The sequence below is a fragment of the Caulobacter sp. LARHSG274 genome (assembly GCF_052871235.1).
Map to the genome: position 1 here is coordinate 56,446 of NZ_JBIXJO010000015.1, position 55,988 is coordinate 112,433.

The 55,988-nt window shown below is 70.0% G+C and carries 50 protein-coding genes (1 of these 50 running past the window's edge); 21 read left to right on the forward strand and 29 right to left on the reverse strand.

Annotated features, from left to right (window positions below; translation table 11 throughout):
- The 5 genes from ACIPQB_RS19805 to ACIPQB_RS19825 all read left to right on the forward strand — a co-directional run.
- Positions 1 to 113: the 3' portion of a hypothetical protein gene (locus ACIPQB_RS19805; RefSeq protein ID WP_446486983.1), read on the forward strand. It extends 19 nt beyond the left edge of the window; the window shows 113 of its 132 coding nt (coding positions 20-132); its start codon lies off the left edge, out of view; the stop codon is at positions 111 to 113.
- Between the two features lie 156 nt (positions 114 to 269).
- Positions 270 to 899, forward strand: a complete 630-nt coding sequence (locus ACIPQB_RS19810; RefSeq protein WP_446486984.1) for a YfiR family protein — start codon at positions 270 to 272, stop codon at positions 897 to 899.
- Positions 896 to 2,659 (forward strand): ATP-binding protein, encoded by a 1,764-nt coding sequence (locus tag ACIPQB_RS19815; RefSeq protein ID WP_446486985.1) that lies wholly within the window; start codon positions 896 to 898, stop codon positions 2,657 to 2,659. Before ACIPQB_RS19810 ends, ACIPQB_RS19815 begins: the two co-directional genes overlap by 4 nt.
- Positions 2,660 to 2,777: 118 nt before the next feature.
- Positions 2,778 to 3,542 carry a glycosyltransferase family 2 protein gene (locus ACIPQB_RS19820; RefSeq protein WP_446486986.1) on the forward strand — a complete coding sequence of 255 codons (765 nt, stop codon included), beginning with the start codon at positions 2,778 to 2,780 and terminating at the stop codon, positions 3,540 to 3,542.
- A 112-nt stretch (positions 3,543 to 3,654) separates the two neighbouring features.
- Positions 3,655 to 6,888, forward strand: coding sequence for an autotransporter domain-containing protein (locus ACIPQB_RS19825; RefSeq protein ID WP_446486987.1), 3,234 nt, complete (start codon positions 3,655 to 3,657; stop codon positions 6,886 to 6,888).
- A 39-nt stretch (positions 6,889 to 6,927) separates the two neighbouring features.
- Here the strand turns inward: ACIPQB_RS19825 and ACIPQB_RS19830 are convergent, their stop codons facing one another.
- Genes ACIPQB_RS19830 through ACIPQB_RS19845 form a run of 4 tightly spaced genes read right to left on the reverse strand, consistent with a single transcriptional unit; the run spans position 6,928 to position 11,967 of the window.
- Positions 6,928 to 9,048, reverse strand: coding sequence for a 3-hydroxyacyl-CoA dehydrogenase NAD-binding domain-containing protein (locus tag ACIPQB_RS19830; protein WP_446486988.1), 2,121 nt, complete (start codon positions 9,046 to 9,048; stop codon positions 6,928 to 6,930).
- Positions 9,049 to 9,091: 43 nt separating this feature from the next.
- Positions 9,092 to 9,865, reverse strand: coding sequence for an SDR family NAD(P)-dependent oxidoreductase (locus ACIPQB_RS19835; RefSeq protein ID WP_446486989.1), 774 nt, complete (start codon positions 9,863 to 9,865; stop codon positions 9,092 to 9,094).
- 51 nt (positions 9,866 to 9,916) lie between these two features.
- Positions 9,917 to 10,702, reverse strand: a complete 786-nt coding sequence (locus ACIPQB_RS19840) for an enoyl-CoA hydratase (protein ID WP_446486990.1) — start codon at positions 10,700 to 10,702, stop codon at positions 9,917 to 9,919.
- Positions 10,703 to 10,740: 38 nt separating this feature from the next.
- Positions 10,741 to 11,967, reverse strand: coding sequence for a CaiB/BaiF CoA transferase family protein (locus tag ACIPQB_RS19845; RefSeq protein WP_446486991.1), 1,227 nt, complete (start codon positions 11,965 to 11,967; stop codon positions 10,741 to 10,743).
- 190 nt (positions 11,968 to 12,157) lie between these two features.
- Between ACIPQB_RS19845 and ACIPQB_RS19850 the strand changes: the two genes are divergently transcribed.
- From ACIPQB_RS19850 to ACIPQB_RS19885, 8 genes are all read left to right on the forward strand, one after another.
- Positions 12,158 to 12,964: a crotonase/enoyl-CoA hydratase family protein gene (locus tag ACIPQB_RS19850; protein ID WP_446486992.1), complete on the forward strand. Its 807-nt coding sequence runs from the start codon at positions 12,158 to 12,160 to the stop codon at positions 12,962 to 12,964.
- A 1-nt stretch (position 12,965) separates the two neighbouring features.
- Positions 12,966 to 13,406: an acyl-CoA thioesterase gene (locus ACIPQB_RS19855; RefSeq protein ID WP_446486993.1), complete on the forward strand. Its 441-nt coding sequence runs from the start codon at positions 12,966 to 12,968 to the stop codon at positions 13,404 to 13,406.
- A 129-nt stretch (positions 13,407 to 13,535) separates the two neighbouring features.
- Complete coding sequence (locus ACIPQB_RS19860) at positions 13,536 to 14,687, forward strand: acyl-CoA dehydrogenase family protein (RefSeq protein ID WP_446486994.1); 1,152 nt, start codon at positions 13,536 to 13,538, stop codon at positions 14,685 to 14,687.
- A gap of 7 nt (positions 14,688 to 14,694) precedes the next feature.
- Complete coding sequence (locus tag ACIPQB_RS19865) at positions 14,695 to 15,801, forward strand: acyl-CoA dehydrogenase family protein (protein WP_446486995.1); 1,107 nt, start codon at positions 14,695 to 14,697, stop codon at positions 15,799 to 15,801.
- Between the two features lie 28 nt (positions 15,802 to 15,829).
- Positions 15,830 to 16,945 (forward strand): NAD(P)/FAD-dependent oxidoreductase, encoded by a 1,116-nt coding sequence (locus ACIPQB_RS19870; protein ID WP_446486996.1) that lies wholly within the window; start codon positions 15,830 to 15,832, stop codon positions 16,943 to 16,945.
- Positions 16,938 to 18,545 (forward strand): GMC family oxidoreductase, encoded by a 1,608-nt coding sequence (locus tag ACIPQB_RS19875; protein WP_446486997.1) that lies wholly within the window; start codon positions 16,938 to 16,940, stop codon positions 18,543 to 18,545. Before ACIPQB_RS19870 ends, ACIPQB_RS19875 begins: the two co-directional genes overlap by 8 nt.
- Positions 18,546 to 18,559: 14 nt before the next feature.
- Positions 18,560 to 19,987 carry an NAD-dependent succinate-semialdehyde dehydrogenase gene (locus ACIPQB_RS19880; RefSeq protein ID WP_446486998.1) on the forward strand — a complete coding sequence of 476 codons (1,428 nt, stop codon included), beginning with the start codon at positions 18,560 to 18,562 and terminating at the stop codon, positions 19,985 to 19,987.
- Between the two features lie 271 nt (positions 19,988 to 20,258).
- Positions 20,259 to 22,553 (forward strand): tetratricopeptide repeat protein, encoded by a 2,295-nt coding sequence (locus ACIPQB_RS19885; RefSeq protein ID WP_446486999.1) that lies wholly within the window; start codon positions 20,259 to 20,261, stop codon positions 22,551 to 22,553.
- A 36-nt stretch (positions 22,554 to 22,589) separates the two neighbouring features.
- On the opposite strand, the gene ACIPQB_RS19890 is transcribed toward ACIPQB_RS19885, so the two are convergent.
- The 4 genes from ACIPQB_RS19890 to ACIPQB_RS19905 all read right to left on the reverse strand — a co-directional run bounded on the left by ACIPQB_RS19890 (position 22,590) and on the right by ACIPQB_RS19905 (position 26,775).
- The gene (locus ACIPQB_RS19890) at positions 22,590 to 23,771 is read right to left on the reverse strand and encodes an acetyl-CoA C-acyltransferase (protein ID WP_446487000.1); all 1,182 of its coding nucleotides are present in this window, start codon (positions 23,769 to 23,771) and stop codon (positions 22,590 to 22,592) included.
- Between the two features lie 11 nt (positions 23,772 to 23,782).
- Positions 23,783 to 24,790, reverse strand: coding sequence for an acyl-CoA dehydrogenase family protein (locus ACIPQB_RS19895; RefSeq protein ID WP_446487001.1), 1,008 nt, complete (start codon positions 24,788 to 24,790; stop codon positions 23,783 to 23,785).
- Positions 24,787 to 25,932, reverse strand: a complete 1,146-nt coding sequence (locus ACIPQB_RS19900; protein ID WP_446487002.1) for an acyl-CoA dehydrogenase family protein — start codon at positions 25,930 to 25,932, stop codon at positions 24,787 to 24,789. Before ACIPQB_RS19900 ends, ACIPQB_RS19895 begins: the two co-directional genes overlap by 4 nt.
- A 93-nt stretch (positions 25,933 to 26,025) precedes the next feature.
- Positions 26,026 to 26,775, reverse strand: coding sequence for a GntR family transcriptional regulator (locus tag ACIPQB_RS19905; protein ID WP_446487003.1), 750 nt, complete (start codon positions 26,773 to 26,775; stop codon positions 26,026 to 26,028).
- A gap of 198 nt (positions 26,776 to 26,973) precedes the next feature.
- Here ACIPQB_RS19905 and ACIPQB_RS19910 point away from each other — a divergent pair, with 198 nt between their 5' ends.
- From ACIPQB_RS19910 to ACIPQB_RS19920, 3 genes are read left to right on the forward strand one after another with little or no spacing between them, the layout of a single operon-like run.
- The gene (locus ACIPQB_RS19910; RefSeq protein WP_446487004.1) at positions 26,974 to 28,227 is read left to right on the forward strand and encodes a flavin monoamine oxidase family protein; all 1,254 of its coding nucleotides are present in this window, start codon (positions 26,974 to 26,976) and stop codon (positions 28,225 to 28,227) included.
- On the forward strand, positions 28,220 to 28,852 hold the full coding sequence (locus tag ACIPQB_RS19915) for an isochorismatase family cysteine hydrolase (protein WP_446487005.1): 633 nt from the start codon (positions 28,220 to 28,222) through the stop codon (positions 28,850 to 28,852). Before ACIPQB_RS19910 ends, ACIPQB_RS19915 begins: the two co-directional genes overlap by 8 nt.
- Before the next feature lie 6 nt (positions 28,853 to 28,858).
- The gene (locus tag ACIPQB_RS19920) at positions 28,859 to 29,353 is read left to right on the forward strand and encodes a DUF421 domain-containing protein (protein ID WP_446487006.1); all 495 of its coding nucleotides are present in this window, start codon (positions 28,859 to 28,861) and stop codon (positions 29,351 to 29,353) included.
- 600 nt (positions 29,354 to 29,953) lie between these two features.
- Here the strand turns inward: ACIPQB_RS19920 and upp are convergent.
- Complete coding sequence (upp, locus tag ACIPQB_RS19925; protein ID WP_446487007.1) at positions 29,954 to 30,583, reverse strand: uracil phosphoribosyltransferase; 630 nt, start codon at positions 30,581 to 30,583, stop codon at positions 29,954 to 29,956.
- Positions 30,584 to 30,680: 97 nt separating this feature from the next.
- Positions 30,681 to 31,307, reverse strand: coding sequence for a TetR/AcrR family transcriptional regulator (locus tag ACIPQB_RS19930; RefSeq protein ID WP_446487008.1), 627 nt, complete (start codon positions 31,305 to 31,307; stop codon positions 30,681 to 30,683).
- Positions 31,308 to 31,414: 107 nt separating this feature from the next.
- Between ACIPQB_RS19930 and ACIPQB_RS19935 the strand changes: the two genes are divergently transcribed.
- From ACIPQB_RS19935 to ACIPQB_RS19945, 3 genes are all read left to right on the forward strand, one after another.
- Positions 31,415 to 32,878, forward strand: coding sequence for an efflux transporter outer membrane subunit (locus ACIPQB_RS19935; RefSeq protein WP_446487009.1), 1,464 nt, complete (start codon positions 31,415 to 31,417; stop codon positions 32,876 to 32,878).
- A gap of 64 nt (positions 32,879 to 32,942) precedes the next feature.
- Positions 32,943 to 34,061 carry an HlyD family secretion protein gene (locus ACIPQB_RS19940; RefSeq protein WP_446487010.1) on the forward strand — a complete coding sequence of 373 codons (1,119 nt, stop codon included), beginning with the start codon at positions 32,943 to 32,945 and terminating at the stop codon, positions 34,059 to 34,061.
- Positions 34,062 to 34,183: 122 nt separating this feature from the next.
- On the forward strand, positions 34,184 to 35,701 hold the full coding sequence (locus ACIPQB_RS19945; protein WP_446487011.1) for a DHA2 family efflux MFS transporter permease subunit: 1,518 nt from the start codon (positions 34,184 to 34,186) through the stop codon (positions 35,699 to 35,701).
- Between the two features lie 292 nt (positions 35,702 to 35,993).
- On the opposite strand, the gene ACIPQB_RS19950 is transcribed toward ACIPQB_RS19945, so the two are convergent.
- Genes ACIPQB_RS19950 through ACIPQB_RS20020 form a run of 15 tightly spaced genes read right to left on the reverse strand, consistent with a single transcriptional unit; the run spans position 35,994 to position 49,741 of the window.
- The gene (locus ACIPQB_RS19950; protein WP_446487012.1) at positions 35,994 to 37,217 is read right to left on the reverse strand and encodes a tyrosine-type recombinase/integrase; all 1,224 of its coding nucleotides are present in this window, start codon (positions 37,215 to 37,217) and stop codon (positions 35,994 to 35,996) included.
- Positions 37,218 to 37,249: 32 nt separating this feature from the next.
- Positions 37,250 to 37,471, reverse strand: coding sequence for a hypothetical protein (locus ACIPQB_RS19955; RefSeq protein WP_446487013.1), 222 nt, complete (start codon positions 37,469 to 37,471; stop codon positions 37,250 to 37,252).
- Between the two features lie 44 nt (positions 37,472 to 37,515).
- Positions 37,516 to 37,920 carry a DUF736 domain-containing protein gene (locus tag ACIPQB_RS19960; RefSeq protein WP_446487014.1) on the reverse strand — a complete coding sequence of 135 codons (405 nt, stop codon included), beginning with the start codon at positions 37,918 to 37,920 and terminating at the stop codon, positions 37,516 to 37,518.
- 2 nt (positions 37,921 to 37,922) lie between these two features.
- Positions 37,923 to 38,144 carry a DUF2274 domain-containing protein gene (locus ACIPQB_RS19965; RefSeq protein WP_446487015.1) on the reverse strand — a complete coding sequence of 74 codons (222 nt, stop codon included), beginning with the start codon at positions 38,142 to 38,144 and terminating at the stop codon, positions 37,923 to 37,925.
- Between the two features lie 13 nt (positions 38,145 to 38,157).
- A complete protein-coding gene (locus ACIPQB_RS19970) occupies positions 38,158 to 39,351 on the reverse strand; it encodes a TrbI/VirB10 family protein (protein WP_446487016.1) in 1,194 nt (397 codons plus the stop codon).
- Positions 39,348 to 40,331: a P-type conjugative transfer protein TrbG gene (gene trbG, locus ACIPQB_RS19975; RefSeq protein WP_446487017.1), complete on the reverse strand. Its 984-nt coding sequence runs from the start codon at positions 40,329 to 40,331 to the stop codon at positions 39,348 to 39,350. The genes ACIPQB_RS19970 and trbG overlap by 4 nt, the downstream gene beginning before the upstream one ends.
- Positions 40,328 to 41,113 carry a conjugal transfer protein TrbF gene (trbF, locus tag ACIPQB_RS19980; RefSeq protein ID WP_446487018.1) on the reverse strand — a complete coding sequence of 262 codons (786 nt, stop codon included), beginning with the start codon at positions 41,111 to 41,113 and terminating at the stop codon, positions 40,328 to 40,330. The genes trbG and trbF overlap by 4 nt, the downstream gene beginning before the upstream one ends.
- Before the next feature lie 3 nt (positions 41,114 to 41,116).
- On the reverse strand, positions 41,117 to 42,466 hold the full coding sequence (trbL, locus tag ACIPQB_RS19985; RefSeq protein ID WP_446487019.1) for a P-type conjugative transfer protein TrbL: 1,350 nt from the start codon (positions 42,464 to 42,466) through the stop codon (positions 41,117 to 41,119).
- Between the two features lie 34 nt (positions 42,467 to 42,500).
- Positions 42,501 to 43,229 carry a P-type conjugative transfer protein TrbJ gene (gene trbJ / locus ACIPQB_RS19990; protein ID WP_446487020.1) on the reverse strand — a complete coding sequence of 243 codons (729 nt, stop codon included), beginning with the start codon at positions 43,227 to 43,229 and terminating at the stop codon, positions 42,501 to 42,503.
- Entirely contained in the window at positions 43,226 to 45,667 is a 2,442-nt protein-coding gene (gene trbE, locus ACIPQB_RS19995) for a conjugal transfer protein TrbE (protein ID WP_446487021.1), read from the reverse strand. Before trbE ends, trbJ begins: the two co-directional genes overlap by 4 nt.
- On the reverse strand, positions 45,661 to 45,945 hold the full coding sequence (locus ACIPQB_RS20000; RefSeq protein ID WP_446487022.1) for a VirB3 family type IV secretion system protein: 285 nt from the start codon (positions 45,943 to 45,945) through the stop codon (positions 45,661 to 45,663). The genes trbE and ACIPQB_RS20000 overlap by 7 nt, the downstream gene beginning before the upstream one ends.
- On the reverse strand, positions 45,942 to 46,283 hold the full coding sequence (locus ACIPQB_RS20005; RefSeq protein ID WP_446487023.1) for a TrbC/VirB2 family protein: 342 nt from the start codon (positions 46,281 to 46,283) through the stop codon (positions 45,942 to 45,944). The genes ACIPQB_RS20000 and ACIPQB_RS20005 overlap by 4 nt, the downstream gene beginning before the upstream one ends.
- Positions 46,283 to 47,284, reverse strand: a complete 1,002-nt coding sequence (trbB, locus tag ACIPQB_RS20010) for a P-type conjugative transfer ATPase TrbB (RefSeq protein WP_446487024.1) — start codon at positions 47,282 to 47,284, stop codon at positions 46,283 to 46,285. The genes ACIPQB_RS20005 and trbB overlap by 1 nt, the downstream gene beginning before the upstream one ends.
- On the reverse strand, positions 47,281 to 47,691 hold the full coding sequence (locus tag ACIPQB_RS20015) for a ribbon-helix-helix domain-containing protein (protein ID WP_446487025.1): 411 nt from the start codon (positions 47,689 to 47,691) through the stop codon (positions 47,281 to 47,283). Before ACIPQB_RS20015 ends, trbB begins: the two co-directional genes overlap by 4 nt.
- 10 nt (positions 47,692 to 47,701) lie before the next feature.
- Complete coding sequence (locus ACIPQB_RS20020) at positions 47,702 to 49,741, reverse strand: conjugal transfer protein TraG (protein ID WP_446487026.1); 2,040 nt, start codon at positions 49,739 to 49,741, stop codon at positions 47,702 to 47,704.
- Between the two features lie 314 nt (positions 49,742 to 50,055).
- Between ACIPQB_RS20020 and ACIPQB_RS20025 the strand changes: the two genes are divergently transcribed.
- Entirely contained in the window at positions 50,056 to 50,649 is a 594-nt protein-coding gene (locus ACIPQB_RS20025; protein ID WP_421737993.1) for a DUF6088 family protein, read from the forward strand.
- Positions 50,642 to 51,709 (forward strand): nucleotidyl transferase AbiEii/AbiGii toxin family protein, encoded by a 1,068-nt coding sequence (locus tag ACIPQB_RS20030; RefSeq protein ID WP_446487027.1) that lies wholly within the window; start codon positions 50,642 to 50,644, stop codon positions 51,707 to 51,709. Before ACIPQB_RS20025 ends, ACIPQB_RS20030 begins: the two co-directional genes overlap by 8 nt.
- 469 nt (positions 51,710 to 52,178) lie before the next feature.
- Here the strand turns inward: ACIPQB_RS20030 and rlxS are convergent, their stop codons facing one another.
- The 4 genes from rlxS to ACIPQB_RS20050 all read right to left on the reverse strand — a co-directional run bounded on the left by rlxS (position 52,179) and on the right by ACIPQB_RS20050 (position 55,800).
- Positions 52,179 to 54,170, reverse strand: coding sequence for a relaxase/mobilization nuclease RlxS (rlxS, locus tag ACIPQB_RS20035; protein ID WP_446487028.1), 1,992 nt, complete (start codon positions 54,168 to 54,170; stop codon positions 52,179 to 52,181).
- Positions 54,171 to 54,405: 235 nt separating this feature from the next.
- Entirely contained in the window at positions 54,406 to 55,023 is a 618-nt protein-coding gene (locus ACIPQB_RS20040) for a lytic transglycosylase domain-containing protein (RefSeq protein WP_446487029.1), read from the reverse strand.
- Positions 55,023 to 55,544 (reverse strand): S26 family signal peptidase, encoded by a 522-nt coding sequence (locus tag ACIPQB_RS20045; RefSeq protein ID WP_446487030.1) that lies wholly within the window; start codon positions 55,542 to 55,544, stop codon positions 55,023 to 55,025. The genes ACIPQB_RS20040 and ACIPQB_RS20045 overlap by 1 nt, the downstream gene beginning before the upstream one ends.
- Positions 55,537 to 55,800 carry a helix-turn-helix domain-containing protein gene (locus tag ACIPQB_RS20050; RefSeq protein WP_446487031.1) on the reverse strand — a complete coding sequence of 88 codons (264 nt, stop codon included), beginning with the start codon at positions 55,798 to 55,800 and terminating at the stop codon, positions 55,537 to 55,539. The genes ACIPQB_RS20045 and ACIPQB_RS20050 overlap by 8 nt, the downstream gene beginning before the upstream one ends.
- Positions 55,801 to 55,988 lie beyond the last annotated feature (188 nt).

The following is a 55,988-nucleotide window of genomic DNA, read 5'->3' on the forward strand; positions in this document are numbered from 1 at the left end:
TCGCCGCAGAGCTTCGCGCGAAATTCACGCTCGGCGGCTTCCATGCAATCCATGAGCGCAGGAAATCCGACCTGAACGCGCATCGTTCAAATTCCACGTCCGATCGCTTTTGATCGGATCCCGCAAGAAAAGCCTGACCATGACGGTACTGACAGCGTAGTCTGCCACTTGGGGTTTCGGGTCATGGGCGATCGGCGGGCGGTGACATCGGAAAAGCCGGATTTCGTTTGGCGGGGCGGGGACGCGTTTGCGCGCACGCGCGGCGGCCGATGAACCTGCGCCGCGCCATCGCGTTTGCTCCCTTGTCGGGCGCGGCCGCAGGCTCGCGGCCTGGCCGCCTGACGCTGTATCGCACCGCGCCCTGGCGGCGGCTGTTGGGACGCCTGGTCCTCGTCGGCATGGTTCTGTCCGGGTCGGCCGCCAGCGCCGCCTCGCTCGAATACCAGGTGAAGGCGGCCTATCTGCAAAAGCTCGTGTCCTTCGTCGACTGGCCCCCCGGGTCGTTTCCGCCGCCCGGCGCGGCGATCAATCTCTGCGTCGTCGGCGACGATCCCTTCGGCCCGGTCCTCGACCAGATCGTCGAGAACCAGCAGATCGACGGCCGTCCGCTGGCCGTGCGCCGCCTGCCCATGGTTTCCGGCCCCTCGGGCTGCCAGATCCTCTACATCGCCGGCTCCAAGCGCCAGTCGATCGCCGCCGCCCTGCAGGCGGTGCGCGGCGCGCCCAGCCTGACCATCACCGACGGCCCGGACGCGCCCGGCAGCATCGTCCAGTTCGTGGTCAAGCAGGATCGCGTCCGCTTCACCATCGACGTCGCCGCCGCCGCCCGCAACGGCCTGACGATCAGCGCCAAGCTGCTGAGCCTGGCGCTGGCGGTGCGCGAGGGGCCCGCCTCATGAGCTGGCGTGATCGTCTCCAGTTCGGCCGCTCCGGCTTTATGTTCGGCGGCCTGGCCCTGGTCGGCGCCCTGGCCCTGGTGACCGTGGGCCTGATGATGGGGGTCTATAACGAGCGCGCCTATCGCATTCAGAAGACGCGGGAAGTGGCTGTCCAGGCTCAGATCCTGGCCGCCAGCATCACCGCCGCCCTGGCCTTCGACGACCGCAAGGTGGCCCAGGAATATGTCGAGGCGCTGCGAGCCAATCCGGAGGTCGAGGCGGCCGGCGTCTACGACACCACCGGCCAGCGGGTGGCCGGCTACGCCCGAACCGGCGCCGCCCCGCCGCCGGACAGGCCGAACGCCGCAGGCGTCGCGCCCGACGACCGCTATCGCATCGTGACCGCCCCGGTCCGGCAGGGCGAGGCGGCCCTGGGCTCGGTCTATCTGCGCTCCGTCGTCGAGCCCCTGCCCCGCCGGCTGGCGCGCTATGCCGGCATCGCCGTGCTGTTGGTGATGGCCGTACTGCTGGTCAGCGTCCTGGGCGTCGGCCAGGCCCTGCTCCGGCGAGCCAACGCCCGGCTGGAGGAGCGGGCCCTGGCCCTGGGCGTCGCCAACAACGCCCTGCAGATCCACATCCAGGAACGCGAGCGGGCCGAGGAAGCCCTTCGCCAGGGCCAGAAGATGGAGGCGATCGGCAAGCTGACCGGCGGCCTGGCCCACGACTTCAACAACCTGCTGATGGTCGCCTCGGGCGGCCTCGACATCCTGGAAAAGAGCGACGATCCGGCCAAGCGCAAGCGGTTCGGCGCCGCGGTCCGTCAGGCGCTCGATCGCGGGGCCGAGCTGACCAGCAAGCTGCTGGCCTTTTCCCGCCGCTCGCCGCTGAAGCCCGAGGTCGTCGACCTGTCGACGCGCATCCCGGCCCTGTCGATCCTGCTCGAGCGCTCGTTGCGCCAGGACATCGAGCTGGAGCTGCGCCTGGCTGACGGCCTGTGGCTGGTCGAGGTGGACCCCACCCAGCTGGAGGTCTCGCTGCTGAACGTCGCGGTCAACGCCCGCGACGCCATGCCAAAGGGCGGCAAGCTGACGGTGATCGCCGAGAACGTCTATGACCTGGTCGAGAACGACCTGAACGGCGACTTCGTCCGCCTGGCCGTGCTCGACGAGGGCGTCGGCATGTCCGAGGAGCATATCGCCCGGGCTTTCGAGCCGTTCTTCACCACCAAGGAGGTGGGGCGCGGGACGGGCCTGGGCCTCAGCCAGGTCTACGGCTTCACCCGGGCGTCCGGCGGCGACGTGCGGATCGAGAGCGCGCCGGGGCTGGGCACGGTGGTGTCGCTGCTGCTGCCGCGCTCGACCAAGACCCCGCCAGCGGCGATCCCCGCCCCCGCGCCTGTCGCGGACCGCGCGCGCCAAGGTCGGGTGCTGCTGGTCGAGGACGACGACACGGTGGCGATGGTGGTGGTGGAGATGCTGCAGGCCCTGGCCTACCAGCCCACCCGGGTGGCGAGCGCCGCGGCGGCCCTGCGGATGCTCGACCAGAGCGGCGATTTCGACATCGTCTTCTCGGACATGGTGATGCCCGGCGGCATGGGCGGCATGGACCTGGCGCGGGCGGTCAGCCAGAAATATCCCCGCCTGCCGATCGTCCTGACGACCGGGTTCAGCGAGGCCGCCACCGCCGCGGCCCAGGCCGGCTTCCGGGTCCTGCCCAAGCCCTACGCCATCGAAGCCCTGGCCAACGAACTGGGCGCCGTGCGGGAAGACTCCCAGGCTTGAAATCACCGTGTTTTTTGCGACGCTGCGGGCGGACTGGCGCCGGCGCGCGAATGACATGGGGAACCTTTCCCCTCGCCGGGCGGCTTAAGTCCCCAGGACCACGGCCGGGACCGAACCCATGGCGGAAATCTCCTGCATCGTCTGCGCCTATAACGAGGGGGAACGCCTCCGGGACATCCTGTCCGCAGTGGACGGCCACCCGGCCCTGAAGGAGGTCATCGTCGTCGACGACGGCTCGACCGACGGCACCGACGCCTTGCTCAGGGACTATCCCGGCGTCCAGGTGATTTCCTACGGTCGCAATCGCGGCAAGACCTATGCGATGAGCCAGGGCGTCGCCGCCGCGACCGGCGACCACCTGATGTTCCTGGACGCCGACCTGGCCGGCCTGGGGCGTGCGGAGATCGACAGCCTGGCCGCGCCGATCGAGACGGGCCGGGCCAAGGTCAGCATCAGCCTGCGCCGCAACAGCCTGAGCCTCTATCGCGCTATCGGCCTGGACTTCGTGTCCGGCGAGCGGGTGATCCCCGCCTGGCTGATCCGCGACCAGGTCGAGGTCATGGAGGCCCTGCCGCGCTGGGGCGGCGAGGCCTTCATCAACCAGCGGATCATCGAGGCGGGCCTGCGGATCGAGGTCGTCGACTGGCCGGGCGTGTCGAACATCCGCAAGTATCGCAAGACCGGTCTGCTCCAGGGCGTCTGGGCCGAATGCAGCATGGTGAGAGACGCATTGCGCGTGCTTTCGCCCGTAGGCTTGGTCCGGCAGAACCTCCAGCTGCTCAGGCTGGTCAACCGGCGACGGGTGGTCGCCCAGCTTCGCTGGCCGCTCGACCGCCGCGAAACCTCGGCCGCCCGCCGGGCCGGCGCGGGGCCGTTCGAATAGGCCGCGCGCCGCAGGTTGCTGAAATAAACCGAAGCTTTGCGGTGCGGTAAATCCCGCGCCATCCAAAGGCTGCAACTCATCCCTACGCCTCTCCCCGCAGGAGGCGTCTTTTATGAATCGTAGAACCTGGGTCGCGACGGCCGCCGCGGTCCCCTTGCTGGCGGCCGCGTCCACGGCCTGGGCCGAGAAGGAAGTCTCCAGCAGCGCCCGCACCACGCCGATCGCGACCTCCACGGCCAGCGACGCCGGCACGGCCGACGACGTGACCATCACCACCGCCGGCGTCATCACCCTGTCGACCTCGGGGGCGATCGTGACGCTGGATAGCGCCAACGCCGTGGTCAACAACGGCTCGCTGATCTCGGCCGACGTCTCCGATTCCATCGGAATCCTGGTGCTCGGCGGCCAGACCGGAACCGTCACCAACGCCGGCACGATCTCGCTGACCGAGGACTATGCGGCCACCACCACCGACGACATCGTCCATGGGGCCTTCGCCGAGGGCGCCAACCGCTACGGAATCTATGTCCAGGGAACCTCCGCCTTCACCGGCGACGTCGCCAGCAGCGGGACGATCACCATCGAGGGCAACGAGTCCTACGGAATCTATCTGCAAAGCCCGCTGGTCGGGACCCTCAACCACACGGGCTCGATCTCGGTGGTCGGGGACGACAGCTACGGCATCCGGGTGTCGGGCGGCGTCAGCGGCGACGTCCTCCAGGCCGGCTCGGTCAGCGTCACTGGCGAGAATTCGGTGGGCGTCGCCGTCGACTCCGACGTCGCCGGCGCCGTTTCGCTGCAGGGCTCGGTCAGCGCCACCGGCTATCGCTATCCCAGCGGCTCGTCGGTTTCGACCACCCTGGCCAAGATCGTCGCCTACAGCGACAACTTGCTGCAGGGCGGCTCCGCCGTCGCGATCTCCGGCGACGTGGCCGGCGGGATCATGCTGACCGGATCGGACACCGCCGTCACCGTCGACGGCACGACGACCACGACGGTGACCACGTCCTATTCCTCGACCGGCACGGCCTCGATCTCCGTCCAGGGCTCGGCCCCGGCCCTGCTGATCGGCTCCGACACCCGCGACATCACCATCGGCGCGGTCGGCGTCGACGCCGACGCCTATGGCCTGGTCGACAAGGGCTCGATCTCGGCCAGCGGCGTCTATAGCGGGGTCACGGCCACCGGCCTGCAGATCGGCGGCGACGCCGGCCATGCGACGATCATCACCGGCGGCGTGCGGCTGGACGGCTCGATCAGCGCCTCGGCCGTCGAGGCCGACGCGACCGCCGTGCGCCTGGCCGCCGGCGCCGACCTGGCCGCCTTCTACAATCGCGGCTCGGTGTCCTCGAGCGCCTATTCCTATTCGGAATCCACCACCACGGCGAACGCCTACGGCCTGGTGGTCGACGCCGGCGCCACCCTGTCCAGCCTGGTCAATTCGGGGACGATCACCGCCACCCGCACCGGCGAAACCGGCGACGCGGTCGCGGTGCTCGACGCCTCGGGCGCCCTGACCTCGATCACCAACAGCGGCCACGTCTACGCCGCCCTCGCCTCGCCGACCGTGACGGAGTCGGGCACGACGGTCACCAGCACCGCCACCGGCGCGGCCATCGCCTTCGACCTGCGGACCAACACCACCGGCGTGACCCTGTCCCAGGTGGCGCCGACCTCCAACAGCGGCTCGGTCGCCGACACCACCTCGGTGACCCTGACCACCTCGACCGCGACGACGGTCACGCCCTACATCTACGGGAACGTGCTGTTCGGCTCGGGCGACGACACCCTGAACCTGCTGTCGGGGTACCTGATCGGCGCCCTGTCGTTCGGCGACGGCGCGGACGCCTTGAACATCGACGGCGACGCCACGGCCTACGGCGCCCTGACGGATTCCGACGGCCTGGCCAGCCTGTCGATCGGCGCGGGCCGGCTGACGGTGACCAACACCGACACCATCAAGGTCGGCGCGCTGTCGCTGGGCGCGGCCAGCAAGCTGTTCTTCACCGCCGACCCGACCACCGGCCTGCACACCCAGTTCGCCGCCGACACCGCGACCATCGCCTCGGGGGCGACGATCGGCCTGCGGCTGACCGGCCTGCTGAGCGAACCGACGACCTATACGGTGATCACCGCCAACGCGCTGACGGCCGGGACGCTGAGCAGCAGCGTCGAGCAGGCGCCCTATCTCTATGTCGCCAGCGCCTATAGCGACGCCAACGCCGTCTATCTCGACGTACGGCGGCGGACGGCGACCGAGGCGGGCATGTCGTCGGGCCAGGCCTCGGCCTATGACGCGGTGTTCGCCGCCCTGGGCAAGGACACCGCCATCGCCGGCGCCTTCCTCAGCCAGTATTCCAAGGACGGCTTCTACAACCTCTACAACCAGATGCTGCCGGACACCGGCGTCGGTACGTTCTCGGCGCTGAGTTCGGTCAACCAGCAGATCTCGGCCGCCACCGCCATCCGCCCGGACCGCGACGAGCGCTACGGACCCGATAGCGTCTGGGTGCAGGAGATCAACACCCTGGTGCGCATCGACAACGGCGCGACCCTGGGCTCCGACACCGGCGCGGTCGGCTTCGTCGCCGGCTACGAGGCGATGGGCGACGCCGGCGGCGCGCTGGGCACGACCCTGGCCATGGTCAACCTGCAGTCCAAGGACACCGTCGCCAAGGTCGGCGAGCAGACCACTGGCACCCTGGTCCAGGCCGGGGTCTATTGGCGGCGCTCGGCCGGCGGCTGGCGCTTCAACCTCGGCGGCGGCGGCGGCGGCGGTCGCTTCCAGGGCGACCGGGTGCTGATCTCCGAGGACGTCGACGGCAACGGCGCGGCCGACGTGTCGCTCAGCAATCGCGCCGACTGGTACGGCCTGACCGGCACGGCGTTCGCCGGCGTCGCCTACCAGCAGGCGCTCGGACGCCACTACATCCGACCGGAAGCCCGCCTCGACTACACCTACCTGCATGAGAGCCGACAGAAGGAGACCGGCGGCGGCGAGGGTTTCGATCTGACCGTCGACGCCCGGTCGTTCAGCAATCTGAGCGGCGACGCCGGCCTGGTGCTCGGCTCCAGCTATGGCGACAAGGACGTCTGGTGGTCGCCCGAGATCCGGGTCGGCTACCGCCAGACCCTGGCGGGCGACATCGGCGACACCGTCGCCCGGTTCGCCGGCGGTACGCCGTTCACGATCAGCTCGCTCAACGACAAGCAGGGGGCGGTGACCCTGGGCTTTGCGCTGCGGGCCGGCTCGGCCATGTCCTATTTCGCGATCGAAGGCGGGGCGGAGGCGGCCCGGCGCCAGAAGATCTACAAGCTGAGGTTCACGGGCCGGGCGATGTTCTGACCGAGCGTCCCCTCAAACCGTGATCGGGTCGGCGCCGATCTAAGCGACCTGCATCTCGCCCCGCAGTTCGGCCAGAACCTCGCCCACGGCGCTCCAGCCGCGGCCGGTCTCGGCCAGGCGGCGCAGCAGCGGGCCGGGGGCCCAGCGCTCGCCATTGGCCGCGGCGAGCCGCTCGGCCATGGCCGCCACCTTGTCGAGGCCCATCTGCTCGCCCCAGAACATCGGGCCGCCGCGATGGGCCGGGAAGGCGTAGCCGTTGACCCAGACCACGTCGATGTCGCCGGCCCGCAGGGCGATGCCTTCCTCCAGTTCCTTGGCGCCCTCGTTGACCAGGGGCATGAACAGCCGGTCGCGGATCTCCTCGTCGCTGAAGGCGCGGCGGGCGACGCCCAGCTCGCGCGAATGGGCCTCGATGATCGCCAGGGCCTCCGGATCGGGCAGCCGGGTCCGGCCCTCGTAGCGGTAATAGCCCTTGCTGGTCTTCTGGCCGCAGCGGCCGGCCTCGACCAGGCGCTCGACGATCAGGGTGCAGCGCTCGTCGGGAAAGGCTTCCCGTCGGGCGGCGCGGACCACGGTGTTCAGGTCGAGCGCGGAGAGGTCACGCATGGCCAGCGGCCCCATGGCCATGCCGAAGCTTTCGGCGACCCGGTCGACCTGTTCGGGCGTCGCGCCCTCGATCAGCATGAACTCGGCCTCGCCGCTGTAATATTGCAGCATGCGGTTGCCGATGAAGCCGTCGCAATTGCCGGCCAGGACCGGAACCTTGCCGAGCTGGCGGCCCAGGGCCATGACCGTGGCGATCACCTCAGGCGAGGTCTGGGCGCCGCGGACGTTCTCCATCAGCTTCATCACGTTGGCGGGGCTGAAGAAGTGGATGCCGATCACCCGCTCGGGCCGCAGGGTCGCCGAGGCGATGGCGTCGATGTCCAGGCCCGAGGTGTTGGAGGCCAGGATGGCGTGGGCGGGGGTCGCCGCGTCCAGCCGGGCGAAGATGGCCTGCTTGACGCCCATGTTCTCGAACACCGCCTCGATGGCCAGATCGACGTCGCGCAGCTCGGCGTAGTCGGTGGTCGTATGGATCAGGGCCAGGGCGCGATCGGCCTTGGCCTGGGGGGTTGAGCCGCGGGCGACCGAGGCCGCATAGGTCTTGCGGATCACGCCCAGGCCGCGCTCCAGCGCCTCCTGGCCGACATCGACCAGGGTGACGGCGATGCCGGCGTTGGCGAACACCATGGCGATGCCGCCGCCCATCAGGCCCGCGCCGATCACCGCCACCTTGCGGATCGGCTGCGGCGCGAGGTCGGTCGGCAGGCCGGGGATCTTGCGCGCCTCGCGCTCGGCGAAGAAGTAATGGACCAGGCCCTTGCGCTGGTCGCTGGCCAGCAACTCAGCGAAGGCGGCGGCCTCGAAGGCCAGGGCTTCCGCGCCGGGCAGGCGGCAGGCGGCCTCGACGCAGTCGACGATCCGGAACGGCGCGATCTGGCCGCGGGCCTTCTTGCCGACCTTCAGGCGGTAGTCGGCGAACAGGGCCGGGTCGACGTCGCGCAGCCGCTCGTCGCGGGCCATCACCGGCAGGGGGGCGCCGTCCGTCGCCAGGCCGGCGGCGTAGGCGATGGCGCCGGCCTCCAGGTCCTCGACGATCACGTCGATCACGCCCAGCTCCAGCGCCCGTGTCGCGGCGATCGGCGCCCCCGAGGTGATCATGTCCAGCGCCACTTCGGGGCCGACCAGCCGCGGCAGCCGCACCGTGCCGCCGGCCCCCGGCAGCAGGCCCAACTTGACCTCGGGCAGGCCGAGCTTGGCCGAGGCGACGGCGACGCGGGCGTGGCAGGCCAGGGCGACCTCCAGCCCGCCGCCCAGGGCGGTTCCGTGGATCGCCGCCACCACCGGCTTGGAACTGGCCTCCAGCAGGTCCTGGATGGTCCGGATCCGCGGTTCGGCCAGGGCCTTGGCGGTGCCGAACTCGCTGATGTCGGCGCCGGCGATGAAGGTCGAGCCGGCGCAGATCAGCACGACCGCGGCGACGGCGTCGTCGACGACCGCGCGATCGAGGCCGGCCAGCAGACCTTGCCGCACGGCCAGGCCGAGGGCGTTGACCGGCGGGGCGTCGACGGTGAGCACGGCGACATCGCCTTCGACACGGTATGCGACGGCGCTCATGGCGATATTCCTGACAGCTTGAAGGGGGAAGAGCGGCCGGCGGCTAGAGCGCCTGGCCTTCGTCGATGGAGAACACGCCGCCGGTGACCGAGGCCGAGGCGTCCGACGCCAGGAACAGCACCATGTCGTCGAGGCCCTCGGCCGGCATGACCCGGCGGCGGGGGAAGGTCTTGACCAGCTTCTGGCCAGCCTCGCCGGCCAGCCAGTCGCTGTTCAGCTCGGTGGCGATCCAGCCGGGGCAGATGGTGTTGACGGTCACGCCCCAGCGGGCCCATTCGCGGGCCAGACCCTTGCCCATCATGGCCACCGCGGCCTTGGACAGGCTGTAGGCGGTCAGGCCGGGCAGCGGCTTGAGCGACCCCACCGAGCCAACCAGGATGATCCGCCCACGTTCGGGATGCTCGGCCGCGATCAGCCGGCGGGCGGCCTCGCGGGCGGTCAGGTAGACGCCCTGGACATTGACGCTGAGCAGCTGCGCCAGGGCGTCGTTGGCCAGCTCCAGGGCCGGCCCCTCGGCGTTGAGGCCGGCGTTGGCGATGACGATGTCGACCGTGCCGAACACCCGCTCGGCCGTGTCGTAGGCGGCCTGGATCGAGGCCTCGCTGGTCACGTCCAGCTCGACGGGCTCCAAGGCCCCGCCCGCCGCCTTCACGGCCTTGGCCAAGTCCTGCAGCCGGTCCAGGCGCCGGGCCCCCGCCACCACCTTGGCCCCCGCCGCGGCCAGCTGCTCGGCGAAGCGCCAGCCCAGGCCGGACGAGGCGCCGGTCACCAGGGCGACGCGGCCGGTCAGGTCGAACTTGGCCGAAGGGCTGGTCATGGCGGGGGTCTCTTGGGTCTTGGAAGGAGAGCGGCGTTGGGTTCGAAAGGCTTAGACGCCGGTGAAGGTCGGGCGGCGCTTCTCGGCGAAGGCGCGGATGCCTTCCTTGTAGTCGGCCGAGGCGTAGCAGACCTGGAACAGCTCCTCGCAGCGGGCCAGGTCGCGGTCGGCCGGGTCCTGCAGGATGGTGGCCAGGGTGAACTTGACCTGCTTGGCGGTCAGCGGCGCGCCGCCGGCGATCGAAGCGGTGGTCTTGTCGATGAAGGCGGCGAATTCGGCCTCGGGCAGGACCCGGCCGACCAGGCCCTTGGCGTAGGCCTCGGCGGCGTCGAACTGCAGCCCGCCCAGCAGCATGTCCTTGGAGGCCGGCACGCCGATGATGTCGGCCAGGCGGCGCAGGCTCTTGTAGCGATAGCCGATGCCGTAGCGCATGGCCGGCTGGCCGAACTTGGACTTGTCCGAGCAGAAGCGCAGGTCGCACGACACCGCCACCGAGATGCCGCCGCCGATGCACCAGCCGTCGATCGCCGCCACCGTCACCTTGGTCGAATTGTAGAGCGCCGACAGGGCCTTTTCGCCGGTCTGGGCGTAGTGCTCCTGGGCGTTCTCGCCCATGCGCTCTTCTTCGTATTTCGAGACGTCGGCCCCGGCCACGAACGACTTGCCGCCGGCCCCGGAGACCACGATCACCCGCACCTCGGGATCGGCCTCGAACAGTTCCACGCCCTTGCCCATGCCCTCCCACATCTCCAGGGAGATGGCGTTGAGCTTGTCGGGATTGTTGAAGATCAGCCGGCCGATCGCACCGTCTTTTTCGGTCAGGATCTTGTCGGTCATGGTGTGTTCCTCGATGTCGAAATGAAGACCTGGAGCGGTCAGATCGCGCCTTGGGCGCGCAGGGATTGGCGGGCGTCGGCGTCGTAGCCGAGGGCGCCGAGCACGGCGTCGGTGTCCTGGCCAACGGTGGGCGGGGCGGCGTAGTCCTCGATCGGCGTTTCCGACAGCCGGATCGGATTGGCCAGGATGCGCAGGGGACCGCCGACGGCGTGCTCGACCTGGCGGACCATGCCGCGATGCTGGATCTGGGGTTCGGCCAGGGCCGAGCGCAGGTCATTGACCGGGCCGGCGGCGACGCCGGCCTCGTCGAGCAGTTGCAGCCACACCGCCGCCGGACGAGCGGCGAATTCGGCGTCCAGGATCGCCAGCAGGGCGTCGCGGTTCTCGATCCGGCCGGAGGTGTGCGAGAACCGGGGGTCCTCCAGCAGGTCGGGCCGGCCGATGGCTTGGCACAGCCGCGCGAACTGCGGATTGTTGCCGGCCACCAGGAAGATGTGGCGGTCGGCGCAGCGGAAGGCTTGCGACGGCACCCCGCCGAAGCCGCCGTTGCCGCGCCGCGGCGGCACCACGTCGGAGACCAGGTAGTTCATGGCGAAATGGCTCAGCGAGGCCAGGCCGCAGTCGAGCAGCGACAGGTCGATGTGCTGGCCGGGACCGCCATGGACGTCGCGGTGATAGAGGGCGGCCTGGATGGCGTTGGCGGCGTAGAGGCTGGTGAGGATGTCGACCACCGACAGCCCCATCTTCATCGGCCCGCCGCCGGGCTGGCCGTCCGGATAGCCCGAGGCGCTCATCATGCCGCTCATGGCCTGGAACACGCCGTCATAGCCGGGCTTGGGGGCCAGGGGGCCGGTCTGGCCAAAGCCGGTGATCGAGCAATAGACCAGGCGCGGATTGACCGCCTTCAGGCCCTCGTAATCCAGGCCGTACTTCTTCAGCGACCCGGTCTTGAAGTTCTCGAGCACGACGTCGGACTGGGCGGCCAGGCGGCGAACGATCTCCTGGCCCTCGGGGGTGGCGAGGTTGGCGGTCACCGACCGCTTGTTGCGATTGGCGCTAAGATAGAAGGCGGCGTCGGTGGTCGGCGTTCCGTCGCGGTTCTTCAGGAAGGGCGGGCCGTATTCGCGCGACTCGTCGCCGACGCCGGGCCGCTCGACCTTGATGACGTCGGCGCCCAGGTCGCCCAGCATCTGGGCGGCCAGCGGCGCGGCCAGGACCCGGCTGAGATCCAGCACCTTGACGCCGTTCAACGCCTTTTCAGCCATACGCCAATGCTCCCGCCGCCACTCTAAGGTGGGGGCATGGTCGCCATACCGGCCGTTCTTACAAGGCGACCGGGGGCCTCATCGTAAATCCGATATGTCCGCTCTGGATGGCCTCGAAGCTTGTCGCGGCGGGCGTTCTGGGGGCGTCTGGAGCCGAGATCGCCCCTCGGCGGGGCGGTATGGAGGCGGCATGGCCGAGGCGTTCATCATCTACGAAAAGGTCGGGCGGATCGTCACGGTGACGATGAACCGGCCCGACTCCCGCAACGCCATCGCCAGCTTCGAGGACTGCGAGGCGCTGGTCGCCGCGGCCGAGCAAGCCAACGCCGACCCCGAGGTTTCGGTCCTGATCCTGACCGGCGCCGGCTCGGCCTTCTCGGCCGGCGGCGACCTGAACGGCATGCGCGACCGCAACGGCATCGGGCCGCTGGCGACCCCGGCCGACACCCGCGCCAACTACAAGAAGGGCGTCCAGAAGATCCCGCTGGCCCTGATGAACCTGGAGATCGCCACCATCGCGGCGGTCAACGGCCACGCCATCGGCCTGGGCTGCGACCTAGCCTGCCTGTGCGACATGCGGGTGGCCTCCGACAAGGCCAAGTTCGCCGCCAGCTTCGTCAAGATGGGCATCGTGCCCGGCGACGGCGGGGCCTGGATCCTGCCGCGGGCCGTCGGCTACGCCCGGGCCGCCGAGATTATCCTGACCGGCGACGTGTTCAGCGCCCAGGAGGCCCTGGCCATGGGCCTCGTCAACAAGCTCGTCGAGCCGGAGGCGGTGCTGGCCGAGGCCCGGAAGCTGGCCGAACGGGTGGCCGCCAACCCGCCGCGCTCGGTGCGCCTGGCCAAGCGCCTGCTGCGCGAGGGCCAGCATGGCCGGCTCAGCGACGTGCTCGAACTGTCGGCCGCCTTCCAGGCTCTGGCCCACGAAACCGCCGACCACCGCGAAGCCCTGGACGCCTTCTTCGACAAGCGCCCGCCCAGCTTCACCGGAGCCTGAGATGTCGCTTCGGGACCTGCGCCGCGAGGACTTCGCCTACGCCGTCGACATCCCCACCCGCTGGGCCGACAGCGACGCCTATGGCCACGTCAACAACGTGATCTATCTGAGCTGGTTCGACACCGCCGTGACCCGGATGCTGTACGAGCGCGGCGTGCTGTCGCTGCACGACGGCCCGGCGATCGGCCTGTGCGTCGAGAGCCGCTGCGAATATTTCGCGCCGGTGGAGTTTCCCCAGGTCGTCGACGCCCGGGTGCGGATCGGCCGGATGGGCGACAAGAGCCTGCGCTACGAGGTCGGCCTGTTCCTGCCCGGCGTCGAGACGCCGGCGGCGGCGGGACACTTCGTCCATGTCTTCGTCGACCGCCGGACCCGTCAGCCGACGCCCCTGGCGGCGGCGAGCAAGGCGGCCCTGGCCGACCTTGTCGTCCCTGGTGTCTAGGCCCTTGTCCGCCAAGCATCGCAAACGCGCTGAAAGCCCCTTGGGCGCGCCGCGACTGTGGGCGCTGCCGGCCTCGCCTTCTATCCTGCCCCGACCGCCCGCCTTGCGGCCCGCTGTTCATGGACCCCGATGGATCTGAATTTCACAGCCGAGGAGACGGCCTTCCGCGCCGAGGTCCGCGCCTTCCTCAAGGGGGCCCTGCCTGACGACCTGCGCCGCAAGGTCGAGGACGGCCGGGCTCTGTCCAAGGACGAGGTGGTCGGCTGGCAGCGGACGCTCAACGCCCGCGGCTGGGCGACGCCGAGCTGGCCGAAGGAATGGGGCGGTCCGGGCTGGACGCCGGTGCAGCGCCACATCTTCATGGACGAACTGCACCAGGCCCCGGCCCCCGAGCCGCTGTCGTTCAACGTCGCCATGCTGGGCCCGGTGCTGATCGCCTTCGGCTCGGACGCCCAGAAGGCGCGCTTCCTGCCGCGGGCGGCCAATCTCGACGACTGGTGGGCCCAGGGCTTCTCCGAGCCCGGCGCCGGCTCGGACCTGGCCAATGTGAAGACCACGGCCGTGCGCGACGGCGACGTCTATGTCGTCGACGGCCAGAAGATGTGGCAGGGCATGGGCCATCGGGCCGACTGGATGTTCACCCTGGTCCGCACCGACCCCGCCGCCCCCAAGAAGCAGGGCGGCATCAGCTTCCTGCTGATCGATCTGAAATCGCCCGGCGTCACCGTCCGCCCGATCATCACCATCGACGGCCGCCACGAGGTCAATGAGGTGTTCCTCGACGGCGTCCGCGTGCCGGTCGAGAACCGCATCGGCGAGGAGAACCAGGGCTGGACCTACGCCAAGTACCTGCTGTCCAACGAACGCACCGGCATCGCCCGCATCGGCATGGCCAAGCGGCTGATCGCCCGGATCAAGCGCCTGGCCGCCGACCTGCCGGCCGCCGAGGCCGGGCGGGCGCTGGACAAGGCCGCCGCCATCGAGGCCGAGCTGAAGGCGCTGGAGATCACCCAGCTGCGGGTGCTGGCGGCCCAGAAGCCCGGCGTGGCCGATCCGCGCTCGTCGATCCTGAAGATCCGCGGCGTCGAGCTACGCCAAGCCGCCTCGGAGCTGCTGCTCAAGACCGCCGGCCCCCGCGCCTTCGCCTTCGCCTACGAAGACGAGCCGGAGGCGCCGCTGGAGGCGGCGTCGAACTATTTCACCTTGCGGGCCGGCTCGATCTATGGCGGCGCCACCGAGGTGCAGAAGAACATCCTCGCCACCGGCGTGCTGGGACTGTGAGGGGGCGATGAACTTCGATCTCGACGAAGACCAGTCGATGCTCGCCGACACGGTGACCCGGCTTCTGGCCGACCGCTACGGCTTCGAGGACCGCCGCCGCCTGCTGGCGACGCCGACCGGCTGGAGCGCCGGCCTGTGGGCGCAGCTGGCCGAGCTGGGCGTCCTGGCCGCGCCGTTCGCCGAGGCCGACGGCGGCCTGGACGGCGGTCCCGTCGAGACCCTGGTCGTCGGTCAGGCCCTGGGCCGGGTGCTGTCGGCCGAACCCTATCTGGCGACCATCGTCATGGCCGGAGCGGCGCTGCGGCTGTCGGACAACGCGGCCCTGAGGGCGGAGCTCGTGCCCCAGGTGATCGGCGGCGAGCGGGTGCTGGCCGTCGCGCCGGAAACGGGCGACCTGGTGGCGCTGCCGGCCGCGGGCGGCTGGCTGGTGGACGGACAGGCGCGCGGCGTGATCCATGGCGACAGCGCTCAGGGCCTGGTGCTGTCGGCCGCCTCGGCCGAGGGGCTGGTCCTGCTGCTGGTCGACGCCGCGACGCCCGGCGTGACCGTCGCCGGCCATCGCACCTTCGACGGCCTGCGCGCCGCCGACGTGACGCTGCAGGGCGTCGCGGTCGCCGGCGACCGGGTCCTGGCGGCGGGCCCAGCGGCCGAGGCGCTGATGGAGCGCGTCATCCAGCACGCCATCGCCTATCTCGCCGCCGAGGCGGTGGGGATCATGGAGATGCTGCTGGAGATCACCGTCGAGCACCTGCGCACCCGCCAGCAGTTCGGCCAGGCCCTGGCCAAGTTCCAGGCCCTGCAGCACCGCGCCGCCGAGATGCTGGTGTCGCTGGAGCAGGCCCGCAGCATGGCCCTCTATGCGGCGATGATGGTCGAGGACGCCGACCCGCTGGAGCGCCGTAAGGCCTTCGCGGCGGTCAAGGCGGTGATCTCGACCTCGGCCCGGTTCGTCGGCCAGAGCGCCGTGCAACTGCACGGCGGCATCGGCGTCACCGAGGAGCACCGCGCTGGCTGGGGCCTCAAGCGCCTGACCATGATCGACATGCTGTTCGGCGACGCCGACTCCCAGGCCGCGCGGCTGGCCCGGCTCGGCGGCTTCGTGGAGGCGGCATGAGCGGATTCCAATCCAGCGGGACCGCGTGATGGACGTCGTCGACTGCGTCGTGGTCGGGGCCGGCGTCGTCGGCCTGGCCGTGGCCCGCGCCCTGGCCCGCGACGGCCGCGAGACCCTGATCGTCGAGAAGGAAAGCCTGTTCGGCTCGGAGACCAGCGCCCGCAACAGCGAGGTGATCCATGCCGGCATCTACTATCCGCAAGGCTCGCTGAAGGCCCGGTTCTGCGTGGCCGGACGCGACCAACTGTATGACTACTGCGAAAGCCGCCACATCGCCCATCGCCGCTGCGGCAAGCTGATCGTCGCCACCGCGCCGGCCCAGGTCGCCGACCTGGAGCGGATCAAGGCCGCCGCCGAGGCCAACGGCGTCCACGACCTGGCCTGGCTGGACGGCCACCAGGCCCGCCAGCTCGAGCCCGCGCTGCGCTGCGTGGCGGCCCTGAGCTCGCCCTCGACCGGCATCATCGATTCCCACGCCTACATGCTGTCGCTGCTGGGCGAGGCCGAGGCCGACGGGGCGATGATCGCCTATCGCACCCAGGTCACCGCCCTGCGGCCGAGTCCCGAGGGCGTGGCCCTGACCTTCGCCGGCGACGACGCGCCGTCGCTGGCGGCGCGGCTGGTGGTCAACTCCGCCGGCCTGCACGCCCCCGACCTGGCGCGGGCCGTGGTCGGAACCTCGCCCGACCACTGGCCGCGCGCCTATTACGCCAAGGGCAGCTATTTCACCCTCAGCGGCGCTTCGCCGTTCAGCCGGCTGATCTATCCGGCCCCCGAGCCGGGCGGGCTGGGGGTCCACATCACCCTGGACCTTGGCGGCCAGGCCCGCTTCGGGCCGGACGTCGAATGGGTGGACAGCCTCGACTACGACGTCGATCCGCGCCGGGCCGACGGCTTCTACGAGGCGGTGCGCGCCTATTGGCCGGGCCTGGAGGACGGTCGGCTGGCCCCGGCCTATGCCGGCATCCGGCCCAAGCTGGCGGGACCCGGCCAGCCGGCGGCCGACTTCCAGGTCTCCGGCCCGGCCGAGCACGGGGTCGCCGGCCTGATCAATCTGTTCGGCATCGAGTCGCCCGGCCTGACGGCTTCGCTGGCCATCGCCGACCATGTCGCGCGGCTGGCGCGGGAGAGCCTGGATGCGTGAGCGGGGAAGCTTCGACTACATCATCGTCGGGGCCGGCTCGGCCGGCTGCGTGCTGGCCAACCGGCTGAGCGAGTCCGGCCGCCATCGGGTGCTGCTGCTGGAGGCGGGCGGCGCCGACCTCAATCCCTGGATCCACATCCCGCTGGGCTACGGCAAGCTGTTCACCGATCCCAGCGTCAACTGGCTCTACGAGACCGAGCCCCAGTCGGCCCTGGACGGGCGCCGCATCCGCCAGCCCCGCGGCAAGGTGCTGGGCGGGTCGAGCTCGATCAACGGCCTGGTCTACATCCGCGGCCAGCGGCAGGACTTCGACGGCTGGCGTCAGCGGGGCAATGTCGGCTGGGGCTATGACGACGTCCTGCCCTATTTCCGCAAGGCCGAGAACCAGGCCCGCGGCGCGGACGCCTTCCACGGGGCCGGCGGCCCGCTGCCGGTCTCCGACCAGTGCGAGCCGCATCCGCTGTGCGAGGCCTTCATCGACGCCGCCCAGCAGGCCGGCGTGCCGCGCAACGACGACTTCAACGGCGCCGAGCAGGAGGGCGCGGGCTATTACCAGACGACGTCGCGCGGGGGGATGCGGGTGTCGTCGGCCGTGGCCTATCTCAACCCGGCCAAGCGCCGCCCCAACCTCGTGGTGGTCACCCGGGCGCTGGTGACCCGGGTGGTGATCGAGGCCCGGAGGGCGGTCGGGGTCGAGTGGCGGCGCGGCGAAGAGCGCTTCACCGCCAGGGCCAGCGGCGAGGTGATCCTGGCCTCGGGCGCCATCGGCACGCCGCAGATTCTGCAGCTGTCCGGCGTCGGGCCGGGCGCCCACCTGCAGCGCACGGGCGTCGAGGTGGTCCACGACCTGGCCGGGGTCGGCGCCGACCTGCAGGACCATCTGCAGGTGCGGATGGTCTATCGCTGCAAACAGGCGGTGACCGTCAATGACGACCTGCGCAATCCGCTGCGGACCCTGGGCGTGGGCGCGCGCTACCTGTTCCAGCGCAAGGGGCCGCTGACCGTCAGCGCCGGCTATGCCGGAGCCTTCCTGCGCACAGACCCGCGCCTGGCCTCGCCCGACATCCAGGTGCATTTCATCAATTTCTCGACCACCAAGATGGGCGACCGGCTGCACGGCTTTTCCGGCTTCACCGCCTCGACCTGCCATCTGCAGCCGGAAAGCCGCGGCGCGGTGATGATCAAGACCCCTGATCCGCACGACGCCCCGGCCATCGACCCCAACTATCTGGCGACCGAGACCGACCGCCGGGCCAATGTCGAGGGCCTGAAGCTGATGCGGCGGATCATGGCCGGCGCGGCCATGGCGCCGTTCCTCGACAGCGAGATCGAGCCGGGCCCCGACCTGGCCGACGACGCGGCGCTGCTGGCCTATTGCCGGGCGACCGGGTCGAGCATCTATCACCCCACCTGCACCGCCCGGATGGGCGACGACCCCGGCGGCGTCGTCGACGCCCGGCTGCGGGTGCGCGGGATCGACGGGCTGCGGGTCGCCGACGGCTCGATCATGCCCGCCGTGGTGTCCGGCAACAGTCACGCGGCCATCGTCATGATCGGCGAAAAGGCCGCGGCGATGATCCTCGAAGACGCTTCGTCCTGACCCAGGAGTTCCCCATGTACGCCGACCTCAAGCTGCTGATCGACGGACAGTTCCTGTCGGGCGAGGGCCGGGCCAGCCAGCCGGTGTTCAATCCCGCGACCGGGGCGGTGCTGGCCGACCTGCCGCACGCCAGCCCCGGCGACCTCGACCGGGCGCTCGACGCCGCCCAGCGCGCCTTCGAGACCTGGCGCAAGACCGCGCCGCAGGACCGCGGCCGGATCCTCAAGCGCGGCGCCGACCTGATCCGCGAGCGCATCGACGCCATCGCCAGGGTCATGACCCTGGAACAGGGCAAGCCGCTGGCCGAGTCGCGGGGCGAGATCCTCTACGCCGCCGACGTCATCGAATGGTACGCCGAGGAGGGCCGGCGGGCCTATGGCCGGGTCATTCCGGCCAAGACGCCCGGCGTGCGCCAACTGGTGCTGCTGGAGCCTGTGGGCGTGGCGGTGGCCTTCACGCCGTGGAACTTCCCGGCCCTGACCCCGGCCCGCAAGATCGGCGGGGCCCTGGCGGCCGGCTGCACCCTGATCCTGAAGGCCGCCGAGGACACCCCCGGCACCGCCGTCGAATTCGCCCGCGCCCTGCAGGACGCCGGCCTGCCGCCGGGGGTTCTGAACCTGGTGTTCGGCGATCCGGCCGCGGTCTCGGCCCACCTGATCGCCTCGCCGATCAGCCGCAAGGTGTCGTTCACCGGCTCGGTCGGGGTCGGCAAGCAGCTGGTCCGGCTGGCGTCCGAGGACATGAAGCGCACGACCATGGAACTGGGCGGCCACGCGCCGGTGATCGTGTTCGAGGACGCTGATCCGGTCGCCGCGGCCACGGCCCTGGCCATGGGCAAGTATCGCAACGCCGGCCAGGTCTGCATCTCGCCGACCCGGTTCTATGTCCATGGCTCGATCCTCGAACCGTTTACCGACCGCTTCGTGGCGGTGGCCCAGAGCCTCAAGCTCGGCGACGGGACCGAGGACGGCGTCACCATGGGGCCGCTGGTCAGTTCGCGCCGGGTCGAGGCCATGGAGCGCCTGGTCGCCGACGCTGTCGCCCGCGGCGGCGTGGTCCGCACCGGCGGGGCGCGGCGCGGCAATGTCGGCTCGTTCTTCGAGCCGACGGTGATCACCGACCTGCCCGACGACAGCCTGCTGATGACTGAGGAGCCGTTCGGGCCGATCGCGCCGATCGTGTCGTTCTCGGGCTTCGACGAGGTGATGGCCCGGGCCAACGCCCTGCCGTTCGGCCTGGCCGCCTACGCCTTCACCACCTCGAACGCCACCGCCACCGCGGTCGGCGACGGGCTGAAGGCCGGCATGGTCGGGGTCAACACCCTGGCGGTTTCCAACCCCGAGACCCCGTTCGGCGGCGTGCGCCACAGCGGCGTCGGCCAGGAGGGCGGGATCGAAGGCCTGCAGGCCTATTTCGACGTCAAGTTCCTGGCCCAGGCCTAGAAAAGAACCCCCGGACGCCGTTGGACGTCCGGGGGCAGTTTGAACGGCCCGAGGTTGGGAGTTGGCCGTCCGATCGCGGGGCGCCGCCGGGCGCGTGACATGGTCCAGGAACACCATGAAGGGCGCCGCCGGCGAAGACGTCCAGACGGGACGGCCAGAGATCGCCTGCTCGATGGCGCCCGGCGAATTTCCACCCTGACATGCAAGCGTCACAGAAAGGCCTCCTGCGCCCTCTAGGTCCCCGAGGGCTTGAACGGTGGGAGCAGGATCCGTGATCGAAGCCGACGTCACGGCGATCGCCCTTTCGGCCGCCCATCTGCGCGACGGCCTGGACCATCACCGCTGCGGCGAGCTCGACGCGGCCGAACGGCTCTATCACGCGGTCCTGGCGGTCGATCCCGACCAGGCCGAGGCCCTTCACTATCTGGGCGTGCTGGCCCAGCAGCGCGGCGACCTCGCCGGGGCGGTGGCCCTGATCGAGCGGGCCCTGGCCCAGCGCCCCAACGCCACGGCCTGGTCGAACCTGGCCAACGCCCTGTGGCTGCAAGGCGACCCTGCGCGGGCCGAGCAGGCCTGTCGCGAGGCCCTGGCGCTGGAGCGCGGCTGCGCGCCGGCCTGGCAGAACCTCGGCAACGCCCTGAAGGCGCAGGGCCGCCTCGACGAGGCCGCGGCCGCCTACCAGCGCAGCCTCGACCTGCGCCCCGACCATGCCGACGTGCTGTCCAACCTCGGAACGGTGCTGACCGCCCTGGGGCGGGCCGGCGAGGCGCGGGCGACCCTGGAGACGGCGCTGCGCCTGCGGCCGGACTCCGCCGCCGCCCATTTCAACCTCGGCAACCTGCTGCTGGGCCTGGGCGAGGGCGCCGGGGCGGCGGCCTGCTACCAGCGCCTGCTGGCCCTGTCGCCCGAGCACGTGGACGGCCATCGCGCCCTGGTCGTCGCCCTGCGCCAGGCCGGCCAGATGGAGGCGGCGCTGGGCGCCTATGCGGCGGCGATCGCTCGCTGGCCCGACGATCCGGCCTTTCACGGGGCTCGCGCCGAACTGCTGCTCGACCTGGACCGGATCGCCGAGGCCCGCGACGGGTTGGACGCCGCCCTGGCCCGCCTCCCCGGCGCGCCGGACCTGCACCGGATTTTGGCCCGGGCCCTGCGGTTGTCGGACGACGGTCCCGGCGCCGTGGCGGCCGTCCAGCGGGCCATCGCCCTGGGCGCCGGCGGCGGCGATGTCCAGGTCGACCTCGGCGCGGCCCTGCGCACGGCCGGCGACGCGGCCGGGGCCATCGCCACCTACGCCCGCGCCGTCCAGCTCTCGCCGCACCTGGCCGTGGCCTACGCCAATCTCGGCGGCCTGCTGCACGAGGAGGGCCGGTCCGACGAGGCGGCGCGGCCGCTGCTGGACGGGCTGAAGATCGCCCCCGACCTGCCCGAGCTGCACATCAATCTCGGCGGCGTGCGTCTGGCCCAGAACCGCTTCAACGACGCCCACGCCGCCTTCGAGACGGCCCTGGCGCTGCGGCCGGACTCGGCGGAGTCGCATTTCGGCATCGCCGTGGCCCGCCTGCACCAGGGCGAGGTCGAGGCCTCGGTCGCCGGCTTCGAGGCCGCCCTGGCGTTGAAGGAGCTGCCGGAGGCCCGCTGGATGCTGGGCCTGTCGCTGCTGAAGCTGGGCGACTACGACCGCGGCTGGCGCGAGCACGACAGCCGGCTCGACATCCGCGGCAAGAAGAAGATCGCCCGCGCCTTTCCCCAGCCCCGCTGGCGGGGCGAGCCGCTGGCCGGCAAGACCCTGCTGCTGCATTCCGAACAGGGGCTGGGCGACACCCTGCAGTGCCTGCGGTTCGCGCCCATCGTCGCCGCCCTGGCCGGCCGGGTGGTGCTGCAGGTGCAGGAGGCGATCCTGCCGCTGCTCGGCGGCCTGGACGGCGCGTTCGAGGCCATCGGACCCCAGGATGCGCCGCCGCCCTTCGACTATCACTGCCCGCTGTTCAGCGTCCCGGGCGCGCTGGGCGTCGCGCTGGCGACGATCCCGGCGGCGGACGGTTATCTGAGGCCGGATCCTGCACTGGTCGCCCAGTGGCGGGCGCGTCTCGCGAGCGACGGGTTCAAGATCGGCCTGGTCTGGCAGGGCAATCCGCGCGCCGACGTCGAGCGCGGCCGCTCGATCCCGCTGCGCCTGTTCGCCCCGCTTTCGGCCCTGCCGGGGATCGAACTGATCAGCCTGCAGAAGGAGCACGGCCTGGACCAGCTGGAGATGCTGCCGCGTGGGATGGCCGTGCGCGACCTGGGCTTCGACTATGAGAGCGGATCCTTCGCCGACACCGCCGCAATCATCGCCAATCTCGACCTGGTGATCACCTGCGACACCTCGGTGGGCCACCTGGCCGGCGCCCTGGGCCGCCCGGCCTGGATCGCGGTCAATGCGGTCTCCGACTGGCGCTGGCTGATCGATCGCGAGGACAGCCCCTGGTATTCCAGCGTCCGGCTGTTCCGCCAGCCGAGCCGCGGCGATTGGGAAGCGGTCGCGGCGCGGATGGCCCAGGTCCTGGCGGAGCGGCTGGGGGTCTGACGACGGAGGCGGAAGCCGCCGACGACGACCTTCGCCTCAGTCGATCTCGAACAGGCCGGCCGCGCCCATGCCGCCGCCGATGCACATGGTGACGACCACCCGCCGCGCCCCGCGCCGGCGGCCCTCGATCAGGGCGTGGCCGGTCAGGCGCGAGCCGCTCATGCCGTAGGGATGGCCGATCGAGATGGCGCCGCCGTCGACGTTCAGCCGGTCCATCGGCAGGCCCAGCCGGTCGCGGCAATAGATCACCTGCACCGCGAAGGCCTCGTTCAGCTCCCACAGGTCGATGTCGGCCACGGTCAGGCCGTGGCGGGCCAGCAGCTTGGGAATGGCGTAGACCGGCCCGATGCCCATCTCGTCCGGCTCGCAGCCGGCGACGGCGAAGCCGACGAACCGGCCCAGCGGCGCCAGGCCCCTTTGCCTGGCCTGGTCGGCCGACATCACCACGCAGACGCTGGCCCCGTCCGACAGCTGGCTGGCGTTGCCGGCGGTGACGAAGGCGTCGTCACCCTGCACCGGACGCAGCTTGGCCAAGCCCTCGATCGTGGTGTCGGGACGATTGCCCTCGTCGCGCGACAGGGTGACCTCCTCCTCGCCGATCACCGTCCCGGCCTTGTCGGTCAGCAGCTTGGCGGCGGTGATCGGCACGATCTCGGCGTCGAACCGCCCGGCCGCCTGGCCGGCCGCCGTGCGCTTCTGGCTCTCCAGCGCATAGTCGTCCTGGGCCTGACGGCTGATGCCATAGCGCTGCGCGACATTGTCGGCGGTCTGGATCATCGACCAGTAGAGCTCGGGCTTGTGGGCCGCGATCCAGTCGTCGCTCTTGCGCACGCCATTGAGGTTCGGCTGGGTCAGGGAGACCGACTCCAGCCCGCCAGCCACGTAGATGTCGCCCTCCCCGGCCATGATCCGCTGGGCGGCCAGGGCGATGGTCTGCAGGCCCGACGAGCACTTGCGGTCGAGGGTGAAGCCGGGAACCGTCACCGGCAGGCCGGCGCGGATCGCCGACTGACGGGCGATGTTGCTGCCGCTCGCCCCCTCGGGGGTCGCGCAGCCGATCAGCACGTCCTCGATCTCGGCGGGGTCGAGCCCGGCCCGGGCCACGGCGGCGGCGACCGCGTGGCCGCCCAGGGTCGCGCCATGGACATTGTTGAGCGCGCCGCGGAAGGCGCGGCCGATCGGGGTGCGGGCGGTCGAAACGATGACGGGCTGTTGCAAGGTCTTGTCCTTCAGGCCGCGTCGGAGCGGCGGGTCAGCATCGGCCAGAGGCCGTCGGCGCCCTCGGCGGCGACCAGCGCCCCGAGCCGCTCGGCCCAGACGCGGTCGTTGCCAAATTCGGAGCGCCAGGCGGTCAGCCGAAGGGTCAGGCGGTGCAGGGGATGTTCGCGGGTGAAGCCGATGGCGCCATGCGCCTGGTGGGCGATTGCCGCGCCGGCTCCGGCGGCGACGTTGGCCCGCAGCTTGGCGGCGGCGATCTCAAGCCCGGCCCCGTCGGCGGCGTGATCGGCGGCGCGGGCCGCGGCCTGGCCGGCGCAGTTCACGGCCGCCGCCTCCAGGGCGAAGACGGCCAGGCTCTGCTGCACGGCCTGGAACTTGGCGATCGGCTTGCCGAACTGCACCCGGTCGTTGGCGTGCTGGATCGACAGGGCCAGGGCGGCGTCCAGCGCCCCGGCGATCTGGGCGGTGCGCGCCAGGGCCCCGAGGGCGAAGAGATCGAGGGTCGACACCGCCTGCTCGACCGGCGCGCCGTCGAAGACCAGTACGTCGCGGCCCTCGCCGGCCGGGTTGCGGCCGGGGCGGATCGCGGCGGCGTCGGCGATGCGCAGGCGCAGCAACTGGCCGTCCAGGCGAACTACCGCCGCGACCGCCTCGGCGCCGGCGGCGACCCCGCGCAGGACGCCGGCGAAGCGTCCGCCCGTCGCGGAGCCCTCGATCGACGTCGCCAGGGTGGTGAAGCCGTCGATCGCCGGCAGGCCGGCGGCGGCCGTCGCCTTGGCGGCCAGAATGGCCTCGGCCAGGGGCAGGTTCAGGGCGTGGACCCCGGCCAGCCGCAGGACGGCGAAGGCGTCCTGCCAGTCGCCGCCGAAGCCGCCGTCGTCCTCAGCCACCAGCAGGGCCGGGAAACCGGCTTCCTCGATTTGCGGCCACAGGTCGGCGAAGGTCGCATCCGACGTCTGGCCGAGGTCGGCGAACAGCCGGTCGGCGGTCTCGCTGAGCAGGGAAAGGCTTTCGCTCATCTCAGGCCGAGCCCCCGGGCGATGATGCCGCGCAGCACTTCGCGGGTGCCGCCGCGCAGCGAGAACGACGGCGAGACCTGCAGCAGGAAGGCCAGGACGCGGGCGAAGTCGGTGTCGCCCGACAGGTCGAACCGGCCGTCGACGGCCGCCTGGACGACGCGCGGCAGCTCCTGCTCGAAACTGTTGCCCAGGTCCTTGACCATGGCCGCCTCCAGCGCCGGATCCTCGCCGGCCGCCAGCTTGGCGGCGGTCGACATCGACATCTGGCGCAGGGTCCAGGCCTCGGCGGTCAGGCGGCCGATCAGGCCGGCGATGATCGGGTCGGGCGTCGGCCCCGAGACCCGGATCAGCTCGACCAGCAAGGCGAAGCTGGACAGGTAGCGTTCGGGACCCGAGCGCTCCAGCGACAGCTCGGCGGTGACCTGCCGCCAGCCGGCGCCGGCCTCCCCCACCCGCATCGAGTCGGGGACCAGCACGTCGTCGAAGAACACCTCGTTGAAGTCATGCCCGCCGACCAGGTCGATGGTCGGGCGGACGGTCACGCCGGGGCTGGAGAGGTCGATCAGGAACTGGGTCAGGCCCTCCTGGCGCTGGGAGTCCTCGCCAGTGCGCACCAGGGCGATCATCAGTTGGGCGTTGTGGGCGTTGGTGGTCCACAGCTTCTGGCCGTTGATCCGCCAGCCTTCCGGCGTGCGGCGGCCCTGGGTGCGGACCGAGGCCAGGTCCGAGCCCGAGCCCGGCTCGCTCATGCCGATGCAGGCGTAGAGCTCGCCGCGGGCCACGGCCGGCAGGAACCGCAGGCGCTGCTCCTCGGTGCCGTAGCGCAGCAGCAGCGGACCGCTCTGGCGGTCGGCGATCCAGTGCATGCCGACTGGGGCGCCCGCCGCCAGCAGCTCCTCCAGCACGACATAGCGCTCCAGCGGATGGCGCTCGCCGCCGCCATAGGCCTTGGGCCAGGTCATGCCGATGTAGCCGGCGGCGCCGAGCGCCCGGCTGAAGCCGGCGTCGGCCACCGCCCAGCAGTTGGCGCGGCGGGCGGCGTCGCCGGGCGGCCGGTGCTCGGCGATGAAGGCGCGCACCTGCTCGCGCAGGGCGGCGACCCCGGGGGGCGGCGAAAACGGAAGGATGCTGAAGGTTCGCACGCCCTGACAAATCTTCCCCAAAACCGGGCGGGGCAAGGCTGGCGGACGCCCTATCATAACTACGATATGTCCGGCCGGGCGGCCGTCGGGATCCTAGTAGCCGCCGTCGGTGCGCAACTCGATCAGGTACTGGTAGCGCTCGGGATGGTGGCGCAGGAAGGCCGCCTCGATCGGCCGGCCGGCGGCGGTGTAGTAGACCCGGCGGATGCTGAGGATCGGCGTCGACGGCGCAATGCCGAGGTGGCGGCCGGCGGTCTCGTCGGCCAGGTCGGCGACGATCAGCTGCTCGGCGCGGGTGATCCGGGTCTTCAGCTTCTGCTCGATGACCCGGGCGACCGGGACGCCTGGCTTGATGTCGGCCGGGGTCAGCAGGCGGCCGATCGGCTCGGGCACGAAGACCTCGAGATAGATCACCGGTCCGGCGCTGAGCGAGCTGACCAGCTCCAGCCGCACGGCCCGGTCGCTCGGCGACAGCTCCAGCGCCGCAGCCACCTCCGGCGACGGGTCGACCTCGCCGAGCGACAGCAGCCGCAGGTCCAGCGAGCCGGCCGTGGCCAGGAACTGGTCCAGCGACCCCGACAGCCGCACCGAGCGCACCCCCTCGCGGCGCTCGGCCACGAAGGAGCCGACGCCGCGCCGCTTGACGATCAGGCCCTGGCCGATCAGGGCATCCAGCGCCCGGCGCACGGTGATCCGGCTGACCCCGTACTGGGCGCAGATCTGCTCCTCGGTCGGCAGGGCCTGGCCGGGCGCGAACTCGCCGCCGCTGATGCGGCCGTAAAGGTCCCGCTCCAGCTGGTGGTAGAGCGGGACGGGACCGGCCTCCAGACCGATGGAACGCATGTCTCCTTGCCTTCCCTGGCTAGCGGATCTGGCGAAAGGCTGTTCTAGCGGCGCCCGTCCCGGTGGCAAGCCGGCGGACCGAGATATCGGGGACATGAAATCCTCAGGAAAATCCGGGTTCAAGCCTCTCGCGTCGGCGTCGCGTCCGGATGGCGGCGCGCCCATTGAACGCTCGCCCGGGCGGGGCGTTCGGCTTTCATGCCCAGCGATGTCGATATCGCCGTGATCGGGGCGGGCGCGGCGGGCCTCGCCGCCGCCCGGGCGCTGCAGGCCGCGCCGGTGTCGGTGCTGGTGCTGGAGGCCCGCGGGCGGATCGGCGGCCGGGCCCGCACCGTGACGATCGAGGACCAGGCGCTGGACCTCGGCTGCGGCTGGCTGCATTCGGCCGACGCCAACCTCTTCAGCGACCAGGCCCAGGCGCTGGGCTTTGCGATCGACAAGACCCCTCCGCACTGGACCCGCCCGGCCGCCAACGCCGACTTCACCGCCCCGGCCCAGGCGGCGTTCGCCCAGGCGCTCGACGCCCTGGAGGCGCGGATCGAGGCCGCCGCCGCGGCCGGCCTCGACCAGCCTGTATCGGCCCTGATGACCCCGGGCGAGCCGTGGAACCCGCTGCTGGACGCCTTCAGCTCGTTCTATAACGGCGCCGAATTCGACCAGATCTCGACCCGCGACTATGCCGCCTATCAGGACAGCGGGGTCAACTGGCGGCTGCCGCGCGGCTATGGCGCCCTGGTCGCCGCCTTCGGGGCGGCGGCGCCGGTGGCGCTCGACCGGCCGGTGACGCGGATCGATCACAGCGGACCTCGGCTGCGCCTGGAAACGCCGCAAGGGGCCCTGAGCGCGGCCGCGGCGATCGTCACCGTCCCGACCCCGCACCTGGCCGACGGCGACTTGGGTTTCCGCCCCGACCTGCCGGACCTGCGCGAGGCCGCGGCCGCCCTGCCCCTGGGCCTGGCCGACAAGCTGTTCCTGCGCACCGACGCGCCGCAGGCCTTCGCCGTCGAGAGCCACCTGTTCGGCGACCCCATGCGGACCGCCACCGGCAGCTATCACCTGCGTCCGTTCGGACGGCCGCTGATCGAGGTCTATTTCGGCGGCCGCCATGCCCGGGCCCTCGAGCAGGAAGGATTGGGCGCGAGCGCGGCCTTCGCGATCGAGGAACTGGCCAATTTGCTGGGATCGCCGATACGCGCCCAGCTGGCGCCGGTCGCCGGCTCGGCCTGGGGCGCCGATCCGTGGGCGCGAGGAGCCTATTCCCATGCCCGGCCGGGGGGCGCCTGGGCGCGGGCGGTGCTGGCCCGGCCGATCGAGAACCGCATCTTCCTGGCCGGCGAGGCGGTCTCCCCCAACGCCTTCTCGACCGCCCACGGCGCGGCCGCGACGGGCGTCCGCGCGGCCCATCTGGCGCTGGAGGCGCTTGGCCTGGCAAGGGGCGGCGGACATGGCTGATCGCGACCCTGACGCGGCCCGCATCGGCGGACCGGCCCCGGGCGGGGTCGGCCTGCTGATCATCGACATGATCAATCCGATGGATTTCAGCGGCGCCGAGGCCATGCTGCCGCGGATCGACGCCCTGGTCGCCACGGTGCTGGACCTGCGGCGGCAGGCCGACGCCCTGGGCGTCCCGGTGGTCTATGTCAACGACAACTACGGCCAGTGGCATTCGGAACGCTCGAAGATCATCGAGACCTGCGCCGCCCCGGACCGGCCGGGCCGCGAGATGATCCGGCGGATCGCGCCGCGGCCGGACGACTATTTCGTCATCAAGCCGCAGGTGTCGGGCTTCTATGCCACCAACCTGCCGGTCCTGCTGCCGAAGCTGGGCGTCCGCCGGCTGGTGCTGACCGGGATCGCCGCCGACATCTGCGTGCTGTTCACCGCCGCCGACGCCCATATGCGCGACTACGACCTGTGGATCCCGCCGGACGCCGTGGCCGGCGAGGACGAGCGGCGGGCCCAGTGGGCCCTGGCCATCATGCGCCAGAGCCTGGCCGCCGAAACCCGCCCGACGCGCGAGCTCGACCTGAAGCGATGGATGCGCCGCGACGAACCGGAACCGGGCCAGGAACGTTGAAGCGGGATGGAAATGATCCGCGCCCTGATCGGTCCGGACACCGGCGACGCCAGCGTCCTGCAGCTGTGCGTCCGCGCCGTGGTGCTGTTCGCGTTCGGCGTCGCCTGCATCCGCATCGCCGGCCGGCGGACCTTTTCGCAGATCTCGCCGCTCGACATCGTCGTGGCCCTGATCATCGGCTCCAACATCAGCCGGGCCATGACCGGCAAGGCGCCGTTCTTTCCCGGCCTGGCCGCCACCCTGGTCGTGGTCGTGCTGCATCGGCTGTTGGCCATGGCGACGCTGCGCTGGAACGTCCTGGCGCGCTGGATCAAGAGCGCCCCGGTGGTCCTGGTCCGCGACGGGGTGGTCGACCGGCAGGCGCTGGCGCGCCATGGCCTCGGCGCAGGCGACCTGGCCGAGGGCCTGCGGATGCAGCGGATCGAACGGGCCGAGGACGCCCGCCTGGCCACGCTCGAAGCCGGCGGCAAGATCAGCGTGGTGCCCAAGACGGGCGGGTGAGCGCAAGGTCATGGAGCTCGGACGCATTTCGACGGCCTCACGCGGCTGGCCGCTGAGGGAATGGAAAGGGTCGCGGAGCGCCGGACGACGTCCGGAGTTCTTTGATAAATACCGTTTCGACGAAGCCGATCGCTCCGCGCGCTCGTTTTCCGTCCGCGTCCGGTAGGCGGCCCTGTTAAGGCCTAGCCGGACTCCGGAACCCCGCCGTTTCCGACGGGCCCCGGCGACGAGGGCGCGGATCTTCGACACACGCGCTTTATCCTCGTCGACGCCGACGGCGGGCGGGGCCTGCAACGCCAGGCTCCCCGGACACGCTGGAGTAACCCCCTCCAGCCCAGTCCCGCTCGATCGCCCCCCGCCGCCGCATCGGTCGCTGGCCATGCGTCCTTTCCCTGCGACGAGGTGGGATCAGGATAGCGGCGGTTTCGACGCCGAGGGCTTGTGACGCTGAAAATTCTGCAAGGCTTTGGAAGGATTGAGGTTCGCGGCCTCACCCGCGGGGATCGACGCGTCCCGATCCCCCAGAATGCCTTCCCTCCCCCTCTTTCTACCTTTCCCCCCTTGCGGGAGGGAAAGGTAGAAAGAAGCGCTCGTCCCGCCCTACCGCGTGCCGAAGGTGCGGTCGCCGGCGTCGCCGAGGCCGGGGACGATGTAGCCGTGGTCGTTCAGGGCGGCGTCGACCGCCGCCGTCCAGATCGGCACGTCGGGATGGGCGGCGCGCAGGGTCTGCACGCCCTGGCGTGAGGCCACCAGGCAGACGAAGCGCAGATCGGTGACCCCCGACCGCTTCAGCAGGGCGATGGCGGCGACGGCCGTGTGGCCGGTGGCCAGCATCGGGTCGACGACGATGACCAGCCGCTCGGCGATGTCCTCGGGGGTCTTGTAATAGTACTCGACCGCCTCCAGCGTGGCCGGGTCGCGGAACAGGCCGATATGGGCGACCCGGGCCGACGGCACCAGGTCGAGCATGCCCTCGGCCATGCCCAGGCCGGCGCGCAGGATCGGGGCGAAGACCAGCTTCTTGCCGGCGATGACCTCGGCCGTGGTCGCCGCCACCGGAGTCTCGATCTCGACGGTCAGGGTCGGCAAGGCGCGGGTGACCTCGTAGCACAGCAGGGTCGCGGTCTCGCGCATCAGGGCCCGGAAGGTCTTGGTCGAGGTCGCCTTGTCGCGCATCTTGGTCAGCTTGTGCCGCACCAGCGGGTGGTCGACGATCGTGACGCCTTGCATGGCCTGAGCTTTCCGTCTCTGGACGGGCCGATGGCGGCCCGCGTGCGCCGTCCAAGTGCCGCCTCGCGGCCGCCCCGCCAAGCGGAAATCGTCTAATTCAGCGATCCGGCCCGAACGCGGCCAGGAACACCGCCACAGCCGCGAACACCTCGCGGTCGATCGCCTCGGGCGTCGGCGCGTCCATGGCGTTGCACAGCCGGGCCTTCATCATTCGGTTCTGGCACAGGGCGATGAACTGGTGGGCGGCATGGATGGGATCGGTCAGCTTCAGCTGGCCCTTGTCGGCCGCCCGCTGCAGCATCGCGCCCAGCAGCGCCGCGCCGCTACGGGGGCCGGCCTCGTAGAAGGCCTGGCCGATCTGGGGATTGCGCTCGGCCTCGGCGACGATCACCCGGAAGTTGCGCAGGCTGAAATCGCTGAGCACGATCGACAGATAGGTGCGGCCGACCTGGACCAGGGCGTCGCGAATGTCGTCGATCTCGCCCTGCAGCCCGAACATGGCGTCGCGCTGCCAGGCGCAGTGGCGGACCACATAGCCGGCGAACAGATCTTCCTTACTTTTGAAGTAGTTGTAGAGCGTGCCCTTGGAGCCCCCGACCCGCGCGGCGATGGTCGACATCGAGGCGTTGGCGTAGCCCTCCTCCAGGAACACGTCGCGGGCGACGTCAAGGATGGCCTCGCGGCGGGCGTCTCGGTCGAGCCGGGGCTTGAGGTCCTGCGTCATTCTTTTTCCATCTCAGGCGGCGCCCCCCTTGATCCCGTCAAGCTGCGAGTTATATCCAGCGCCACCATATGACCGTACGGTACGGTCAATTCAAGGCGGCCTCGACCATGACCCCAAACGCCCTGGATAAACGCCCCGCCGAATTCCCAAGGTCCAGGCCAGCCGGCGGCCTCGCCGCCGCCCTGGCGACGGCGCTGCTGGCCAGCGCCTGCGCGACCTTGCCGGACGCTACCCCGGCCCGGGTCGCCAAGACTCCCGACGCCTACGCCGCCACCCAGGCCCTGGCCGCGCCCGAAGCCGCCTGGCCATCTGATACCTGGTGGAAGGCCTATGGCGACGCCCAGCTCGACGGCCTGGTCGACGAGGCCCTCAGCGGCTCGCCGACCCTGGCCCAGGCCCAGGCCCGCCTGCGCCGCGCCCAGGCCCTGGCCAGCCAGGCCAAGGCCGCCCAGCTGCCCAGCGTCTCGGCCAATGGCGGCGTCGAGCGTTCCAAGCAGAGCTATAACAACGGCATCCCCGCCGACTTCGTGCCCCAGGGCTACAACAGTTACGGCCGGCTGAGCCTGGACTTCAGCTGGGAGCTTGACTTCTGGGGCAAGAACCGCGCCGCCGTCGCCGCCGCCACCTCCGAGGCCCGGGCCGCCCAGGCCGACGCCGCCCAGGCCCGGCTGATGCTGGCCACCTCGATCGCCGCCGCCTATGCCGACCTGGCCCGGCTCTATGCCGAGCACGACGTGGCCGAACGGTCCGTGGCCCTGCGTCAGGAAACCTTGAACCTGGTCAGCAACCGGGTGACCAACGGCCTGGACACCCGCGGCGAGCTGCGCCAGGCCGAGGCCGGCCCGCCGGCCGCCCGGGCCGAGCTGGCCGCCCTCGACGAGCAGATCGCCCAGACCCGCAACGCCCTGGCCGCCCTGCTCGGGGCCGGCCCCGACCGCGGCCTGGCCATCGCCCGCCCGGCCATCGCCAGCCTCAAGCCGTTCGGCCTGCCGGCCAACCTGGCCGCCGACCTGATCGGCCGCCGCCCGGACGTGGTCGCCGCCAAGTGGCGGGCCGAGGCCAGCAGCAAGCGGATCGGCCAGGCCAAGGCCGCCTTCTATCCCAACGTCAACCTCGCCGCCGCCGTCGGGGTGCAGTCGCTGCACCTGGACAAGCTGTTCGACAGCGGCTCGGACGTCGGCAGCGTCGGTCCGGCCGTCAGCCTGCCGATCTTCGAGGGCGGCCGCCTGCGGGCCAACCTGCGGGCCGCCGAGGCCGACCGCGACGGCGCCGTGGCCGCCTATGACGAGGCCGTGACCCAGGCCCTGCGCGACGTCGCCGACGTCGCCGCCAGCGAGCGGGCCCTGGCCACGCGGCTCAGCGAGTCCCGGGCCGCCCTGGCCGCCAACGAGGACGGCTACCGCATCGCCAAGCTGCGCTATCAGGGCGGGCTGTCGACCTACCAGAACGTGCTGCTGGCCGAGCAGGCCGTGCTGACCCAGCGCCGCATCGTCGCCGACCTCGACAGCCGCGCCCTGACCCTCGACGTCGCCCTGGTGCGCGCCCTGGGCGGCAGCTTCAGCCCCGGCTGACCACCCGCCCGCCCCTCTTCCTCGTCCCTCCTCCCCCATCTTCGCGCCTCCAGGACCTGCCCCCATGGCCGACACTCCCGCCTCCCCTTCGCGCGCAAACGGGCGCCGCCGCCAGCTGCTGACCGGCCTCGCCGCCGTGGTCGTGGTCGGCCTGGTGATCTGGGCGCTCTACGCCGTCCTGATCGGCTCGCACCATGTCGAGACCGACAACGCCTATGTCGGGGCCGACACCGCCCAGGTCACGCCGCTGATCAGCGGACCGGTGGCCAAGGTGCTGGTCTCCGAGACCCAGATCGTCGCCGCCGGCCAGCCGCTGGTGGTGATCGACGACGCCGACGCCAGGATCGCCGTGCTGGCGGCCGAGGCGGCCCTGGGCCAGGCCCAGCGCAAGGTCAGCGGCTATTTCGCCACCGACACCGCCCTGGCCGGCCAGGTCGCCGCTCGCGAGGCCGACATCGCCCGCGCCAAGGCCGCGGTGACCGGCGCGGAGGCCAGTCTCGAACAGGCCCGGATCGAGCTGTCCCGCCGCAAGGCCCTGTCGGACTCCGGCGCGGTGTCGGGCGAGGAGCTGACCACCGCCCAGAGCCGCTTCACCAACGCCCAGTCGGCCCTGGTCGAGGCCCGCGCCGCCCTGACCCAGGCCCTGGCCAGCCGCAACGCCGCCGAGGGCAACCGCGGCGTCAACACCGCCCTGATCTCCGGCCTGCCGGCCGGCCGCAACCCCGAGGTGGTCGCCGCCGAGGCCCGGCTGGAAAGCGCCAAGCTGGCCCTCAGCCGCACCGTGCTCCGCGCCCCGATCGCCGGAGTGGTGTCCAAGAAGAACGTCCAGGTCGGCCAGCAGGTGCAGGCCGGGACGCCGCTGATGGCCATCGTCCCGACCACCAGCGCCTATGTCGACGCCAACTTCAAGGAGGTGCAGTTGGACAAGGTGGCCATCGGCCAGCCGGTGACCCTGACCTCCGACCTCTATGGCGGCCACGTCAAGTTCCACGGCAAGGTCAAGGGCCTGTCGGGCGGCACCGGCTCGGCCTTCTCGCTGATCCCGGCCCAGAACGCCTCGGGCAACTGGATCAAGGTCGTGCAGCGCCTGCCGGTGCGGATCGCCCTGGACCCGGCCGAGCTGAAGGACCACCCGCTGCGGGTCGGCCTGTCGATGAAGGCCGACATCGACATCTCGAAGTAGCCCGCCGCCGCCCCGCCTCTCCCATCCCGACCAGGAAGCGCCGCATGGCCGACCAGGACTCCTCCCCCGCGGGCGCCGCGCCCTCAGGCGCCCCCCCAGGCGCTCAGAGCGGCCCGGCGCCGATGACCGGCGTCCTGCTGGCCGTCACCTCGATCGCCCTGGCCCTGGGCACCTTCATGCAGGTGCTCGACAGCACCATCGCCAACGTCTCGATCCCGACCATCGCCGGCAATCTGGGGGTCAGCGCCAACCAGGGCACCTGGGTGATCACCTCGTTCGCGGTGGCCAACGGCGTGTCGGTGCCGCTGACCGGCTGGCTGATGGGCCGCTACGGCGTGGTCAAGACCTTCATCGTCTCGGTGCTGCTGTTCACCCTGGCCTCGTTCCTGTGCGGGATCTCCTGGAACCTGCCGTCGCTGATCGGCTTCCGGGTGCTGCAGGGTCTGGTCTCGGGCCCGATGATCCCGGGCTCCCAGGCCCTGCTGATCATGATCTTCCCGCCCAACAAGCGCGGCACCGCCCTGGCCATCTGGTCGATGACCACGCTGGTGGCCCCGATCTGCGGCCCGATCCTGGGCGGCTACATCTCCGACAACCTGGCCTGGCCGTGGATCTTCCTGATCAACGTGCCGGTCGGGCTGATCTGCGCCTTCCTGTGCTGGCGCGGCATGGCCTCGCGCGAGACCCCGACCCGCAAGGCGCCGATCGACACCACCGGCTTCATGCTGCTGCTGGTCTGGGTCGGGGCGCTGCAGGTGATGCTCGACACCGGCAAGGACGTCGACTGGTTCAACTCCACGCCCATCGTCGTCGAGGCGGTGGTGGCGGTGGTCGGCTTCGCGGCCTGGGTGATCTGGGAGCTGAACGACAAGCACCCGATCGTCGACCTGTCGCTGTTCAAGTCGCGCAACTTCGCCCTGGGCACCCTGGCCCTGTGCCTGGGCTATGCGGTGTTCTTCGGCTCGAACCTGTTGCAGCCGCTGTGGCTGCAGACCCGGATGGGCTACATCGCCACCTGGGCCGGGCTGGTGGCCGCGCCCAGCGGCGTGGTCGCCGTGGTCCTGACCCCGTTCGCAGCCCGGCTGATGCAGAAGGTCGACGCCCGCTGGACCGCCAGCCTGTCGATGGTCGCCTTCGCCCTGTCGTTCTACATGCGCTCAGGCTTCACCCCGGACGTCGACTTCAAGGCCCTGGTCTGGCCGATGCTGGTGCAGGGGGTGGCGATGAGCACCTTCTTCATCTCGATGGTCACCATCTCGCTGAACGGCGTGCCGCCCCAGCAGCTGCCCTCGGCCTCGGGCCTGTCGAACTTCTCGCGGATCACCGCCGGCAGCTTCGCCGCCTCCCTGACCACTACGGTCTGGGACCGCAGCGAGTCGCTGCACCAGACCCGGCTGGCCGAGAGCATGGGCGCCACCGACCCGGCCTGGCTGCAGGCCGTGGAGCGCCTGCAGGCGGTGGGCCTCAGCCACGCCCAGGCGGTCGGGGCGGTGACCAGCCAGGTCGTCAACCAGGCCTACCTGCTGGCCACGGTCGACTTCTTCCGCGCCTCGGCCTGGCTGACCCTGCTGCTGATCCCCTGCATCTGGCTGACCAACAAGGCGATGAGCGGCGGCGGGGCTCCGCCGGCGGCGGATTAGGGGGGCGGAGACCGCGCCGTGCTTTGAAAAGACGATTGGTGCGGGCGGTCGGGGTCGAACCGACACTCCTTTCGGAACCGGATTTTGAGACCTGGACGCTCCGTTTAAAATCAATGACTTCCGAGATTTGTGCGCTCTCAGTGCGCTGCGCCGTTTGATTCCGGTTTCGGCCGTATACGTGCCCTGAGCGTGGCCCAGACGTTAGGAGCGTCCTTCTCGCAGTTCGTGAATCCTCGGATCATCCTGCCCCATTCGCCATGGGGAGTCGGCCGCCAGACATATTTGCTTGCCCCTACCCGATCGCCGCTTCGCTGCGCCGTGCGAGGTCCGCGTCCTCATCCTTGTCCTTCCACAGGTGGCCGTAGAGGTCCATCGTCATGGCCAACGTCGAGTGCCCCAGCAGCTCCTGCACCTTCTTGGGCATGAGGTTCTGCGAGATCCACAGGCTGGCGGCGACGTGGCGCAGAGCGTGCGGACCGAAGGCCTGGACCGGACGGTTCTTGCCCTTGCTGTCAGGCAGCATCTCGACCAGACCAGCGCGACGAAGCATCGGGAGCCAGCAGTCGCGGATGAAGTCGAGATAGCCCCATAGCGGCCCGCCGTCGGGGTCAGGGAACAGGCGGCCTGGCCGCTGGTCTCGCTCCCCCTGGGCGTTGACATGGAAGAAGCCGCGCGCCGGGCCGCGCTTAATGCGCCAGCCGCGCACCGCCAGGGCGGCGGTGGGGCCAATCGGGATGTCGCGCCGGGCCTTCTTGCTCTTGAGCTTGCCCAACACCTTATAGTGGCGATCAAGGCGCTCGCGCACTCTGATCTCGCCCCCCTGATTGCCCAGGGCGACACTCGTGTCCGGTAGACCCAGAAGCTCGGAGATCCGCAAGCCACCGAACATGAGGATGCGGACGGCCGCCTCGTCCCGTTCTGGGTGATCGCCTTGGGCGGCGGCCTGCAGCAACCGCGCCAGCACGGCTTTTTCCGGAATCGTGACGCGATCCTCGTCCTCGTCCGGCCGCTGGGATGTCTCGACCTTGCACGGACGCGCGATGTTGACCACCAGCCAGCCCTTGCGGATGGCGAAGTCGCACCACACCACCAGCACGCGACGCAGACGCTTGACCAGGTCGAGCGATCCCGTCGCCTCGAACCGCTGGTCGAGGAAGGCCTGAGTCAGGGGCGTCGTGAGTTCCGAGAACTTCAGAGCCGCGAACGCCTTGTCAGCCTTCAGGTGCTCATCGCGGGCGGTGCCGTAACCGTCCCGGGTGACGGCCTCCTTGGCGCCGGCCTTCACCAGCGTGTCGAACCACCGATAGTGGGCGTCGGCGGCGTCGACCATGGTCTTGTCGGCCGCGCCGACCAGCGGATTGCCTTCGACCGATTTCAGCCAAGCTGAGGCGCCTGATTTGAGCGCGTGGACCTTGGAAATCCGCTTACCCAAGGCGTTCATGGTGACGGCGCGCCACTTGACAGCGCGGGTGCCGTCCCTGCGCGGCGAACCGCTGAATTTCTGAATGTGACCCATGGTAGATTAGAGCGCCTGCCAGCGCGCCGGCGTCAAGCCGGCCGCTGGCCCGGCAATGTCTCCTCTGCCGCGAGCCAGGCCGTCAATTCCGATTTGAACGCGTAAATTCCGATCCCGCCTCGCTTACGGATCGGGCAGCCAGTGCATCGCGCGCGAAGGTGCCGGACCTTGCGCTCTCCCTCTGCCCCTTCGTAGCCAAGGAAGTCGGCGATAGCGCGCGCGCCTTCGATCTTGTCTGAGGTCAGAGTGTCCATCTGGGTCCGATATTCTGACGTGAAAGACCACGTTAGGGGCTGCTTCATGTGTCGATACGCCTAGCGGTCTCCACTTCAGACGCGGCGCCAGCCGCTCCCTCGGCTGAGAACTCCAAGGGTCGGGGCTCCTTGGGCTTCAGCGGTCGCGCCCATACTAGCTGAGCGCTCAGTTCGTCCGCGTCGAGGAAGAGAGACGCCCAGATCGGCGCCGCGAAAAGCGGATCATCAAAGCTCACTCGATAGTAGGTTTTCGAAACCTCACCCCTAGAGTGATGCTCCCAGGCGTCCCCCACATGCGCCTTTCCAGCAAAGACCCTTAGCGCTGGCGCATTGGGATGACTGCGATTGTCGTTGGGCTCAAGGCGCACCTTGGCGCTGAGGTACAGGGTTCGAATTTCCCCCTCCCAGCCTCCGGCTTTGCTGGGCTTGAATTCGCCGATCATTGCCATCGTCAGGCTCCACTTTTGTCACCGGACTTGCGTCCGTTCGTGAATTCCCGATCGCTGGCCAGGTAGGCCTTCAGCATTTCGGGAATGAGGTCCGTGACGCTGGCCGCCTCGCCGTAGGCGGATTTGTAGGCTTCAGCGTAGGCGACCAGCGCGCCATTGAGGTCGGGCATGACGCTGATGGTCAGCCGAACCGGGTTCCTGTCGGGAAGTCTTTGGAGCTTCATGACCTTGCCTCTTTCAAGCGCGCCAGGGGCGCAGGATTAGGTCCCTGTGGACGATGACGCGCAGCGGCCAGCCTGGCCTGACCCGGAGGGTGGGCTGGACGTCGAGTTGTTTGGACACGACCTGCTGGGCTGCCTGGGAGGCGCTCTGCTGGGTCGACTGGCGGACGGCGCGCACCAGATCGCTCTCGTCATCGCCGAAGCTGATTTCCGTCCCCACGCCAAGCAAGGTCGACAGGCCCACGCCCTTGAGCATCTGCCAGGTGTGAAAATCGACCTTGTCGGCCAAGCCCGCATAGCCGGCCGCGTCAGTGGCCGGCAGGTTGTCCAGCGGGATCGAGGATCCATCCGGGAGGATCAGACGCTGCCAAACCAGCAGAGCCCGGGTCTGGCCGAACGCCACGACGCTGTCATAGACGCCGATCAACCGCGCCCCCTGCGGGATCAGCAGATACGCGCCCGTAGCGGTGTCGTAGACCGGCTCGGTGACTTGGGCGATGACTTGGCCCGCAAGGTCGGAGTCGAGGCCGGTGATCAGGCTGGCGGCGATGATGCTTCCGGCCATGAGCTGATACGGCGAGCGAGGTCCTTCGAGCTGGTGGGCATTGTAGACCTCCGCTGGACCGGCCTTCTCAACGAAGGCTTGCTTGCCCTGCTGCTCTGCGCCGGAAGATGAGGGCGCGGCGACCGGCGTGGCGACAACGCCGACCGGGGCGTTCGCCGTCTCCCCTGCTCTCCGCGCGGTTGCTTGCACCATGACGCCGGCCTCCCGCGCCTGATGGGCCATAGCGGCCAGCCGCTGTCGTTCCGCCTCGGCGGCCTGATCGACCTGGGTGGAAGCCGAACTTACCGGCGGCGGGGCTTCGACGCGACGTTGCTGGTCGACCACCGCCCGCCCCAAATCTCCCGGCAAGGGCGGGCCGAGCTTGGGCGCCGTGTAGTCCTTCGGCAGCGCGGCGACGGCATCGCGCGACGGGGCCCGATCTTCCACGGCGGGATTCTCGGCAGGTCCAGTGAGGCGAACGGCCTTGGCGCTCAGCGCCATCCAGCCGAAGCCTGCGAGGGCCAAGGCGCCCACCGCGGCGGTTCCAATCACCACCCCCCTGCGGAACTTCACAACCGATCGGGGCTTGGCCCGCAGGGCTAAGGTCTCCGGTGAAGCCTTTTGGCTCACGGGTGGGACTGCATCGTCATCGCCCGGCGCGCTCATGACCTGTCTCCCGCGATCGGCGTATCAGTACGGCTGATGCGAACGACCTGCTGGGGCGCCTGACCAAGCCGCAGCTCGGCGGCGGCGAACAGACGATCAACGACGTAGCGATTACCGCGAACCCGATAGTTGACGAGCTGGCTCTCCCCCAAGGGGCCGACCACGAACAGCGGCGGCGCTTCGCCCTGGTCGAGACGGGCGGGGAATTCGATATAGACCTTCTGGCCATCGTCGAAGACCCGAACCGGCCGCCAGGGCGGCGTATCGCCTGTGATGGCGTAACGGAAACGAAGCTGCTCGACGGCGACATTGTCGGCGACCGGCGCGGCGGCTTCGGCGGCGGCGTTCTGCCGCTTGAGCGCCAAAAGCCGATCCTGCGGATAGGTCCAGGACACAGCGGCCATCGCGGTGGCGTCGGTGCTGCTGAGGGCAAGGTGATAGGTTCGGCGGTCGGTGGTGATCACCATGTTTGTGGTCAGGCCCGAGGCGAAGGGCTTCACGAGCAAATGGACCTGGCGGGTTTCCCCTGCCCCGCTGGTGGTGTCGCCGATGATCCATCTGACGGTGTCGCCCGCCGAGACCGCGACGAGTTGCTCGCCAGGCTGCAGGGCCACATCGCTGACCCGCTCGGGCGCGGTATAAAGTCGGTAGAGCGCTCCGTCGGTCCAGGGATAGACCTGCACCGCGTTGATGTAACCGGCCGCGGTCGGTTCCTGGGTCGCGGCGCGATTGGCTGCATCGATCCGGCCGCGCGGCGACATCGCCTCGGGTCGCACCGTCGGAGACGGCAGCAGCTGGCCCGGCAAGGGCAGCGGCTTGGGGACCTCGACGATCTCCACGGCCTTGGGCGGCTCGGGCGCGACCTTGGCCGGAACGAAGGCCGCCGCGTCGTAGCCGATGGCTGGCGGCAGCATCTTGGATTGGGCGCAGGCGGTCAAGGCGCAAGCGCACACGGTCGATAACAAGGTCTTGGCGATCATGGCTGTGGCTTTCCAGGGATGGACGTGAGCGGCGACGGCGCGGGCGTTGTCGGCACCAGGCTCGGCAAGGCGGATGGGGACGGCGCAGCGGCGGACGCGCTGTCGGCCTCCTGGACCCAATCGACGCCATCGACATAGAGGCCGAGCGGATTGCGCTCGAGCTGCGCCCGGGTCTTGGGCTTCTGGCGCTTCAGGGTAAGGATGGCAGTCCAGCGCTCGGTCTTGGACAGGTCGCCGCGCTCGAACGTCTGCTCGGTCCAACGAACCTGGAAGGAGTCCTTGGACGCCCGCACCACGCTGGTCGGCTGCACCAGGACGGTCTTCTGGCCGAAGTCCTTCAGCGGTTGGGCGCTTCGGCCGTAGCTGTCGAGAAACACCTGGCCGGTCTTGGAGGCGTAGTCGTAAGCCTGGTTCCAGCGATCGCGCACCACCACGCCGTCCGACGAAAGCGACCGGACATTGATGATGAACTGTTTCAGGTCGCGGGCGATTTCCGCGTCCGCTGGCTGATAGTCCTGTTCGGCCGGCCCGACGGCTTTCACCTCGCCCAAGCGATCGACCTCGACGACATAGGGCGTGATTTTGCTTTGGGTCGCCTGCAGCACGTTGCCGCCCGCTAGCCCGCAACCGAGAGCGAACATGCCAAAGAAGGCCAAACGCCAGTTATGGGCTTGGACACGGGCCGAGCCGATGCGCTCATCCCACAGCTGGCCAGCCGCCTGGTACGGCGTCTGCGGCGGCGGCGTTAGCCCATAGCGTTGCGGCGTGCGCGAAAAGCGCATGGCTCAATCCTCCTGGCTGAGATCAGGGTTGGCGGGGGCGCCTGGACGGTCGCCCTCCTTGAGGGTTTGGACAGCGGCGTGGTGGCCCATGCCGGCTTGGTTGGGCCGGAGGTTCTTGGCCCACGCCGGCGGCGCCGAGGTGTCGGAGGCTCGCGCATTTGGAGTCCCCCCATCGCCGCCGCCGGAAACCGGGCTCGTGCCGCCGGTCGCCTTCCAAGCGGCGGCGCGACCGCTCTGTGCGTCACTCTTCAAGGTCTCGCCAGCGCGGCCGGCCATGTCGCGCACGCTGTTGATCGCCGCGCCGCCGACCGCGCGCCCCACGCCGCTGAGGCCCGAGGCGACACCGGCCATGCCGGTGGCGCCGGACGTCGCCTGACGAAGTTGGTAGGCGGCGCTGGCGCCGGCTCCCATGGAGGCGCCGGCGCGTACGGCCGCCAGGCCGCCTGCCCCCGCCATGCCGAGCGCACGGGCGCTGAGCATGGCCGCACCGCCCCCCAGCATGGCCGCGCCGGCTGCGGTGCCGACGGCCGCGCCGGCGCCCAACTGCGGCGCGCCGGAGACCAGACCCGCGGCGATGCCCGGAATGAAAATCGCCAGACCGGCAAGGGTCAGGGCGCTCAGCAGCAGGGTCATGGCCGCCGGCACGTCCGGATCCGAACCGAGGCTGGCCAGGAAGGTGTCGAAAAAGCTCAATCCGAGCCCGGCGATCACCGCCATGACCATGACCTTGACGCCACTGGAGATGACGTTGCCCAGCACCCGCTCGGCCAGGAAGCTGGACTTGTTCCAGAAGGCGAACGGAACCAGCGTGAAGCCGCACAGGCAGGTGAGCTTGAACTCCAGCACCGTGACCAGCATCTGGATCGAGGCGATAAAGAAGGCCAGGACGACCAGGACCCAAGCCAGCAACAGGATGACAATCGGCAGGACGTTGGCGAAGAATTCGGGAAAGCCCGTCATCTGACCGGCCTTGTCGAGCAGGGGGTGCGCCGCCGTGAAACCGACGGCCGCCAGTTTCCCAGGGCGCATGAGGTCGTCGGTCGAGATGCCCCCGCCCGTCGCAGTCACGCCCAGGTCCGCGAACGAGGTGAAGACGACCCCGGTCAGGGATTTGAAGTTGTTGAGGATGAAGGCGAAGGCCCCAACATAGAGGACTTTCTTGATCAGCCGCCCCAGGACGTTGTCGTCGCCCTCCAGCGTCCACCACAGCGCCGCGAGCGTGATGTCCAGCGCGATGAGGATTGACGACAGATGACGCGTCTTGGGTCCAAGAAGGCCAAAACCGCCGTCGATCAGGGCCGAATAGGCCGCCATCATGCGGTCGATGATGTTGAGGTCGGGCGCGACGTCCACGGCGGCGGCCTTTCAGTTGGGATTGGAACGGCCGCTATTGCGGCGTGTAGGCCGAGGCCCTGCCGATGAACTGGCGCGTTGCCAGTTGACCGGACTGCAGGACCTGGGCTTGGCGCGCGCGCTCCAGGGCGTCGGCGCGGTACTGGGCCGCGATCAGGGTCTGGAGTTGCTGGTCCTGCTTGACCGCCAGCGCCTGGAGCTGGTTGGCGGCCTGCTGGGCCTGCAGTTGCCCGCTCGCCCCCTGGCTCTGGCCCACCAGCGCGCTGATCAGATCGCCGTCGGCCTGGACGTTCTCCACCACCTGGGCCTGGACCTGCAGGGCCTGACGGTAGCCGTCGAGCGCCAGCTTGGCCTGGGTCTGGGCTTCGAGCAGGCGCTGGCCGGTGGTGGCGTCGGCGGCCAGCACTGAGGGAAAAGCCGACGCCAGCACGCCTTGCGTCGAGGTCAGGGTGAAGGCCATCCCCTCGGCCTGGCCCATAAGGCCGTCGATGCGCTTGAGCGCCGCGGTGATCGAACTGAGCGAGCTGTAGTCGAGCGACTTCAGCTGCCGGGCCATGTTCTGCAGCATGGTCGCCTGGTTCTGAAGGGCCTGGATCTGGTTGTTGACCTGCTGGAGCGTCCGCGCGGCCGTCATTAGGTTCTGCGTGTAGTTGGCGGGGTCATAGACGGTCAGCTGGGCGCTCGCCGGTGGAGTCAGGCCGGCAAGCGGCGCGATGACGAGGCCGGCGATGCAGACGGCCGTGGTGAAGGGACGCCGGGTCATGGCGTGATCTCCTCTGAGGGGGTTGGAGGGACGAAGTCGGCGATCAGGGCGCTGGCCCAGGGCATGCCTCGGGCGGCCAGGAAGGCGGCTGCGAAGCCGGCCTCGCCCTGCTCGGTCAGGACCTGGTCGATCTGGGCCTGTACCGAAGGGTCGGATGCGCCGCACAGCGCCAGGGCCACGGGCCCAAGGCCCAGCTCAAACAGGCGATTGCCCAGGCGTGATTGCAGGTAGTAGTGGCGCTTGGGCGTTGCGTGGGCGATCAGCTCGATCTGGCGCTCATTGAGCCCCAAGCCCTCGTAGACCTTGCGCGACAACGGCTCGATCGCCCGGTCGTTGGCCAGGAAGACGCGCTGCGGGCAGCCATCGATGATCGCCGGCATGATCGGACTGTCGACGATGTCGGCCAGCGACTGGGTGGCGAAGATCACCGCGACGTTGCGCTTGCGCAGCTCCTTGAGCCATTCGCGGATGCGCGCGGCGAACAGGGGCGTGTCCAGGAATTTCCAGGCCTCGTCGAGCACCATCAGGGTCGGGCGGCCGTCGAACCGCGCCTCCAGGCGATGGAAGAGGTAGGTCAGGACCGGCGCGACGACCGTCGGCGTCTTGATCAGCGTGTCGGTCTCGAAGCACTGGACGTCGCTGAGGTCCAAACCGTCCTCGGCCGCGTCCAACAGTCGGCCGAAAGGTCCATCGAGCGTGTATGGCGCCAGGGCCATTTTCAGGTCATTCGACTGCAGCAGCATCGACAGGCCGGTCAGGGTCCGCTCGGCGGGCGGGGCGCTGGCCATGCTTCCCAACGCCGACCAAAGCGTCTCCTTGATCGCAGGCGTGACGAGCACGTTCTCGTTGGCGATCAGGTCGCACAGCCACTCGATCGCCCAAGCCCGTTCGCCCGGATCGTCGATCCGCCGAAGCGGCTGGAAGGCAAGGCCCGCGTCCGCCGCAAGGCCATGGTGACGCCCGCCCATGGCCAGCACCGCCGCACGCGAGGAGAAGCGCTTGTCGAAGACGTAGATCTGGGCGCCGGGGTAGCGCCGGAATTGGAATTCCAGCAGCGCCAGAAGCACCGACTTGCCCGCGCCGGTCGGACCGGCGTGCAGTTGGTGGCCGACATCCTCCAGATGGGTCGAATAGCGAAATGGGGTCGAACCGCTGGTCACGGCATAGAAGGTCGGCGGGCCCTTGAGATGGGCGTTGCCCGCCTGCCCGGCCCAGACCGACGACAGCGGCATCAGGTGAGCCAGGTTCAGCGTGTGGACCAATGGCTGGCGCACATTGGCGTAGACCTGGCCTGGCAGCGAGCCCAGCCAGGCCTCGACCGCGTTGACCTGCTCGCGCATGGCGGTGAAGCCAAGGCCGCCCAGGATGCGCTCGACCTGGCGCACCTTCTCCTCGGCGGCCTCGCGATCGGCGTCCATCACGGTGATGGTCGTGGTGAGATAGCCAAAGGACACCAGGTCCCCGCCCAACTCCTGCAAGGCTAGATCAGCGTCGGCGAGCTGGTTGTCAGCGTCGCTGTCCGTCAGCGGCGCCGGCTCATTGCTGATCACCTCGCGCAGGATCTGGACGACGGATTTTCGCTTGTTGAACCACTGGCGACGGATGCGGCCCAGGGCCTTGGCCGCGTCGGGCTTGTCCAAGGCGATAAACCGGGTGGTCCAGCGATAGGCGAAACCCTGGTGGTTCAGCGCGTCGAGTAGGCCGGGGCGCGTGGTGTTGGGGAAACCCAGCACCGTTACGGTTCGCAGGTGCTGGTCGCCCAGCCGCGGTTCGATCCCGCCGCTGAATGGTGTGTCGACCAGCAGGCCGTCCAGGTACATCGGCGTCTCGGGCACGGCGACGCGATGGCGCTTGGCCGAGATCGTGGCGTGCAGGAAGGTCAGGGTCTCGGCGTCGTCCAGCGGACGGATCAGCGGCATGAAGCCCGACAGCAGATCCAGTATCCGATCGGTCTGGGCGATGAAGGCTCGCAACTCCTGGCGCCAATCGCGCCCCTGACGGTCGACCTCGCGCTCGATCAGGGCGCGCTCGGCTCGGCTGACCTGGTCCGCCGGCGGCAGGTAGAAGAAGGTCAGGTGGCAGCGGGTCTCGAAAAGCTCGGCTCTGCGCCCGTCGAAGCCGCCGCGCCGCTCCTCATCCACCAGCCAGGAGGCGGCGTCAGGAAAGTGGCTGTCGGGATAGCCCAGCGCCGGGGTGCGATCAGCGTCGAAGAACAGCGCCCAGCCGCTGCCCAGGCGCTTGAGGGCGTTGTTGGCCCGAGCGCAGACGGCGACCAGTTCGGCTTCGGTGGCGCTCTCAAGGTCCGGCCCTCGAAACTGAAAGGTGCGTTGGAAGCCGCCGTCCTTGTTGAGCACGACGCCGGGGGCGACCAGCGCCGCCCAAGGCAGATGATCAGCCAGGCGATCGGCGCTGTCACGGTATTCGCGAAGGTTCAGCATCGCAGCCACCCCTTCTGACGCAGGTGGCGCATCAGGACCGGCGCGAAGTCCGGATCCCGCTTGGCGGCGAACACCGCCAGGCTATGGCCGATCACCCACACCACTAGGCCCGGGATCCATTGCTGGAGGCCAAGGCCCAAAGCCCCTGCCAGGGTGCCATTGAGGATAGCGATCGACCGCGGCGCGCCGCCCAGCAGGATCGGAGCGGTCAGCGCCCGATGCAGCGGGATCTCGAACCCCGAGACCCCGGCGCCTGAAGAGGTGGCCGGCCCGGTCATGCGATCAGGGCTCCCCCGCCGAAGCTGAAGAACGACAGGAAGAAGCTCGAAGCGGCGAACGCGATGCTGAGCCCGAAGACGATCTGGATCAGCTTGCGAAAGCCGCCGCTGGTCTCGCCGAAGGCCAGGCCCAGACCGGTGGTGATGATCACCAGCACGGCGACGATCTTGGCGACGGGTCCTTGGACGGACTCCAGGACCTGCTGGAGCGGCTCTTCCCAAGGCATGCCGGAGCCGGCGGCCTGGGCCTGGGCGCTGATCAGAAGGGTCAGGGTGGTGGTCAAAAGCAGCGGACGCGGATCACGCTGCGCGCGGCAAGCGGGGCGATGAAACATCATCAATCTCCGTCTCTTAGGGCTATGAGCTGAGGAGGGTCGAGGTCGACGACGAGGTAGTCGCCGCCAGAGTCGAGGCCCGTGACCCGGGCGAGGCGCTCGACACGTCGGCCGGTTCCCCGGCCACGTATGAAGACCAGGAGATCGACGGCCTCGGCGATCAACCGGCGCGGCACGGCGACCACGCTCTCCTGGACAAGCTGCTCCAGCCGATAGAGGGCCGAGCGGGCGGAGTTGGCGTGGATGGTGGACAGGCCGCCTGGATGGCCGGTGTTCCAGGCCTTGAGGAGGTCGAGCGCCTCGCCGCCGCGAACCTCGCCGACCACGATGCGGTCGGGACGCAACCGCAGGGTCGAGCGCACCAGATCGCTCATGCTGACCACGCCCGGTCGGGTGCGCAGGGCCACGCAGTCGGGCGCGGCGCATTGCAGCTCCGGGACGTCCTGCAGGATGACGACCCGCTCGTCGTGCCTGGCGACCTCGGCCAGGAGGGCGTTGGCCAAGGTGGTCTTGCCCGCCGAGGTCGCCCCGACGATCAGGATGTTGTGGCGATCGACGACAGCCTGGCGCAGCAGGTCGGCCTGGATCGGCGCCAGCACGCCGTCGGCGACATAGTCGTCCAGCGTGTGGATCCGACTGGCGGGCTTGCGGATCGAAAAGCACGGCCCGGCCGACACCGGCGGGAGCACGCCTTCGAACCGCTCGCCGGTCAGAGCGCCGCCGCGCGGCGGCAGGTCGCCGCTGACGATCGGCGCGCCGGCGTGAACCTCGGCGCGCACATGGCTGGCGACTAGGCGGATGATCCGCTCGACCTCGGCCGGGGCCAGCACCACGCCGGTATCGACCCGGCCCTCGCCCAGGCGATCGAGGCGCAGGACCCCGTCGGGATTGACCATCACCTCGACGACAGCCGGATCGGCCAGGGCCGCCTGTATCGCCGGGCCCATGGCGGTGCGCAGCATGGTGCGGCGGCGCTCGAAGGTTTCGGGCTGAACGAGGCTCATCGCGCGCCCTCCCCGCCTTCGAGGTCTTCGGCGCCCAGGGTTTGACGACCGCTGGCCAGTTGGCGGCCGACCTGATCGACGAAGCGCTGAAAGCGTTCGCGCCCGACCGCCTGGGCGGTCTTGTCGGCCTCGGGCAGCGGCGCGGTGACGGTCAGTTGGTAGCGAACGAAGAGCGCCAAGCTCTCGAGCAGGATCTTCTGGTCGCGCTCAATACGCCCGAGCTGCCGGCTCATGCGGTCGAGCCGGACCTTGAACAGGGCGTCCAGCTCGCTGGCGGCGCGGCGGTCGAGATAGGCGCGCAGGGCGTCGGCGACGATCGCCGACTTGGAGGTCCCGGGCTTGCCGCCGAGACGATCCAGTTGCTCGGTCAGGGCGTCGTCGAGATAGAGGTGGTGGCGGGGTTTCATCTCGCCGCTCTCAGAAGGCGGGGAGCAGGTCGTCGTCGCCGCGACCGCTCCCCTCGTTCATGGCGTGGGCGGGGGCGATGGGCTGGCCGGCCTGGGCGCGGTCGAGAACCTGGCGGTCGGCGACCACGTCGCCGTCGTCTTCGGCGAGACCAAGACCCAGCTCGGTCTCGTCACTCGCCGGACGCGCGGCGATCTCGTCGAACAGGCCAGGATGACGTTCCTGCTGCAGCCCGCCCTCGGCGCCGGCCGCCAGATCGTCTTCAGCCTCGGCGGCGAGCCCGGCGTGGGGACCACGCACCTGACCACCCCAGTCGTCGCCACGAGCCGGCGGACAATCGGGATAGGGCCCGTCGGTCAGGATCGGCGGCGGCGCAACCCGCCCGGTGAAGTTACGGTCCTCGTAGTAGCGCAGCTTCTTGGCGCGGATCGGGGCCAGGCCCGAGACCAGGACCAAGGCGTCGTCCGGCGGCAATTGCATGACCTCGCCAGGCGTCAGCAGCGGTCGGGCCGTCTCCTGGCGGCTGACCATGACGTGGCTGAGCCAGGGCGAGAGCCGATGGCCGGCGTAATTGCGCTGGGCTCTTTGCTCCGTAGCCGTCCCTAGGGCGTCCGAGATCCGCTTGGCGGTGCGCTCGTCGTTGGAGGAGAACGCGATCCGGACGTGGCAATTGTCCAGGATGGCGTTGTTCTCGCCATAGGCCTTGGAAATCTGGTTGAGGGACTGGGCGATCAGGTAGGCGCGGATGCCGTACCCGGCCATGAAGGCCAGGGCCGTCTCGAAGAAGTCCAACCGTCCAAGAGCTGGAAACTCGTCGAGCATCATCAAGAGCTGATGCTTGCGGCTCTTGGCCGGGTCGCCCTCCAAGCGCTCGGTCAGGCGGCGGCCGATCTGATTGAGCACCAGCCGCACCAGAGGTTTGGTGCGGGAGATGTCGGACGGGGGGATGACCAGGTAAAGGGTGACCGGAGCCGGCGCGTCGACGAGGTCGGCGATGCGCCAGTCGCAGGCCGAGGTGGTCAGGGCCACGGTGGGGTCTCGGTAGAGGCCCAGGAACGACATGGCGGTGGAGAGCACGCCGCTGCGTTCGTTCTCCGACTTGTTGAGGACCTCCCGGGCCGCGCTCGCCACCACGGGGTGAACCCTGGGCGCGTCGGGCGTCCCCAGATGGTTGGTGGCCATCATCCGCCGCAGGGTGTGGGCGAACGAGCGCTGGGGGTCGGACAGGAAGGTGGCGACCCGCGCAAGAGTCTTTTCTTCCTCGGCGTAGAGGACATGGAGGATCGCGCCGACGAGGAGGCTGTGGCTAGTTTTTTCCCAGTGCGACCGGCGCTCCAGAGCCCCTTCCGGATCAACGAGCACATCGGCGATATTCTGAACGTCGCGAACCTCGTCGGGTCCCTTGCGCACTTCCAGCAGCGGATTGTAGCGCGCCGAGCGCGCGTCGGTCGGATTGAACAGCAGGCAATGGGAGAACCGCGCCCGCCAACCGGCCGTCAGCGTCCAGTTCTCGCCCTTGATGTCATGGACGACGGCGCTGCCCGTCCAACACAGCAGGCTCGGCACCACCAGGCCCACGCCCTTGCCCGATCGCGTCGGGGCGAAGGCCATGACGTGCTCGGGACCGGCGTGGCGCAGATAGCTGGCGCCGAGACGGCCAAGGAAGACGCCATCATCCTTGAAGAGCCCGGCGGCGGCAGCCTCAGCGGTCGTGGCCCACCGCGACGACCCATAGGTGGTGACCTGGCCGCTCTGGCGGGCCCGCCAGAGCGAGCCGGCGATAGCGCAGGCGCAGCCCAGGAACCCGCTGGCGCCGGCCAGAAGACCGGCCTTGTCGAAGATCAGCGGCGCATAGGCCTCGTAGTGATACCACCAGTCGAACAGTTGCCAGGGTCGGTAGACCGGCTGGCCTAGCAATGTCGCCCAAGGCGCCCCCAACTGCGCCTGGTAGCCCAGCATGGCGGCGGCCCACTGGGTCGACGCCCAGACACCCAGGATCATGATCGCGAAGACCGCGAGGATCTGACCGATGAGGAGTTTGGTGGGCGTCATGCGCCGGGTCCCGCACCCGGCTCGCGGCATGCGGCGCGGGGCCCGGCAAGACTCTGGCGCAGGCCGAAAATCGCTTATGGCGGTTAAACCCGCTGCAGATCCGGTTCTGGCGCAACTCGTGCGCTGGGCGCCGAAGTCGGCGAGATCGCGCGATCCGGTTTTGGTTGCGCGATTGCGGCGTTTAGCTGCGCGTAGCCGCCGATCGTCGCGCGGCAGGAGGACCGTCGGTTCGGCGCCGATCGGCAATCCCCGGGGCGCTCATGATCTTGCTTTTGTCAGAAATTATGCCATAGTTTCTGACAAGGAGGCGCCCCATGCCCGCGCTCGCAGATCATATCCTCGCCTATGCCGAAGCCTCGCCCGAAGGGGCGGCGCTGCGCGCCAAGGAGCTGCTGCATCTGGGATCGCGCGCCGCCGTCGATCAGGCCCTCGTCCGCCTGGAGCGTTCGGGCGCGCTGAGCCGGATCGGGCGCGGTGTGTATCTTCGGCCCCGCCAAGGAAAATACGGGCCGCGCACGCCCTCCCCCGCCAAGGTCGTGCAGGCGCTCGCCAGCACGACCGGCGAGGTCATCGCCAGCCACGGGGCGGCGGCCGCCAACGCCCTGGGCCTGACCACCCAAACGCCGATGAAAGCGATCTACCTCACCTCGGGCAAAAGCCGGGGCTTGAAGATCGGGGGGCAACAACTCGAACTTCGCCATGCGCGGGACTGGGAGTTGCTGTTGCCCGGCCAGCCGGCCGGCGACGCGGTCCGCGCCCTGTCCTGGGCCGGCCCCGAACGCGCCGCCGAAACGCTCAAGGCCCTCAAGCGCCGGCTGCCGGCCGAGGCCATGCAAACCCTGCTGAGCCTGCGGGGCCGCCTTCCCACCTGGCTGGCCCAAGAAGTTTCGAGCCTGGCGCGTGGCTGATCGGTTCCTGAGCCTTTCCCAGGCCGATCGTCGTGACGTACTCGAGGCCGCGCCCGGACGTGGCCTCGAGCGCGCGCCCTATCTGCTCGAAAAGGACGTCTGGGTCGTCTGGACGCTGGAGGCGCTTTTCGCCGCCCCGTTCGCCGACGGCCTGGTGTTCAAAGGCGGCACGTCGCTGTCCAAGGCCTACAACGTCATCGACCGGTTCTCCGAAGACGTCGACCTGACCTACGACATCGGCAAACTGACCGGCGACACACGCTTCGGCGAGCCAACCCAATTGACGCCTGACGAGGCAAAGAGCATCTCGCGGCGTGTGCGCGAGCGGCTCTTGCCGCGTTTCATCCGCGACACGGTCGCGCCGTATCTTGCCGAGCGCCTGGCGGCGGACAGCCTTTTGGCCCGCATCGAACAGGACGGCCAGGACCTGCTCGTCGTCTACGAAACGGCCGCCGGCTATCCCGACTATGTGCGTCCCCGGGTAAAACTGGAATTTGGCGCCCGCGCCACTGGACAGCCGGCCACGACCCGGCCGGTCGAATGCTACCTGGCCAAGGCCTTTGCGGAGCTGGAGTTTCCCGCCGCCGCTCCCAGCGTGATGACCGCCGAACGGACCTTCTGGGAGAAGGCCACGGCGGTTCACGTTTTTTGCGCTCAGGGCCGCTTCAAGGGCGGAGCGGGCTTTGCGCGACACTGTTACGATCTGGCGCGACTGGACCTGGCGGGCGTCGCCGACCAAGCCATCGCCGATCCAGATCTGGCCATGGCCGTGGCGGACCACAAGGCCAAGTTCTTCATCGAATCCGATCCCGCCGGACAGGTCATCGACTATGCGGCGGCCGTTACGGGCGGCCTGCGGCTGGTCCCGGAGGGCGAGGCGCGCGCCGTGCTCGAAGCCGACTACCAAGCCATGACCGAGGCAGGCTATCTGGACGGGGCCGTCGAGCCCTTCGACGCGCTGATGGCGCGATGCCAAAGCCTGCAGGATAAGGCCAACGCCGCCGCAAGCGCGCCCGTGCCGAGCGAGGGCGTAGATGTTGCGCTCGATCCGCCGACTTGACCCGACCTCGCCGCGCGCGAGAGGGCGCCTGCAAGCTGGCGTGCCGGCGTCAGCCGCCTCATAGTGACGTCATGGTTCTGCAGTTTCTTCCTGCTTCACGATCGGTACGCCTACGCCGGCGCAATAGCGTCCGCCTCTGGGGCCTCGCGGTCCTCGTGCTCGCGATCGGGCTTGGGGCCGTTATCCTGCTCATGGCGCGTCCGCACGGCTGAGTTCTGCGCACAATGGGCGTACCGACGCGCAAGGCGATGTGGCGGCCCCAAGGCGAGTTGGCGGCAGCTTGCCGCACAAATTCCGGATCAGGATGGGCGGCTGCGAAGTCGCCGCAGGTCGCGCCCGATCGACCATAGGGTTGGATCCGTTCTTAGGTGATCGCCTCGGTCGCGATCAGGCGCGCTGAACGCGCGCGCCTTTAGTGTGTCCAGGAGCGCCGGATGATCGGCGACGCCGGTCAAGCCGATGCGGCCGGTTACGACACCGAAGGTCCGCTCCGCCCGCGCCCGATCGTCCAGCTGACGCCCGCCTCGCGCAGCACGCCGGACACGGCGCGCCCCTCCTGCCCTTCCAGTGCCCGCTTCCACGGCACCAGCGTGAAATCCCGGCTGCGCTCGATCACCGCGAACCGGCCGCTGACCAGGTCCACCGACCGCCGGTAGACGCCCTCGATCCGCTGTCCCGGTCGCGCCTCGGAGAAGTTCAGCCCCGTCTCGCGCGCCAGCCCCTCCGCGGCGGCGATCAGGTCGCGCCGCTGAAGGCGGGTCAGCAAGCCCGCGCGATAGACCATCTGGTCCTGGTCCTGGCGGGCCAGACCCTGGTCGATCAGCCACTGGCGTCGCAAAGCCAGGGCCTGACGAGCATCCCGGCCAAAACCCGCGTCGCGCAGAGGTTCGGGCGCGGCGGCGATCAGTTCGCGATCAAGCCAGGTCGCGCCGGTCGCGCCGACCTGCTGGTCAAGCGGCCTGGCGCTGAGGGTCGTGACCACCACCGGCGCGGACTCCGCCTGCCGCTTTTCGAAGGCGGCGGCCTGCTCGACATGGTCGGCGCCGATGCTCCAGGTCCCGTCCTCCTGGCGCTCCACGGGCGTCCGGCCGCGACGCATCGCCTCCAACCGTCGGACATGGGCCTCGGCGAAGCCGGCCGAAGCCCTCGGATCGGCCGCCAGATGCAGATCGACGCTGTAGCGGCCGCTGTTGGCTCCGGCGATCCGCGCGACGGTGTGATCGACGGCCCGGGCCTGCATCGGGCGCGGCTCGACGCGGACCACCGCCCCCACGGGAATGGGATCGGTGGCCAGGCTCCGGCCGATCTCGACATAGTGAGCCCGGCCGTCGACGCCGTCGACCACCAGGTAATGGCGGTCCTTCAGTTCGTCCGACAGCCCCCGCGACACAAGACGGCCGACCAGGGGCCGGGCGTCCGGCGCCGTCGGCTCGTAGATCACCTGATCGGCGCGGTCCCGCTCGACCCGGCCCTCCGTCAGCGCTCGGTAGAGGGTCTTCTGGATGTCGCCGCGCTCGCCCATCCGGCGCAGGGTGTCCTCCAGACCGTCTGCCAGCCGCCAATGGGTCGGCGCCCCCTCCTTGGCCAAGCCCAACCGCGCCAGGGTCTGCAGACGTCCGGCGCGCAAGGCGTAAAGGCGCGGATCGACATGACGCGGCGTGACCAGCCCGTCCTCGGCGACGTCGCGCAGCAGGCCACGGTCCAGGCTGGTCAGCCGCTCCTGACCGACCTCGCGGCGAAGTCGGCCCTCGATCTCCAGATCGCTGCGCGGTCCCAGGTCCAGCGACACCAGCTCGGCCGCGCGCTCGCGCAGGCCCTGGGTCAGGTATTCCTTGGCGATGACGAGATCTTCGCCCCGGTCGTTGCGGCCGCGCATGATGATGTGGGTGTGGGGGTGGCCGGTGTTGTGGTGATCGACCGCCACCCAATCGAGCTTGGTGTCGAGGTCCTTTTCCATCTGCGCCATCAAGCGCCGGGTCAGGGGCTTGAGGTCCTCGTACTCCGCGCCGTCCTCGGCCGAGACGATGAACCGAAACTGCCGGGCGTCGTCGCCGGCTTCGGCGCGGTCAATGAAGGCCCGGCCGTCGGCCTTGTCGGTGTCGGCCCCATAGAGCTGGCCGGGCGCCCCCTCGCGGGTGACGCCGTCGCGCTGGACGTAACGCATGTGGGCGCGAGCCGCGGCGATCCCCTTGCCCGCCAACCTGGGGATCGAGAACTTCACGATCACCCGGCGCGACCGGTAGGCCGACAGATTGTCCCGTGCGGCGAGGACGCGCCCGACGCCGGAGCCCTTGCCGATCCGCGCGCCGGTGAACTTGGCGCGGCGCGGCGCCTTGCCGAACGCGCCGCCGCTGGCCAGCATCGCCGAGCGCAACACCCGCGACAGGTAGCTCTTGGCCTTCGCACTCCCCAGGGCCCGGACCTTGCCTAGGCGGGGTTCGAAGTCGTCTTTCTGGACCATGGCGAGTCTCCCGCCAGCGATATGGCCGGTCGCGATCGGCGTGGAAATTGGCGCTACAAAAAGTCCAAGCCCGCCAATATCTTAGGCAAACATGGCGCCATCGCAGCCCGCATAGCGCCAAACCCAACCGAAAAAATAGATGTGCAGACAATGACTTACGACGACATCCGAAGTGATGGCGCCGTTGCTTCAACTTGCCTTCCCTTTTCTTTCCCTCCCCAAGCTCAAGCTTCCCTCAACCCGGTTCATCGCCCTGCCCCGTTCCGGTCCTGACGGGCGCGAACAGCCCGCCCGAAGGCGCGGGCGCGGCGTCAGGTCGGGCCGGGGCGACGGCGGGGTCCAGCTGGAAGAACAGCCGCGTTCCCGACAGTAAGGCGGGCGGCAGGCTGGCCGATCCCGGTCTCTGGGCCAGGACGTGGATATAGGCTTGAGTCTCGGCCGGAAGCGCCGCGCCGGTCCGCAGATGCGCCTCGAAACGGGCCGGTCCGGCGTTGTAGGCTCCGAACAATCCGGGGTAGCCGAACCGCGCGCGCATGGCTGCGAGATAGGCCGTCCCCGCCAGGATGTTGTCGCGCGGATCGTAGGGATCGAGGCCAAGACCATGGGTCTTGGCGAGGTCCCGGTAGGTCCGCGGCATCAATTGCATGAGCCCCATGGCCCCGGCCCGCGAGGTGATCGGCATGCCGTTCAAGTGCGTTCGGCCACCACTTTCGGCGGCGATCACCGCCTCGATCCAGGCCTGTGGGATGTCGAAACGCCGCGACGCCTCGGCAATCCATGGCCGCCACTGAGCCACGCGCGCATCGATATTCGACACCGGCGCGGCGATGGCGGCCGTCGCGGGCGGGGCCATCACCGCAGCCATAGCGGGGTCGCCTTGCCGATGATCGCGCGCTTCTCGACCGCCCCGAAATAGCGGCTGTCGAACGAGTCCGGGGCGCTGTTGAGCAACAGAACCTGGCCGCCAGACAGGCGTTGGCACCCACGCCACCAGGGCAGTCTTCGGCCGCGACGATCCGCGAGGCGCCGCACGGCGACGAGCCGGTCGTTGATGGTGATAAGCGCGTCGAGACCGCAGACCTCGTCGCCCGAGACGGCGGCGATGGTCTTGATCATCGGCACATTGGCCGGAAGATAATGTCGCTGCGCGGCCAGGCGACGGGCGGCGGGCGGCGGCTCGACCAGCACGCTGTCGCCCACGGAGACGGCCGCGCCGGGCGTGATCCGCCACAGGCCGATGGGCGCGCTGGCGCTGGCGTTCCAGACCAGTCGCGGCTGTGGATCGAGCACGAGCGGCCCGGCGAGACCGACCAGGGCGAGCCCGACCGCGGCGACCAGACCCCGGCCGCGCGGGGTGAGCACGCGGCTAAACATGGCGCGGCCCCGAGGCCTGGGGACGGTCGGGATCGAAGGCCTCTCGCTCGCCCTTGGACCAGGCGTCCAGGTCGTCGATGTGATAGCGCACGAACCGGCCATGACGCCGGGGCGTTGGCCCCACACCCTCGCCGCGCCACTCTACCAGGGTCCGTTCCCCTAGCCCCAGATAGTGGGCGGCCTGGGCGGTGTTGAGGAACGGGCTGCCTTTTTTGGCGCTGGCGGCTCGTCTGTTCGCGTCGTCGTCGTCCATCATCGCCGTGCTCCTTGGCGCGGCGGTGGGTGGAAGCGGTTGGCCGCGCTGGGGCGAGCACACCCCAAGGCTCGTCTGGGTGGGACGAACGCAAACGCGCCCCTGATTTTCGTTCTCCCTTGCTTTCCTTGGACGTTCGTAGGGCGGGCGGTGGCCCCCGCGCCACCCGGCGCGGGGGCGCCGCCCCCCCC

Bases quoted from the DNA above. Each gene is read 5' to 3' on its own strand.
- ACIPQB_RS19810 (WP_446486984.1), top strand. From the start codon at position 270: ATGAACCTGCGCCGCGCCATCGCGTTTGCTCCCTTGTCGGGCGCGGCC.
- ACIPQB_RS19815 (WP_446486985.1), top strand. From the start codon at position 896: ATGAGCTGGCGTGATCGTCTCCAGTTCGGCCGCTCCGGCTTTATGTTC.
- ACIPQB_RS19820 (WP_446486986.1), top strand. From the start codon at position 2,778: ATGGCGGAAATCTCCTGCATCGTCTGCGCCTATAACGAGGGGGAACGC.
- ACIPQB_RS19825 (WP_446486987.1), top strand. From the start codon at position 3,655: ATGAATCGTAGAACCTGGGTCGCGACGGCCGCCGCGGTCCCCTTGCTG.
- ACIPQB_RS19830 (WP_446486988.1), bottom strand. From the start codon at position 9,048: ATGAGCGCCGTCGCATACCGTGTCGAAGGCGATGTCGCCGTGCTCACC.
- ACIPQB_RS19835 (WP_446486989.1), bottom strand. From the start codon at position 9,865: ATGACCAGCCCTTCGGCCAAGTTCGACCTGACCGGCCGCGTCGCCCTG.
- ACIPQB_RS19840 (WP_446486990.1), bottom strand. From the start codon at position 10,702: ATGACCGACAAGATCCTGACCGAAAAAGACGGTGCGATCGGCCGGCTG.
- ACIPQB_RS19845 (WP_446486991.1), bottom strand. From the start codon at position 11,967: ATGGCTGAAAAGGCGTTGAACGGCGTCAAGGTGCTGGATCTCAGCCGG.
- ACIPQB_RS19850 (WP_446486992.1), top strand. From the start codon at position 12,158: ATGGCCGAGGCGTTCATCATCTACGAAAAGGTCGGGCGGATCGTCACG.
- ACIPQB_RS19855 (WP_446486993.1), top strand. From the start codon at position 12,966: ATGTCGCTTCGGGACCTGCGCCGCGAGGACTTCGCCTACGCCGTCGAC.
- ACIPQB_RS19860 (WP_446486994.1), top strand. From the start codon at position 13,536: ATGGATCTGAATTTCACAGCCGAGGAGACGGCCTTCCGCGCCGAGGTC.
- ACIPQB_RS19865 (WP_446486995.1), top strand. From the start codon at position 14,695: ATGAACTTCGATCTCGACGAAGACCAGTCGATGCTCGCCGACACGGTG.
- ACIPQB_RS19870 (WP_446486996.1), top strand. From the start codon at position 15,830: ATGGACGTCGTCGACTGCGTCGTGGTCGGGGCCGGCGTCGTCGGCCTG.
- ACIPQB_RS19875 (WP_446486997.1), top strand. From the start codon at position 16,938: ATGCGTGAGCGGGGAAGCTTCGACTACATCATCGTCGGGGCCGGCTCG.
- ACIPQB_RS19880 (WP_446486998.1), top strand. From the start codon at position 18,560: ATGTACGCCGACCTCAAGCTGCTGATCGACGGACAGTTCCTGTCGGGC.
- ACIPQB_RS19895 (WP_446487001.1), bottom strand. From the start codon at position 24,790: ATGAGCGAAAGCCTTTCCCTGCTCAGCGAGACCGCCGACCGGCTGTTC.
- ACIPQB_RS19905 (WP_446487003.1), bottom strand. From the start codon at position 26,775: ATGCGTTCCATCGGTCTGGAGGCCGGTCCCGTCCCGCTCTACCACCAG.
- ACIPQB_RS19910 (WP_446487004.1), top strand. From the start codon at position 26,974: ATGCCCAGCGATGTCGATATCGCCGTGATCGGGGCGGGCGCGGCGGGC.
- ACIPQB_RS19915 (WP_446487005.1), top strand. From the start codon at position 28,220: ATGGCTGATCGCGACCCTGACGCGGCCCGCATCGGCGGACCGGCCCCG.
- ACIPQB_RS19920 (WP_446487006.1), top strand. From the start codon at position 28,859: ATGGAAATGATCCGCGCCCTGATCGGTCCGGACACCGGCGACGCCAGC.
- upp (WP_446487007.1), bottom strand. From the start codon at position 30,583: ATGCAAGGCGTCACGATCGTCGACCACCCGCTGGTGCGGCACAAGCTG.
- ACIPQB_RS19930 (WP_446487008.1), bottom strand. From the start codon at position 31,307: ATGACGCAGGACCTCAAGCCCCGGCTCGACCGAGACGCCCGCCGCGAG.
- ACIPQB_RS19935 (WP_446487009.1), top strand. From the start codon at position 31,415: ATGACCCCAAACGCCCTGGATAAACGCCCCGCCGAATTCCCAAGGTCC.
- ACIPQB_RS19940 (WP_446487010.1), top strand. From the start codon at position 32,943: ATGGCCGACACTCCCGCCTCCCCTTCGCGCGCAAACGGGCGCCGCCGC.
- ACIPQB_RS19945 (WP_446487011.1), top strand. From the start codon at position 34,184: ATGACCGGCGTCCTGCTGGCCGTCACCTCGATCGCCCTGGCCCTGGGC.
- ACIPQB_RS19950 (WP_446487012.1), bottom strand. From the start codon at position 37,217: ATGGGTCACATTCAGAAATTCAGCGGTTCGCCGCGCAGGGACGGCACC.
- ACIPQB_RS19955 (WP_446487013.1), bottom strand. From the start codon at position 37,471: ATGGACACTCTGACCTCAGACAAGATCGAAGGCGCGCGCGCTATCGCC.
- ACIPQB_RS19960 (WP_446487014.1), bottom strand. From the start codon at position 37,920: ATGGCAATGATCGGCGAATTCAAGCCCAGCAAAGCCGGAGGCTGGGAG.
- ACIPQB_RS19965 (WP_446487015.1), bottom strand. From the start codon at position 38,144: ATGAAGCTCCAAAGACTTCCCGACAGGAACCCGGTTCGGCTGACCATC.
- ACIPQB_RS19970 (WP_446487016.1), bottom strand. From the start codon at position 39,351: ATGAGCGCGCCGGGCGATGACGATGCAGTCCCACCCGTGAGCCAAAAG.
- trbG (WP_446487017.1), bottom strand. From the start codon at position 40,331: ATGATCGCCAAGACCTTGTTATCGACCGTGTGCGCTTGCGCCTTGACC.
- trbF (WP_446487018.1), bottom strand. From the start codon at position 41,113: ATGCGCTTTTCGCGCACGCCGCAACGCTATGGGCTAACGCCGCCGCCG.
- trbJ (WP_446487020.1), bottom strand. From the start codon at position 43,229: ATGACCCGGCGTCCCTTCACCACGGCCGTCTGCATCGCCGGCCTCGTC.
- trbE (WP_446487021.1), bottom strand. From the start codon at position 45,667: ATGCTGAACCTTCGCGAATACCGTGACAGCGCCGATCGCCTGGCTGAT.
- ACIPQB_RS20000 (WP_446487022.1), bottom strand. From the start codon at position 45,945: ATGACCGGGCCGGCCACCTCTTCAGGCGCCGGGGTCTCGGGGTTCGAG.
- ACIPQB_RS20005 (WP_446487023.1), bottom strand. From the start codon at position 46,283: ATGATGTTTCATCGCCCCGCTTGCCGCGCGCAGCGTGATCCGCGTCCG.
- trbB (WP_446487024.1), bottom strand. From the start codon at position 47,284: ATGAGCCTCGTTCAGCCCGAAACCTTCGAGCGCCGCCGCACCATGCTG.
- ACIPQB_RS20015 (WP_446487025.1), bottom strand. From the start codon at position 47,691: ATGAAACCCCGCCACCACCTCTATCTCGACGACGCCCTGACCGAGCAA.
- ACIPQB_RS20020 (WP_446487026.1), bottom strand. From the start codon at position 49,741: ATGACGCCCACCAAACTCCTCATCGGTCAGATCCTCGCGGTCTTCGCG.
- ACIPQB_RS20025 (WP_421737993.1), top strand. From the start codon at position 50,056: ATGCCCGCGCTCGCAGATCATATCCTCGCCTATGCCGAAGCCTCGCCC.
- rlxS (WP_446487028.1), bottom strand. From the start codon at position 54,170: ATGGTCCAGAAAGACGACTTCGAACCCCGCCTAGGCAAGGTCCGGGCC.
- ACIPQB_RS20040 (WP_446487029.1), bottom strand. From the start codon at position 55,023: ATGGCCCCGCCCGCGACGGCCGCCATCGCCGCGCCGGTGTCGAATATC.
- ACIPQB_RS20045 (WP_446487030.1), bottom strand. From the start codon at position 55,544: ATGTTTAGCCGCGTGCTCACCCCGCGCGGCCGGGGTCTGGTCGCCGCG.
- ACIPQB_RS20050 (WP_446487031.1), bottom strand. From the start codon at position 55,800: ATGATGGACGACGACGACGCGAACAGACGAGCCGCCAGCGCCAAAAAA.